We start from the raw sequence: 56,687 nt of genomic DNA, 5'->3' as shown, positions 1-56,687 counted from the left end.
CGCCGTCGATGGTGCGGATGACGTCGACCGCCCGACGCGTGTCGGGAGTGCTGGACTGCTCGAGAATGATCGCGCTGTCCTGCGCGCGGATGTCGGTCTGCTGCGGAGCGAGCCATTTCGCCCCGTGCCGGAACCCGAACACCACGGCCATCACGACGCCGACCACGAACATCCACGGCAGCAGAGCCGAGAAGCGGCGGCCGAACGGTGAACTGCGGTAGGAAGGCCGGTATGGATGGCTGGGGTCGAAGCGCGGCATCAGCGTACGCTATGGCTGAGTCGGCCGGGCTCGCAAGCGAACCTCAGAAATCCGAGGCGATGCCTTTGCGTTCCCAGTCGCCGTAGCGCGTGGGCTCGGGCCCTTTCGGTCCCTGCAATTCCTTCGGCGCCGCCTTCGCCTCGGCGGCCGCCGCCTGCCGGCGCGCCTCGGCCTCGGCCAGCGCGCGCTGGGCCGCCGGCGGCAGGGCTTTGCGATCGGAAGGCGGGTGATTCATCGTCGGGTTCCTAGCGCAGGATCGCGGCGCGCGCGACGTGCAATAACGCATTCCTGAAATGGTCGTGACGGACTGCAAACACCAGAGGTCCTTCTTACATTTGGCATATTCGCGTGCCAGAGGTGGATTTCTCAAGGCATGCGCCCCTTCCGGCGGAACTGCCGCTCGCTCAGAACCTTGCTTCCGCATGCCATCTCAACGTTTTGCCCCTCCGTCCGAAGTGCCCGGTCTCGCGGCACGCCGGATCGCCGCCGACATCGTCGACGGTGTGCTTCACAAGCGCCGCACGCTCGACGATCAGCTCGACGGCGCCGGCGCCCATCCCGGCCTCAAGACTCTCGCTGACCGCGACCGCGCGCTGATGCGCCGCCTGGTCGCAACGGTCCTGCGCCGGCTCGGCACGCTCGGGCATGTGCTGTCGCGTCTGCTCGACAAGGGGATTCCGTCCGATGCGCCGCGCGCGCAAAGCGCACTCCTGATCGGCGCCGCCCAGATCCTCTGGATGGACGTGCCCGATCACGCCGCCGTCGATCTTTCCGTTCGCCTGGTGCAGTCCGACCGGCGCGCCGCGCGCTATGCCGGTCTCGTCAACGCCGTGCTGCGCCGCTGCGCGCGCGAGGGCAAGGCGCTGGTGGATGAGGTCGCCACGCAATCGCTGGATCTGCCGCCCTGGCTGCTCGCGCGCTGGAGCGCGCATTACGGCGAGACGGTCGCAAGGGACATGGCGCTCGCGCTCGGTCACGAGCCCTCGCTCGATCTCACCGTGAAAGCCGATGCCGCGCAATGGGCGAGCCGCCTGCATGGCGAGGTGCTGCCGACCGGAACGGTGCGCACGCTGCTGCACGGTTCCGTGACCATGCTGCCCGGCTTCGCCGAAGGACAATGGTGGGTGCAGGACGCCGCGGCCGCGCTGCCGGCGCGGCTGTTCGGCGACATCAAGGGCAAGTCGATTGCCGATCTGTGCGCCGCGCCGGGCGGCAAGACCGCGCAGCTGGCAGAGGCCGGCGCGCATGTCACCGCGATCGACCGCTCACCGGCCCGCGTCGCACGCCTGCGCGAGAACCTCACGCGACTGTCGCTCCAGGCCGAGACCGTCGTCGCCGATGCCGTGGAATGGGCAGGGCCCGCCGAGGGCTTCGACGGCATCCTGATCGATGCACCGTGCACCTCGACCGGCACGATCCGCCGCCATCCCGACGTGGCATGGCTCCGGCAGGACTCCGACATCGCCGCCTTGACCACGCTGCAGCAGCGTCTGCTGCGGAAATCCGTCTCGCTGCTCAAGCCGGGCGGCACGCTGGTCTACTGCACCTGTTCGCTGGAACCCGAAGAGGGCGAGCAGGCGATCGCCGCGCTGCTGCAGGCCGAGCCCGGTCTGCGCCGCGCCCCGGTCGCGGCGTCCGAGGTCTCGGGGCTCGGCGAGATCATTACCGCCGACGGCGACCTTCGTACGTTGCCGAGCCATCTGCCGCATACCGACCCGAAGCTCGGCGGGCTCGACGGATTTTTTGCGGCCCGACTCGTTAAATCCTGATTTTGCACTGGATTTTGCTTCCCCAACGCTGATTCGCCCGCTTTCAAGGTGGTGTCAGGCGTCCGATTTTGGGATTAAAAGGATTCGTCAGAATCCTCTCCCCTTCAAGGCAAGGCGTGTCGGTCGCTCAACGCAGACGCATCTCGACGCTGGTCATGAACCGCTTCGCGCGGAACGTGCTCGCGCGCGCGAGCGGCGGTTCCGTCGCCTTGTCGCGCGTCTGGCCGGGGCGCGCCGACCGGCTGATCATCGCCCCGCATGATCTGCGCACGGCGGACGCGACCCGCGCCGCCGAGATCTACGCCGGCCGTTTCGTCTTCGCCGGGAAAATCGTCAATTGCCATGGCCGTTCGATCTTCGATCTCGAGCCGCCGTCGGAGGATTGGGAGGTCGCGCTTCTCGGCTTCGGCTGGTTGCGTCACCTGCGCGCGGCCGACACCGCGCTGACGCGCGCCAACGCGCGCGCGCTGGTCGAGGACTGGATCTCGAACCCGGCCAACAAGCGCCGTCCGATCGCGCGACGCGCCGACGTGCTCGCGCGGCGCGTGATCTCGCTGCTGTCACAGGCTCCGCTGGTTCTCAACGACACCGACAACAAGTTCTACCGGCGCTATCTGCGTGCGCTCGCGCGCGAGATCCGGTTTCTCCGTTACACCATGGTCGACATTCCGGACGGGGTGCCGAAACTGCAGGTGCTGATCGCACTGTGTTATTCGGCGCTCTGCCTCGCCAACCAGGCGCGCCACATCCGAAGCACCTCGAAGAGGCTCTCGGATGAATTGCAGCGGCAGATCCTGCCCGATGGCGGACACATCTCGCGCAATCCGGGCGCGCTGATCGAACTCCTGATCGACTTGCTGCCGCTGCGGCAGACCTTCGCCGCGCGCAACATCGCGCCGCCGCCGGCACTGCTCAACGCGATCGACCGCATGATGCCGATGCTTCGCTTCTTCCGGCATGGCGACGGCAATTTCGCGTTGTTCAACGGCATGAGCGCGACACCTTCGGACCTGCTTGCCACGCTGCTCGCCTATGACGACACCCACGGCGTGCCGATGGCGAACATGCCGCATACGGGCTTCCAGCGCCTCGACGCCGGCCAGACCGCGCTGATCATCGACACCGGGCCGCCTCCGCCGGCCGGCGTCAGCCATGACGCCCATGCCGGATGCCTGTCGTTCGAACTATCCTCGGGCATCAGCCGCATCGTCACCAATTGCGGCATGCCGACGACGGGCCGCGACAATTGGCGGCCGTTCGCGCGCGGCACCGCGGCGCATTCGACGCTGACCTATCACGAGACCTCGTCCTGCCAGTTCGTGGAGATGTCCGCGATGAAGCGGCTGCTGCACGGCGCGCCGATCACCAGCGGCCCGACGAACGTGGAGAGCTATCGCGAGGCTGTGCCGAACGGCATGGTGCTCACGGCATCGCATGACGGATACCTCGCCAGGTTCGGCGTGATCCACCACCGCGTGTTGATGCTTGCCGATGACGGCGGGCGCATCGACGGCGAGGACACGCTGTCGCCGCCGCAGGGTGGTCGCCTCAAGGGCGGCGATTCCGATTTCGCGTTGCGCTTTCACCTGCATCCGGCGGTGAAGGCGAGCCGGCTCTCGGACGCGCGCGGCGTCATGCTCGTCCTGCCGAACCGCGATGTCTGGACCTTCGAGGCGCTCGACGACAAGGTCGATCTCGAAGACAGCGTGTTCCTCGCCGGCAACGACGGACCGCGCCGCACCGCGCAGATCGTGATCCGGCAGGACGCGCGACAGGCGCCCTCGATCCGCTGGAGCTTCGTCCGGTCCACCGCCTCGCCCGCGGTCACCAATGCCCGCCGCAACGCCCGGCGCGAGCCGGAACTTCCGCTGTAGACGCACGCGCGACCCGGCCCATCTGGTCGTTGTGACGACCGCCGAAAGCTGCTAACGAACACCCGCTCGCGCAACTGGCGACCTTGGATGGAGCACCATCGGGAAGCGCGGGACGTGACTGCCGCGCGCCTGGGCATAGGTACTCCCTTCAACAGAGGATCTTGCTCATGACTGACCATCCCCGCCGCGTCACCCGCGCTCTGCTTTCCGTTTCCGACAAGTCCGGCCTGATCGAGTTCGCCAAGGCGCTTGCCGCCCATGGCGTCGAGCTGGTTTCGACCGGCGGCACCGCCAAGGCGATCGCCGCGGCCGGCCTCGCGGTGAAGGACGTCTCCGAGCTGACCGGCTTCCCCGAGATGATGGACGGCCGCGTCAAGACGCTGCATCCGAAGGTCCATGGCGGCCTGCTTGCGATCCGCGACAATGCGGAGCACGCGTCGGCGATGAAGGCGCACGGCATCGCGCCGATCGATCTTCTCGTCGTCAACCTCTATCCGTTCGAGGCGACCGTCGACAAAGGCGCCGGCTTCGAGGATTGCATCGAGAATATCGACATCGGCGGTCCCGCGATGATCCGCGCCGCCGCGAAGAACCACGACGATGTCGCGGTCGTGGTCGAGGCGCAGGACTATCAGGCCGTGCTCGACGAGCTCGCCGCCAACAATGGCGCGACCACGCTGAAGCTGCGCCGCCGGCTCGCCGCCAAGGCCTATGCGCGCACCGCCGCCTATGACGCCGCGATCTCGAACTGGTTCAACCGCCAGCTCGAGATCGACGCGCCGGACTTCCGCGCCTTCGGCGGCAGGCTGATCCAGTCGCTGCGCTACGGCGAGAACCCGCATCAGACCGCGGCGTTCTATGCGACGCCCGACAAGCGGCCCGGCGTCTCCACCGCGCGGCAGCTGCAAGGCAAGGAGCTCTCCTACAACAACATCAACGACACCGATGCCGCCTATGAATGCATCGGCGAGTTCGACGCAAAGCGCACCGCGGCCTGCGTCATCGTCAAGCACGCCAACCCCTGCGGCGTGGCCGAAGGCTCCGACCTCGTCAGCGCCTATCGCAAGGCGCTGGCTTGCGATTCCACTTCCGCTTTCGGCGGCATCATCGCGATGAACCGCGCGCTCGACGCCGACACCGCGCGCGAGATCACCAAGATCTTCACCGAGGTGATCATCGCGCCGGATGCGAGCGAGGAAGCGATCGCCATCATCGGCGCGCGCAAGAATCTGCGCCTGCTGCTGGCCGGCAGCCTGCCCGACCCGCGCGCGCCCGGCCTCACCGCGAAGACCGTTGCAGGTGGCCTGCTGGTGCAGAGCCGCGACAACGCCGTGGTCGACGACATGACGTTCAAGGTGGTCACCAAGCGTGCGCCGACCGATGCCGAGATGCGCGACCTGAAATTCGCGTTCCGCGTCGCCAAGCACGTCAAGTCCAACACCATCATCTATGCAAAGGATCTCGCTACCGTCGGCATCGGCGCCGGCCAGATGAGCCGGGTCGATTCGGCGCGGATCGCGGCCCGAAAGGCCCTGGACGCGGCGAGCGAATTGAAGCTCGCCGAGCCGCTGACCAAGGGCTCGGTCGTGGCATCGGATGCCTTCTTTCCGTTCGCCGACGGCATGCTTGCCTGCATCGAGGCCGGCGCCACCGCCGTGGTGCAGCCCGGCGGCTCCATGCGCGACGACGAGGTGATCAAGGCCGCCGACGAGCACGGCATCGCGATGGTGTTCACGGGAACGCGGCACTTCCGGCACTAGTCCGGTTGTCGTCCCGGCGAAAGCCGGGACGACGCTCGAGCTTAGTCTTCCCGCACCCGCATCAGCAGCCCCAGACCCACGACGAAGAACACGACAAGCACGGCCATGCCGGCCTTCTGGCTCGCGGTGACCGCCGTGATCATGCCGATCATGAGCGGGCCGATGAAGGACGTCACCTTTCCGGTGAGCGCGAACAACCCGAAATACTGCGCGATGCGATCCTTCGGCGCGAGGCGGATCAGCAGCGTGCGCGAGGCCGCCTGGAGCGGCCCCCCGGCAGCACCGATCAGACAGCCCAGCACCACATAGGCGCGCTCGGCGGCAGCGGCGAACAGCGCTCCGCCCGGTTCGGGCGGTGCGACCTTGATGAAGAAGATCGAATCCTTGTCGACCAGCAGGATCGCGGCCAGCGCGAGCAGCAGGACCAGCATGCTGCCGGCGATGACGCGCTTGGGCCCCAGGAAATCGTCGAGCTTGCCGCCGAACCAGGCGCCGAACGTGCCCGCGATCGCCAGGATGATGCCGAATGTGCCGATCTCGATCGTGTGCCACCCGAAGGTGCCGGCCGCATAGATGCCGCCGAACGCAAACAGCGACACCAGGCCGTCGGTGTAAATCATGTTGGCGAGCAGGAACGCGGCAAGCGATTTCCGCTTCGGCAGATCCCTGAACGATTGCCTGAGCTCGGACAGGCCCTCGCGCAGCGCCTCGCGCACCGGCCGCCGGGCCGGATAATCCGGCGTGAACAGGAACATCGGCATCACGAAGATGATGAACCACAACCCGGTCAGCGGCCCCGCCGCGCGGTCGCCCTGATGCGTTGCGGGATCGAGCCCGAACAGAGGCTTGAAGCCGAGCAGCGTGCGCCCGGTCTCGGGGTTGGCGGCGAGGAAGCCGAGCACGATGATCAGGCTGATGATGCCGCCGACATATCCCGTCGCCCAGCCGGTGCCGGAGAGCCGGCCGATGCGCTCAGGAGGCACCAGCGTCGGCATCATCGCATTGTTGAAGACGGTGGCGAACTCCGCGCCGACGCTGGCGAGCGCGACCGCGATGAGCAGCGGCGGAATGATCGCGTGATCGCCCGGCTTGCCGATCCACAACGTGCAGGACGCAAGCACCAGCAGCGCGCCGAACCCGGCGATCCAGGGCTTTCGCCGGCCGGCGGCATCCGCGATGGCGCCGAGCACCGGCGAGGCCAGCGCGATCGCCAGACCCGCGGCGGCCATTGCGAATCCCCACAGCGACTGTCCCGTGGCCGGATCCGGCGCAATGCTGGTGGCGAAATAAGGCGCGAACACGAAGGTCGTGATCAGCGTGAAGTAGGGCTGCGCGGCCCAATCGAAAAATATCCAGCTCACGACGGCGAGACGCGACGGATAAGTCCCTTGCGCACCGGCCACGCGCGCCTCGGAGGTGATCGTGGTCATCACGCGGTCCTCATCACGAACAGTTTTGCTTCTCTTAGCGCAAACCGTATAGCATTGCAGCGTTCGGTGTGGATTGGTCCGGCGGCACGGCGAAATTTTGATGACGGCATCATATTCGACACGGCGGGCTTTCCTTGCAACCATCGCTGCTCTGGCGATCGGTTTTGCACCCGTCGCGGGACAGGACGCACGTCGCGCCTACCTTCCACCCGCGCTCGACACCGTGCGCGCCGTCGCCGCCGAGCACGGCATGGTGGTCGCGCAGGAGAAGATCTCGGCGCAAGTCGGCGCGGACATATTGCGGCGCGGCGGCAATGCGATCGATGCCGCGGTCGCGACCGGCTTTGCGATGGCCGTGACCTATCCGCGCGCCGGCAATATCGGCGGCGGCGGATTCATGGTCGTCCATTCGGCCGATCGCAACGAGGACGTCGCGATCGACTATCGCGAGACCGCACCGGCGGCGGCCACGCCGCAGATCTTCCTCGGCGCCGACGGCAAGCCCGATGCGGCGAAATCGCGCGACTCCGCGCTCGGCGTCGGCGTGCCCGGCACGGTGGCGGGCCTCGCCCTCGCATTGGAGAAATACGGCTCGGGCAAATTCACGCTGGGAGAATTGCTCGCCCCTGCGATCGCACTCGCGCGTGACGGCTTCGTCGTCACCGACGACATCGCCGACACTTTGCCGACATGGCATCCGCGGCTCGCGCGCTGGCCCTCATCGGCCGGGATCTTCTCGCGGCCCGACGGCACGCCGCTCGGCGAGGGCGACAGGCTGGTGCAGAAGGATCTCGCCGAGACGCTGTCGGCAGTAGCGGCGCAGGGTCCTCGCGGCTTCTATGAGGGGAAGATCGCAGACAAGCTCGCCGGGGCGGTGTCCGCCGCCGGGGGCATCATGACGCCTGCCGATCTGCAGGCCTATCGGCCGGTGATCCGCGAGCCCGTGCGCGGCACCTACCGCGGCTACGACATCGTGTCGATGCCGCTGCCTTCGTCCGGTGGCGTGGTGCTGGTGGAGACCCTGAACATTCTCGAGGGCTTTCGGCTCGCCGATCTGAAGCAGGGGTCGCCGGCTTCGCTGCACCTGCTGATCGAAGCCATGAAGCGCGCCTATGCGGACCGCGCGCGCTATCTCGGCGATCCCGCTTTCGTCAAGGCTCCGATCGGGACCCTGATCGCAAAGGACTACGCAGCAAAGCTGCGTGCCGGGATATCCACCGATCGGGCCACACCGTCGCGCGATCTTGCGGCGATGGCGGTTTCGCCGCGGGAGGGCAGCAACACCACGCATTTCTCCGTCGTCGACGGCCGCGGCAATGCCGTCAGCAACACCTATACGCTCAACTTCAGCTATGGCGTCGGTCTCGTTGCCGAAGGCACCGGCGTGCTGCTCAACAACGAGCTCGACGATTTCACCGCCGCGCCCGGCGCATCCAATGCCTACGGCCTCGTCGGCTTCGAGCCCAATCTGCCCGGGCCCGGCAAGCGGCCGCTATCCTCGATGTCGCCCACGATCGTGCTGCGGGATGGCAAGCCGGTGCTGGTGACGGGTTCGCCCGGCGGCAGCCGCATCATCTCGACCGTGCTCCAGGTGATCGTCAACGTCATCGACTACAGGATGGACGTCGCCGCCGCCGTCGCCGCGCCGCGCCTGCATCATCAATGGCTCCCGGACGAGGTGCGCGTCGAGCGCGGCTTCCCCGACAGCGTCCTGTTCGAGCTGAAGGCGATGGACCACCTCATCGTCGAGCCGATGGGACAGACCTCCGCCAACTCGATTCTCGTGACGCCCAACGGGCCGCTCGGCGCCCCCGATCCGCGCACCCGCGGCGCCGAAGCCGCGGGACAATGAGCCGGCCTCGTGGTGCAGCGCGGTCTCGTCATCCTCCTGGATGACAGCGGCACCAAACCGCATCACTATGCCGGTGCCTACGTGTGCGCAAAGCACGGCGCCGACATGCAAACCGCCCGGGGACGACGCATATGAGCACGACCGGTTCATCGCAGCGCATCGAGCGCGCCGAGATCGAAGACACCAGCCTTCTCGCCTTCTATCGCGACATGACTCCGCCGGAACGTCGGACGTTCTGGGCGTGTGCCGCCGGCTGGGCGCTCGACGGCATGGACTTCATGATCTACCCGCTGGTGATCGGCACCATCATCGCGCTGTGGAAGGTCGATGCCGCCTCGGCCGGACTGGCCGGCACGGTGACGCTGCTCGCCTCCGCGATCGGCGGCTGGCTCGGTGGTTACTTGTCCGATCATATCGGCCGGGTCAGGACGCTTCAGATCACCATCATCTGGTTCTCGTTCTTCTCGCTGGTCTGCGCCGTCGTGCAGAACTTCGAACAGCTTCTGATCGCGCGCGCCGTGCTGGGCCTCGGCTTCGGCGGCGAATGGGCGGCCGGCGCCGTGCTGATGGGCGAGGCAATCCGGCCGCAATATCGCGGACGCGCGGTCGGCTCGGTGCAGTCGGGCTGGGCGGTCGGCTGGGGCATCGCGGTGCTGTCGCAGGCGATCCTGTTTTCGGCCTTGCCGGCGGAGACGGCATGGCGCTGGATGTTCGTGATCGGCGCGCTGCCGGCACTGCTGGTGTTCTACATCCGCCGCTCCGTCACGGAGCCCGAGATCGCGGCTGCGGCGCGCGCCAAACAGGCCGCGAGCGGCGATCGCCCCGCGCTCTGGGAAATCTTCTCGGGCCCGATCCTCAAGACCACGATCCTGGCGTCGCTCGCGGCGACGGGCTGTCAGGGCGGCTATTACGCCATCACGTTCTGGGTGCCGCAGTTCCTGACCAAGGAGCGGCACCTGTCGATCGTCGGCTCGACCGGATATCTGTCGACGCTGATCGTCGGCTCGTTCATCGGCTATCTCGTCGGAGCCTGGCTCGCGGACCGGATCGGGCGGCGCAATTTGTTCCTGATCTTCTCGATCGGCGCCATGGCAGTGGTGCTGCTCTACACTCAACTGCCGCTCACCAACGAGATCCTGTGGGTGCTCGGTTTCCCGCTCGGCTTCTTCGCGTCGGGCTATTTCTCCGGCATCGGCGCGTTCCTGACCGAGCTCTATCCGACGCGGCTGCGCGGCTCTGGGCAGGGCTTCTGCTACAATTTCGGCCGCGGCATCGGAGCGCTGTTTCCGTTTCTCGTCGGCGCGCTGTCGGCGACGACGACGCTCGCCAACGCCATCGCGATCTTCGCGGTCGTGGCCTACGCGGTGTTCTTCATCGCCGCGTTCGCGCTGCCGGAGACGCGCGGCCGCGTGCTGCACGCAGACCTGTGAGACAGGCCGTCATTGGGATTAGCCGTCATTCCGGGGCGATGCGACACATCGCACCGGAATGGCCGGCGCTGATTATCTTCCCACCTGGTACGGCCCGCCCTTCTCCAGCGCCCTGGCATAGGCAGGCCGCGCGTGGATGCGTTCCAGGAAAGCCATCGCCTTCGGGTGTCCCTGCTCGAGTCCGCCGCGCGCCTGGGCCGCTTCGAGCGGAAAGCTCATCTGGATGTCGGCGGCGGTGAACGCGCTGCCGGCAAACCATTCGCTCTTGCCGAGCTCGCCTTCCCAATAATCCATGTGCTGCTTGAGCTGCGGATTGACCAGTGCGGTGAGTGCCTGATTGGAAACCTTACGCACGATCGGGCGCAGCAGGGCCGGCGCGCGCTTCGGCATCAGCGTGAACAGCAGCTTCAGGAGCAGGGGCTGCATCGCGGAGCCCTCGGCATAGTGCAGCCAATAGGTGTAGCGCAGCCGCTCCGGTGTGTTCGGCGGCGGGATCAGCCGACCGTTGCCGTAAGTCGCAATGAGATACTCGATGATCGCGCCGGATTCGGCGATGGTGTTGCCGTTGTCGGTGATGACGGGCGACTTCCCGAGCGGATGGATGGCACGCAGTTCCTTCGGCGCGCGCATGTCGGGCTGACGCTGATAGCGCACGATCTCGTAGGGCACGCCCAGTTCCTCGAGCAGCCACAGCACCCGCTGCGAACGTGAATTGTTGAGGTGGTGAACGGTCAGCATCGCGAGGGTCCTCGGGGCTAGGCGTGGTCGATCGGCCGCGTAGGTGCCAGCCCGGGCACGCAATGTCGAGCTATCCAGGCGGATAATTTCACCCGGGTATATTGACGGAACTAATTTACCCGGATATTAAATGCGGCAACATCACCAATATGGCAATGATTCCAATGCAGAGGACTTTCACCGCGTTCCAGGGCCAGCGCCGTCTGGCGTCCGGGCCGGCCGGCGAGGTGGCGCTGGTCGTCAGGCGAATCGCGCCGCGACCGGATGAGCCCATCATCATCTTCGAGGACAGCACGGGCCGATCGATCGACTTCGATCTGCGCGGCGGCGATCGCGAGGTGCTGGCCCGGTTGGCGAAGCTTGTCCCGCCGCCGGTCGACGAGACCACGGCACCGACCGAGCCCCGCGGCCGCGGCCGCCCGAAGCTCGGCGTCGTCGCGCGCGAGGTGACGCTGCTGCCGCGGCACTGGGAGTGGCTCGGCGCCCAGCCCGGCGGCGCCTCGGTGGCGCTGCGAAAGCTGGTCGACGAGGCAAGGCGTGCCAGCGGCGACAAGGACCGCCAGCGGCAGGCGCGTGATGCGGCCTATCACTTCATGTCGGCCATGGCGGGCGACCTGCCGCAATTCGAGGAGGCCTCGCGCGCGTTGTTCGCGGATGACCGCCGGCGCTTCACCGGACTGATCGCCGACTGGCCGGCCGACATCCGCGACCACATCGTCAGGCTCGCCTACAGCGACCGCGCCTAGGCGCACCACACCCTCTCGACCCCATCGACGGCCAAGCCACGCATGAGCTGCGTGGCAACGGCTTCGCGCGCCCTGATGAAAGGTACATCAATGTCCGCCACCAAAACGCTTTGGCCAGCATTCCTCCGCTTCCTCGCGCCGCTGATGCTGAGCAACGCGCTGCAATCGCTGTTCGGGACCGTCAGCAACGTCTATCTCGGCCAGATGATCGGCGTCGACGCGCTCGCGGCGGTCTCGGCCTTCTTCCCCGTGATGTTCTTCCTGTTCGCCTTCGTCATGGGCCTGAGCACCGGCGCCACCGTGCTGATCGGACAGGCGTTCGGCGCGGGCGAGCACGGCAGGATCAAGACGATCGCAGGTACGACGCTCGCCGTGGGCCTGTTGCTGTCGATGTCCGTCGCGCTGATCGGCGGGCTGTTCAGTCGGCAATTGATGATGGCGCTCGCCACGCCTGCGGACATCCTCGACCAGGCCAGCGCCTATGCCCGCATCATGCTGCTCACGATGCCGCTCGGCTTCGTCTTCCTGCTGATGACGGCCATGATCCGCGGCGTCGGCGACACGCTCACGCCGCTGCTGGCGCTGGCCTTGTCGACCGCGATCGGCCTCGTGCTGACGCCGATCCTGATCCGCGGCGCGTTCGGCTTACCTGCGGCCGGCATCAGCAGTCCGGCATGGGCGGCTGCGATCTCCAACGCGCTGACGGTGATCGCGCTGGCGGCCTATCTGCTGCGCAGGAAGCACGCGCTGGCGCCGGACGACGCGCTGTTGCGTCGCTTGCGCCTCGACCGCGCCGTGCTCGGAAAGATCCTCGGCATCGGCTTGCCGAGCGCGATCGGCATGATGGCGATGGCGATCGCCGAACTCGTCCTGCTCGGCCTCGTCAACGGCTTCGGGTCCGATGCCACCGCGGCCTACGGCGCCGTCAATCAGGTGATGGGCTATACGCAGTTCACGGCGATGTCGATCTCGATCGCGGTCTCGATCCTCGGCGCACAAGCCGTCGGGGCCGGCGATCGGGCCCGGCTCGATCGCATCGTGCGCACCGGCCTCGCGTTCAACCTCGTCCTGACCGGCGGACTCGTCGCGCTGATCTATCTGATGCCGCGCGCCGTGCTCGGCATCTTCATCACCGACGGCACCGTGCTCGATCTCGCCCGGGAGCTGCTGCTCACGGCGTTGTGGAGCTCGGTGCCGTTCGGCATGGCGACGGTGTTTTCCGGCGCGATGCGCGCCGGCGGCGTCGCCCTGACGCCGATGCTGCTGTCGATCTTCGCCATCGTCGCGATCGAGTTGCCGTCCGCGGTGGTGCTAAGCCGCATCATCGGCATTCGGGGCGTGTGGGCCGCCTATCCGATCGTGTTCTGCGCCATGATGATCCTGCAGATGGCCTATTACCTGCTGGTGTGGCGCAAGCGTGCGATCCGGCGCCTGATCTGACGGGGCGATCAAGATATTATGACCGTCATTAAACGGTGGACCTGTGGCGCGCCCTGCGCCACAATGCGGAAAACCGACGCCAGGGAGAACGACCTTGACCCGCACCGCCCCGCAATTCCTGTTCGATTTCGGCAGCCCGAACGCCTATCTCAGCCATCTGGCGATTCCGGCGATCGAGCAGCGCATCGGCGTCAAGTTTGAATACGTGCCGATCCTGCTCGGTGGCATCTTCAAGTCGACCAACAACAAGTCGCCCGCCGAGACGCTCGCCGGCATCAAGAACAAGCGCGAATTCCAGGGGGTGGAGACCGAGCGCTTTCTCAAGCGCTTCAAGGTGCAGCCCTATGTCATGAACCCGTTCTTCCCCGTCAACACGCTGAACCTGATGCGCGCGGCGATCGCGGCGCAGGTCGAGGGCGTGTTCGAGCCATATGTCGAGGCGGCCTTCCATCACATGTGGCGCGAGCCGAAGAAGATGGACGATCCCGAAGTGGCGGCCAAGGCGCTCGCATCCTCGGGGCTCGATGCGCAGAAGCTGTTCGCTCGGGTGCAGGAGCCCGAGGTGAAGGGCAAGCTGATCAAGAACACCGAGGAAGCGGTGGCCCGCGGCGCGTTCGGCTCGCCGACCTTCTTCGTCGGCAAGGAGATGTTCTTCGGCAAGGAACAGTTGCGCGAAGTCGAGGAGATGGTGTCGGGGAATTGATTTTCGCCGCGCGACCAAACCGCGCCATCATCTCCGAGGTCGTGCTGGCGAAGGTCGTGAGCCATGACCGCGGGATGTCGTCGTTGCGGCGAGTGCGGGCCTTGGCCATTTCCAACAATGAGCCGTTGGGGTAATGGGACCTGGCTTTCGCCGGGACGACGTCCAGACAACAGCAACAACAAGGAAGATCCCATGCGTATCCTCGTGGTCGGCGCCGGCGCCATCGGCGGCTATTTCGGTGGCAGGCTGTTGCAGGCTGGCCGCGACGTCACCTTCCTGGTCCGGCCGCGGCGCTCAGCGGAGCTTGCCAGCGCCGGCCTCGTCATCAAGAGCCCGAACGGCGACGTGACGCTGAAGGATCCGCCGCGGGTCGAAGCCGACAAGCTCAAGGACAAGTTCGACGTCGTGCTGCTCAGCTGCAAGGCGTTCGACCTCGACGACGCCATCAAATCCTTTGCGGCGGCGGTCGGTCCGAACACGTCGATCATCCCGATGCTCAACGGCATGAAGCATCTCGACACGCTCGACGGCAAGTTCGGCAAGGAGCGCGTGCTCGGCGGACTCTGCGCCATCGCCGCGACACTGAACGAGCAGCGCGAAGTGGTGCAGCTCCAGCCGATGCAGTCTCTGAATTACGGCGAGCGCGACGGCAAGCTGTCCGATCGGGTCAAGGCGATCGACGAGGTCTTCAAGAGCGGCATCAACGGCGCCGCAGCCAGCCAGAACATCATGCAGGACATGTGGGAGAAGTGGGTGTTCCTCTCCTCGCTCGCGGCCTCGACCAGCCTGATGCGCACCTCCGTCGGCAACATCCTCGCGGTCCCCGGCGGCAAGGATTTCCTGCTCGGCATGCTGGACGAAACCAGCTCGATCGCCGCCGCCTCCGGCTACACGCCGGGCGGCCCGTTCTTCGAACGCGTTAAGGGCATGATCACCACCGAGGGCTCACCGATGACGGCCTCGATGTTCCGCGACATCAAGGCAGGCTTTCCGGTCGAGGCGGATCATGTGATCGGCGACCTCATCGCCCGCGGCGATGCCGCCAAGGTGCCGGTGCCGAAGCTGCGCATCGCTTATACGCACCTGAAGGCTTACGAGAAGCAGCGGGCGGGCTGACGCCGGTCGCTGGGCCCGGGGCGTGCGCCGACCGCCTGGGCCCATGCAAGACTCACGACGACGAGGGTGCTCATGGCGCGAACCGGCCGCCACGCGTCTTCGCCACACGTGATCCTTGGGGTGATGGGTCCCGGCCTGCGCCGGGACGACGGCGAGCGCAACGGCGCTACTTGAAATAGGCGAGATAGTGCGCGACGGCCGTGATCTCTTCGTCGCTCATGTGATAGGCGACGTCGGCCATCGCGGCGCCGCCACCGCCGACGCGCTGGCTGCTCTTGTAGTCGCGCAGCGCCTTGACCAGATATTCCTCGCGCTGACCGGCAAGCCGCGCGACGGCCTTGGTGCCGGCGAACGTGTCGGTATGGCATGAGGCGCAGCGGCGGCCGACGGCCACTTGCGAGCCCTTCTTCGACAGGTCCGGATCCTTGTCCTCTCCGGCCTGCGGCGGCGTCATGGCCGCGAAATAGGCGCCGAGGCTGCGGACATCCTCATTGGTGATATCTTCGGCGATCGGCTGCATCTGCTCGTTCTTGCGCGAGCCCGCGCGGAAGAACACCAGCTGCCATTGCAGGAATTGATCGGGCTGACCGGCCAGCGAGGGAATGTTCTCGGTCTGCGAGATGCCGTTCTCGCCGTGACAGCCGGAGCAGACGGCGGCCTTCTCCTGGACGGCCGCATTGTCGGCGGCGCCTGCGGAGAGGGTGCCGAACGCGACGAGTGCGGCTGTACTGAGTGCGTATGAAATGGATTGCCGGCGCATGTCGGGAATTCCGATCTATCGGACTCGTCACTCCGGGGACGCGCGAAGCACGCGCCCGCAATCCATAACCACCGGTCGGGGCCATGGGTTCCGGATCCGTGCTGACGCGCGAACCGGAACGACGCTGAAGTCGAAGGCGAAAGAGGCTGCGGCACCTTGCGGCCACCGCAGCCCCGTTCTGATGCCCGGCTACTTCTTGCTGTAGCTGATGCGGTAGATCGCGCCGGCCCAATCGTCGGCGACGAGGATCGATCCGTCCTTGGCGAGGATGATGTCGTCGGGACGGCCGAGATAGCCCTGGTCACCCTCGATCCAGCCGGAGGCGAACACTTCCTGCTTGGCGTTCTTGCCGTCGGGCCCGACGATCACGCGCACGATGCGGCCGCCCTGGTACTTGTGGCGATTCCACGAGCCGTGCTCGGCGATCAGGATGTTGTTCTTGTAGTCGGCGGGGAACTGGTCGCCGGTATAGAACTTCATGCCGAGCGGAGCGACATGCGCGCCGAGGTTCAGCACGGGCGGCGTGAACTCGGAGCACTTGTGGCCCATCGCGAACTTCGGATCGGGAAGATCGCCCTGGTGGCAGTAGGGATAGCCGAAATGCTCACCGATCTTGTTGATCATGTTCAGCTTGTCCGAGGGCAGGTCATCGCTGACCCAGTCGCGGGCATTCTCGGTGAACCAGTACTTGCCGGTGCGCGGATCGACGTCGCCACCGACCGAGTTGCGTACGCCGAGCGCGTAGATTTCGGCGTTGCCGGTCTTGGGATCGACGCGCCGGATCTGCGAGACGCTGGTCGGGGGAATGCCGACGTTGAAGGGCGGTCCGAACGGAATGTAGAACCAGCCTTCCTTGTCGGCCGCGATATACTTCCAGCCGTGCGCGGCATAGGACGGCATGTCGTCATAGACGACCTTGCCCTCGCCGGGATTGTCGAGCTTGTTTTCGATGTCGTCGTAGCGGATCAGCTTGTCGACCGCGATGACGTAGAGCGCACCGTCCTTGACGGCCAGACCCGTGGGCATGTTCAGCCCCTTGAGGATGGTCTTGACCTCTTTCTTCCCGTTGTTGTCCTTGATGGCATAGACGTTGCCGAGGCCGAACGAGCCGACGAACAGCGTGCCCTTGTCACCCCAGGCCATCTGCCGCGCCGCCAGCACGCCGGACGCGTAGACCTCGATCTTGAAGCCCGCCGGCAGCTTGATCTTCTTCATCATGGTCGCGAGTTCGGCATCCGATGCGCCCGTGGGCGGTCCGGAAGGCGGCGCCAGGCCCTTCTGCGCCTCGGTCTCGTCGCCGAGGAACCAGTCGTCAGGCGGATGGGTCCAGAACTCCTTGGTGCCGGACTCGTACTTCTTGAGCGCCCGGCCCTTGTCCTGCTGTTGCTGCGCATTCACAGCGCTGGTCCCCGAGAGAAGGGCAACCGCTGCGAGCGCCAGGACGGATTGAAAGACGGATCGATGGAATTTCATCGCGTCACTCCCCTAAGGCAGCCGTCAGGGCTGCACGTTATTGTTTTGGTTCGTCGAGAGGCGAAGTTTGGAGTCTGCCGAGAGGCGGACGGAAAAAGGTTATCACATCTGCGGGCGGTGAGAAGCGCATCGCGTACGCTGCGGTTGCACTCAATAAAAATTGAGACGGATTTTCTCTCGGCGCGTCGCGGGCGATAGCAACGCTCTCGCTGCGATGCGGAATCGAGATCACACGCGCCTCTTTTGCGAGCAGCGGGAAGGCGGCCAATGCGGAAACGGGAAAACAACCCCATGCACAGTAGAACGGCAGCGCATCGGAGATGCGCGGTGACGCCGGCCACGCATCTGAAACATCGTGCGAATTGACGAAAGCGGCGACTATCGGGCGACCGGGTACGGTCCGTCATCGAACGGCGTGTCGTGATAGCCCTTCGCTCCGACCTCGCGCGCCAGGGCGCTGCGGACATCGCGTCCCTCACGCAGGCTGGCCAGCACATGAGCGAAATCGAATTCCGGATGCCAACCGAGATCGCGCCGCGCCCGCGCGTTGACATAGACACGGTCGATCTCGGGGAACAGTCGCCAGCCGCGCGCCGCATAAAGCCGCGCGCAGTCCGGATAGAGCTCGCGCACGACACCGGCCGCGTCGCGGGCGAGCGCCGCAAGGTGTTGCTGCCCGAATGGACTGGTCGCCGAGACGATGTAACGGCCGAAGCCGATCTCCGGCGCGCGGGCCGTGGCGCGCAGATGGGCACTCACGGCGTCCGTTATATCCAGCCGTCTATAAAGCAGCTCGTTGGCCTGGGCGTTGTCCAGCGCGTAGGCCGACCGCATTGCGGGATCGTCGTCGTCCTCCGGAAAGAACCGCGAGGTCCGCAGCACCACGACCGGCAAGCCCCGCTCGCGAAAGAACAGCTCGCAGAGATTTTCCGCCATCATCTTGGTCGTGCCGTAGATGTTCTTCGGGACCGCCGGCAGGTCCTCGGTCACCCAAACCGCCGCCTGCCCCGCCTCGGGGCGGAGTCGCGAGCCGAACGCGCTGGTGGTGCTGGTGAAGACGAAGCTCTTCACATCGGCGGCAACCGCCGCCTCCAGCAGATTGAGCGTCCCGGTGACGTTGGTATCGACGAAAGCCTGCTTGCTGTGGGTCGCGACATGCGGCTTGTGCAGGGTCGCGGTGTGAATCACCGCGGTAACGCCGTCCATCTGCGACCGCACGAAGCCGGGATCGACAATCGAGCCGACGGCATCGGTGAAGGGCGAGGCCTTCAGGTCGATCCCGCGCGCCGATGACCCGCGCGCCCGAAAGGTCCGGAGAATCGCTTCGCCGAGATGGCCGGCGCTGCCGGTGACCAGAATTGTCATTTGGAACCCGATACAGCCGCCAGCGGCGTGGCGAACCACGCTTCCGTCCGGTCAGGCTGGATGCTCTGGGAAAAATTGGAGCGGGCGAAGGGGCTCGAACCCTCGACCCCGACCTTGGCAAGGTCGTGCTCTACCACTGAGCTACACCCGCATCCTGTGTCGGCCACGTGACGCGACCGGCAACGGCTGTCGTATGCCAAAAGCGGACGGCGAATGCAACAGCTACCGGCAGCATAGATTCGCATTCGGACACCCGATATGGGCCCGAACCGGAGTAAATCCGGTCGAAAAGGCCGGGGAACCACCGAATCAGCGCTTAAGGATTGAAATTCGGCCGTCTCGGCCCAAGTTAGGTGCCGGTAGAGCAGCACATCCTCGGGCGACGTGCTAAAGACCGGCCACTTCCAGACATCAGACGAGGGGATCCCGTGACGATCATTGACCAAGGTAACGGAGCGGCGGGCCCGGCTGCGGCCGATCTGATCAAGGACACGACCACCCAGACCTTCGTGAAGGACGTCATCGAGGAATCCAAGCGCCAGCCGGTCCTGATCGACTTCTGGGCGGAGTGGTGCGGCCCCTGCCGCCAGCTCACGCCGGTCCTGGAAAAGGTGGTCAAGGCCGCCAAGGGCAAGGTCAAGCTGGTCAAGATGAACATCGACCAGCATCCGGCGATCCCGGGCCAGATGGGCATCCAGTCGATCCCCGCCGTAATCGCCTTCGTCAACGGCCAGCCGGCCGACGGCTTCATGGGCGCGGTCCCCGAGAGCCAGGTGAATGCCTTCATCGAACGGCTGACCAAGGACGTCACCGCGCCGGGCGAGGTCAACATCGCCGAGATCCTGCAGGAAGCCGAGGCCGTGCTCGCCGAGGGCGACGCAGCCGCCGCGGCGCAGATCTATGCCGAGGTGCTCCAGCACGATTCGACCAACATCGCCGCGCTTGCCGGGCTCGCGAAGTGCTACGTCACCTCGGGCGCGATGGAGCAGGCCAAGCAGACGCTGGCGATGGTGCCGGAATCGAAGCGCAACGATGCCGCGGTGAAGGCGGTGCAGGCCGCGATCGATCTCGCCGAGCAGGCCGAATCGCTCGGCCCGGTCGCCGAACTCGAGCAGAAGGTCGCCGCGAACCCGCTCGATCACCAGGCCCGCTTCGACCTCGCGACCGCGCTCAACGCGCAGGGAAACCGCGCGGCCGCGACCGAACAATTGCTCGAGATCGTCAGGCGCGACCGTAAATGGAACGATGACGGCGCGCGCAAGCAGCTGGTGCAGTTCTTCGAGGCCTGGGGCGGAGCGGATGACGCCACCGTCGAGGGGCGCAAGCGCTTGTCGACGATCCTGTTTTCATAGGACGACCACTGACGCTTTTCCGGATCATGCTCTAGCGATCTCAGCGGAGACCGGACACAGATGCCGATCAACATCGAATATCGAGGGCCAGCCGATCTTCCGGAGATGATTCCGGTGTTTCCGCTGCCCGGCGCGCTGCTGCTGCCCCGCGGCCAGATGCCGCTCAACATCTTCGAGCCGCGCTATCTGGCGATGGTCGACGATGCCTTCCGCGACGGTCATCGCCTGATCGGCATGATCCAGCCCGACGCGGCGCATTCGCCGAAGAATACCGACAAGCCGGCGCTGTTCCGCGTCGGCTGCGTCGGCCGCATCACCCAGCTCGCCGAATCCGGCGACGGCCGCTACATCCTCGAGCTCACCGGGGTTGCCCGGTACAAAGTGGTCGAGGAGCTCGAGGTGCTGACGGCCTATCGGCAGTGCAAGGTGGACTTCTTCGCCTTCGCCGACGACTTCACCGCGCGCCTGGGCGAGGACGAGGTCAACCGCGAGGCCCTGCTGACCGCGCTCGCGGCCTTTCTGAAGGCCAACAATCTCAAAGTCGACTGGGAGGGTGTCGAGAGCGCTCCCAACGAGGCGCTCGTCAACGCGCTGGCGATGATGTCGCCTTACGGACCGGCCGAGAAGCAGGCGATGCTGGAAGCGCCGGACCTGAAGACCCGCGCCGAGATCCTGATCGCGGTGACCGAGATGGACCTCGCGAAGAAGCGCACCAGCGGCGACCCGCCGCTGCAATAAGAGACGCACGCTCCGTCACGCGCAGAACGCCGTCATACCCCGGCTTGTCCCGGGTATCCACGTCATCTGTGCCGCGAACCAGCCTGGATGGCCGGGTCAAGCCCGGCCATGACGACGAGAGGGACGACACGCATCTCTATGAGCGCCCCCGGATGCGCTTTCGTCCGGTGAACATCGCGCGGATCAGATTCTCGCGCTGGAGAATTGCCATCAGCACGACGCCCGCCACATGCAGCACGACCAGCACCATGACGGCGTCCGATGACCAACCGTGAGTGTCCTCGATCCACCAGATGCCGAAGAAGGTGACCGTCACCGACAGCGCGCCCGTGATCGCCGAGACGGCGAGCGCCAGCAGCAGCGCCACCAGCATCAAGGTGCCGGCGGGATTGAGCCCGATATAGCGCCCGGTGATGCCGCGGCGGAGATTCCAGAGATAGCTCGGCGCGGCACGAAGCCTGATGCCGAGCATGCGGAAGCGCGAATGGCGACTTCCCAGGACGCCCCAGAGAAGACGGAAGGCGAGAAGCGCGAGCACCGCATAGCCGGCAATGCGATGAAGCCCGTCATATACGCTGGGCGTGAACCAGGCGGTCAGGACACACGCGGCGAGAGCCCAGTGCCAGAGGCGCAGCGGGAGGTCCCAGACCTTCACCGTCCGCGCGGTTCGATCCGCGGGAGTCCCGCCGGACGCCCCGTGCGCCTCTGGCACCGCGTCTTCCATGACGCTCCGCTTACTTCGCGATGGTGTGCTTCAGGCTGAGATCTTCGGGGCTGTAGAACAGCTCGAACAGCTTGCCTTCCTTGACGCCGTACACCTCGTAGCACGAGCCCTCGATCTTCGAGCGCCGCACCTCGTAGCCGGCAGCCTTCGCCTTGGCCTCGGCTTCGGCGGCCGGCTTCCACGACGCCTTGTCGAGCTTGGTGCAATCCTTGAAACCGTCGGCCATGGCGACCGAGCCCGAGCCGATCCCGACCGTCAGTGCAATAGCAACAACACGAATGACCCTCACGAACATCTCCTCTCTTTCGTGCGCGCAACGCCTGTCGCGCAGCGCAATCCGAAGGAAGCAAAGGAAGTCGCCAAGTCAACTCGGCGCGCTGACGCGCGATCCCTTAGACAGATTCTAACGGGCGTCAAAAGATCAACACGGCCCGCATGCAGCGCGCATTTGCAGCGCCGATGCGGCCTTACGCCTCACGGGTTGATGCGCCGCGGCTAGTAGCCGGCGACGGCCATCGCCACGACGGCGCCGAGAGCGACCCAGCCGAAATGCCGGCCGCGCGTGGCCCAGGCATTGGCGAGCGCGGCGAAACCGAACACGCAAGCGAGCGTGACGACGATCCAGTGGCGCGCCGGCTCGGAGGCCATCCAGGGCGCCGCGATCAGCAGCACGCCGCCGCCGATCCAGGCCACCGTGGAGGCCTGCCATACCAGACGGATCAGCGTACGCAGCCGTTCCGGCTCGATACGCGCGCGGGCGAAGACCTTGGTCTCGCCGAGGATGCCGTGGATGAGGCTGACGACGATGGTGGCCACGCCGGCGGATTGGAGCAACAGGTCGCGCATCGCCACATCTCCCGCATCCATACAGTGATGTATGGTGAGATAGGCGCTGGCACGCAGCCTGTCAATACACTAGTGTATGGCGCGCATCAGGGAACCGGACATGACAGACCAGCTTTCCGCCGACGACTGGATCCGCGAGGGCCTCAAGGCCCTTGCCAAAAGCGGCTTCACCGCGCTCAAGGCCGATCCGCTCGCAAAGGCGATCGGCGTCTCGCGCGGCAGCTTCTATTGGCACTTCGCCGACCTCGGCGCGTTCCATGCCGCCGTGCTGAAGCGTTGGCGCGAGATCGCAGCCGAGCAGATCATCGCCGATCTCGAGGCGGGCCGCGACGAGCCGCTGAAAGCGCTGCTGCGCAGGTCGTTCGGCGCGCGGCTCGATCTCGAACGCGCGGTGCGCAACTGGGCGGCGTTCGATGCGGCCGCGCAGGCCGCCGTCCGCGCGATCGACCGCCGCAGGATCGATTACATCGAGACGCTGCTGCGGAAGCGCGGGCTCGCCCCGGCCGCGGCACAGGCGCGTGCGCAGATCCTCTACTGGACGTTTCTCGGCTTCGCCCTGTCGGGCGGACCGGTTCCCGCGGCGCGGCTCCAGCCCCTGCTCGACGAGATCCAGCGGATGGTATCCGCCTAGATCCTCGGTCTTGAGGCGTGTCTCGCCGGTATCGCGCGAAAACGCCTCGGCCGCGGCAATGGGCGGAGGCGATTTTCTGTGCTAGAGGCAGCCGATCGCCGGAGACCATGATGAACGCCCCCAACGAACGCGCCGAAAACAGCGTCGATCCCAAACTGCTGGAGATCCTGGTCTGCCCGCTGACCAAGGGTCCGCTGGAGTTCGATGCCGCGCGACAGGAGCTGATCTCGCGTTCCGCGAAGCTCGCCTATCCGATCCGCGACGGCATCCCGATCATGCTGCCGGAAGAGGCGCGCAAGATCGATTGATCATCCTCATGGTGAGGCGGCGCAATAGCACGCCTCCGGACGATGCACCGCATCGCCGGGCGAACCATGAAAGCCCGGCCCTCTCATCTCGGCCGAGATGCGCGCAAGCGCGCTCCTCAGGATGAGGAGCTGGAGCTGAACGGAGGGCGTGAAGCGCTTCGTCTAGCGGCCGTAACAACTCCGGCGCCGGGCCGCGCTTGTCCGGGACGACGGCGAACGGGAGAAACCTAGAGCGCCTCGCCCTTCAACAGCCGCGGCACCTCGCCGGTGAGGCCGGCGGCCTGGCGGATGAAGAGATTCTTCAGCGGCGGCGTGCGGTCGACGATGCCGAGGCCGATGTCGCGCACGGTGCGCAGCAGCGTCGACTGGTTGGAGAACAGGAAGTTCAGCGAGTTGGTCGCGACGCCCATCGCCATCGTGTCGAAACGGCGCCAGCGCTGGTAGCGCTCGAGCACATCGGCCTGGCCGAGATCCATGCCGAGCCGCGCGGCATCGACGACCACTTCGGCGAGCGCCGCGACATCCTTGAGCCCCATGTTGAGGCCCTGGCCGGCGATCGGATGGATGACGTGCGCGGAGTCCCCGACCAGCGCGAGCCGTTCGGCGATGAAGGAGCGCGCCACGAAATAGGACAGCGGAAACGCGCGCGGCTTGTCCAGTGCCTTCACCTCGCCGAGATGCAGGCCGAAGCGCTGCTCCAGCTCAGCGTGAAATTCCTCCGCGCTCAGCGCGACGATGCGCGCGGCTTCGGCGCGGCGCTCGGTCCAGACCAGCGACGAGCGTTGTCCCGCGAGCGGCAGGATCGCGAACGGACCGGCGGGCAGGAAATGCTCTTCGGCGCGCCCCTCGTGATCGCGCTCGTGACCGACGGTGACGACGATGCCGGATTGATCGTACTCCCAGCCATGGGTGGCGATGCCGGCGCGCTCGCGCAGCTTCGACCTCGCGCCGTCGGCAGCGACCAGCAGGCTGGCCGCGATCACGCTGCCGTCGCCGAGCGTGACGTCGATGCCGTCGGCGCGCGCGTCGTACGAAGTCACCGCGGTGGCGCGCAAATCGATGCCCTCGGCCTCGGCGCGCGCGACCAGGACGTCGATCAAACGACGGTTCTCGACCATATGCGCGAAGGGTTCGCCCGGCTCGACATCGCCGGCGAAGGTGAGGAACACCGGCCGCGTCGCGTCTTCGAGCTTGGAGTCGGTCACGACCATGTCGAGGATCGGCTGCGCGTCGCCCTTGACCTCGTCCCAGGTCCCGATCGCCTCGAACAGGCGGCGGCAGGCCGCCACGATCGCGGTCGCGCGCGGATCGCGGCTCGGCCGCGTGGCGAGCGCGGGATCGGCGACGATGACGGGAATTTCGGGGCCGAGCCCCTGACGCAATGCGAGCGCCAGCGCCAAGCCCGCGAACGCGCCGCCGCCAATGACAATGCTACCCTGTACCGACATACCCAGATTCCCGGTCAATTCTTGGTCTTGCTAGCAGACTTGAGGTGGGCGAAACAGTGCGGTGAAACAAGGGCGGAGCCACCCGACTGTGTCATTCCGGGGCGCGCCACGTTGAAAGCATCACGATGTCCAAGAGCCTGATCGACCTGATCGCGATCCTCGACCTCGAACAGCTCGAGGTGAACCTGTTCCGCGGCAACAGCCCGAAGACGAGCTGGCAGCGGGTGTTCGGCGGGCAGGTGATCGGGCAGGCCATGGTTGCGGCCTGCCGCACGGTCGAGGGCCGGCTGCCGCATTCGCTGCACTGCTATTTCATCCTGCCCGGCGATCCGCAGATCCCGATCATCTACCAGGTCGAACGCCTGCGCGACGGCAAGAGCTATTCGACCCGGCGCGTCACCGCGATCCAGCATGGCAATGCGATCTTCTCGATCATGGTGTCGTTCCATGCCGAGGAGGAGGGCGCGTTCGATCATCAGGAGAAGATGCCCGACGTGCCGCCGCCGGAGAAGCTCACGGCGGAGGAGGTGGCCAAGCAGCCGATGTTCCGCGAGATGCCGGATTTCATCCGCCGCTATTACGAATCCGACCGGCCGATCGAGTTGCGCCCGGTCGAGCTCGGCCGTTATTTCGGCCAGAAGATCGACGACGGCCGCATCCATGTCTGGATCAGGACCGCGGCGAAGCTGCCGGACGATCCGGCGTTGCACATGTGCGCGCTGGCCTATGCGTCGGATTTCTCGCTGCTCGACGCGGTGATGGCGCGCTATGGCCGCACGCTGTTCGACAAGCGCATGATGCCGGCGAGCCTCGACCACGCGATGTGGTTTCACCGCCCGTTCCGCGCCGACGAATGGCTGCTCTACGCCCAGGATTCACCGAGCGCACAAAGCGGCCGCGGGCTGACCCGCGGCCTGATCTTCAAGCCCGACGGTACGCTGGTCGCCTCCGTCGCACAGGAAGGCTCGGTGCGCGAACGCAGGAGCTGATCATTCAAGCGCGCGTTCATTGCGCTCGAGAGGCTTCGATCACGCCTGCATCGCGCCGCGCGGCTGGAGCGCGAACTGGGACACGTACCAGTTGCCGTACCAGCGCAGCATCCACGGAATCGGGATGATGAGGCTCGAGACGAGCGAGAACACCACCGTTCGCCACAGGATCTGCCAGCCGCTTGCGTTGAACACGATCTCGCGCCGCGTGCCGTCGATGTTGCGGCAGATCCATCGCATCCAGAACGACAGCACCCAGGCCCAGCCGATGATCGTGATGCTCGAGATCAGCAGCAGCAGATACCAGCCGACATAACCGATCGCGCTGCCCTGGAACGAGATCGGCAGCCGTTCACCGTTGGACGTGAGATTGGCCGCGATCCAGCGGATGACGATCCAGCCGAGGAAGGCATTGAGGATCGTGGCGAGGAGCGGCGCAGCCGACACGCCGATCAGACCGGCATAGGCGAGGAGCCCGTTGCCCATCAACGCCCACCACACGTCCATCGGCTGGCCCGCGAAGCCGAGGTTCGGACGGCTCGGCACCTGGATGTGCGACGTGATCCATTTGTAGAACCAGACGGTGACCCAGGGAGCGGGGATCACCAGGAACATGCCGATCACGAACACGATGCTGCGGCCGAGCAGACCGAACAGGCTGAAATCAGCCTTCAGCGATCCTCCGCCGCCGGCACCGGCATAACCGCCGCCACCCATCACCGGCGGTCCGCCCGCCGGGATCATCGGGGGTGCGGCACCGCCGCCGATCAGTCCGGGGATTTCGGCGGCCTTCTGCCAGCCCGCCATGCCCTCGGTCCAAACCAGCGTGTCGGGACGAACCACACCCTGGGCGACGAGGTCACGAAACTGTCCCTCCGGATAGGGCCCCTGCTGCTTGCCCTCGGATGCGTAGAACCAACTCGCCATGACGTGCACCCCCCAAAATACTTATGTACCGTTCAACAGGAGCAGGTTCACCGCATCCATGCCGAAAATGCATTGTGAAGGATGGACGGCTGCCCTGTACAGAGGCGGCCGCACGCGCGGCCACGCGCTTTTTCGCTTCAATCTGCAAGTTTTTTGTGCCATTTGCCCGGAAAGATGCCAGATTGACGCAGCGCCGGGGACATACGGCACCGCGCATCCCGGGGAACAGGCCTGACCATGAAACTCGTCGTCGCGATCATCAAACCCTTCAAGCTCGATGAGGTCCGCCAGGCCCTGACGTCGATCGGCGTCCACGGCATGACCGTGACCGAGGTGAAGGGCTATGGCCGCCAGAAGGGTCACACCGAGATCTATCGCGGCGCCGAATATGTCGTGAACTTCCTGCCGAAGCTGCGGATCGAGATCGCGGTCCCGTCCGACATCGCCGACAAGGCCGTCAGCGTCATCACCGCGACCGCGCGCACGGGCCAGATCGGCGACGGCAAGATCTTCGTGACGCCGATCGACCACGCGCTGCGCATCCGCACCGGTGAAACCGACAGCGACGCGCTCTGACACCGTCTTCTTCGATCGCACCGGGCAACGACGTCTCAGCGTGCGACGCAATTTCTTTGCTGGGGGATACGACATGGCGGGGTTCCTGCGTCGCGCAGCCTCTGTTGCTGCGCCGATCGGATTGGCGTTCATCCCGTCCGCACCGGCCCACGCCGCGGGTGCCGAGATCAGCACCGCCGATACCGCCTGGATGATCGTCGCCACGGCCCTCGTGCTGATGATGACGATCCCGGGGCTCGCGCTGTTCTATTCCGGCATGGTCCGCAAGAAGAACGTGCTTGCCACCATGGCGCAGAGTCTCGCCGCGGTGACGGTGATCTCGATTCTCTGGGTCGCGTTCGGCTACTCGCTCTGCTTCACCGGCGACGGTCCGTGGATCGGCACGCTCGACCGCTGGTTCCTCGTCGGCATGACCATGGACAGCGTGAACCCGGCCGCGAAGACGATCCCGGAATCGCTGTTCATGCTGTACCAGATGACCTTTGCCATCATCACGGTGGCGCTGGTCGCGGGCTCCGTCGCCGACCGGATGCGGTTCTCCGCCTATCTCGTGTTCTCGATCGGCTGGTTCGTCTTCGTCTACATTCCGCTGGCGCATTGGGTGTGGGGCGGCGGCTTTCTCGCCAGCATGGGCGTGATGGATTTCGCGGGCGGCCTCGTCGTGCATCTGTCGGCCGGCACCGGCGGCCTCGTCGCGGCGAAGGTGATGGGACGCCGTCACGGCTACGGCACCGAAAACCTCTCGCCGTTCGACCTCTCGCTCGCGGTGATGGGCACGGGCCTGCTGTGGGTCGGCTGGTTCGGTTTCAACGGTGGTTCGGCGCTGGCCGCCAATTCACGCGCGGTGATGGCGATCATCGCGACCCATCTCGCAGCCTGCTCCGGCGCGGTGACCTGGGGCGCGATCGAATGGTCGACGCGGCGCAAGCCTTCGGTGCTCGGCATGATCTCCGGCGCGGTGGCCGGGCTCGGCACCATCACGCCGGCCTCCGGCTTCGTCGCACCGTGGCACGGCATCGTCATCGGCGTGATCGCCGGGCTGATCTGCTACTGGGCCTGCACCTGGCTCAAGCACCGCTTCAACTACGACGATTCGCTCGATGTGTTCGGCGTCCACGGCATCGGCGGGCTGACCGGCACCCTGCTGGCCGGCGTGTTCGCGACCAGCGCGATCGGCGGCACCGCCGGTCTGCTCGAGGGCCATCCGCAGCAATTGCTGATCCAGCTCTACGGGGTCGTCGTCACCTTCGTCTGGTCCGCGGGGGTCAGCTTCGTGCTGCTCAAGCTGGTTGCGCTGTTCGTGCCGCTGCGCGTGTCCCGTGAGCAGGAGCTGGAAGGCCTCGACATCACCCAGCACGGCGAAGCCCTGCAATAAGCGCCTGCCTTACTTAATTACCGCCCCGTTGCCCGACGCATGGGCAACATTGTGTCGGCAGCCTGTCGTGCTCTTATTTTGAGCAGGTATGACCGCGTTTTGAGCGCGGCGTAATAGCGCACTGCAGCGCGACACTCGCAAAACGCGAAAAGCGCCGCTTTCATAATCCGTTACGCATCGCGCCCGATCTGGCACGGCATTTGATTCTAGGGGTCCCGGCTGTGCCCGCGTTGAAACTTCTCCTCGTGGCGAACCAGTCGAGAAACGCCCGGCCATTGTCCGGACCGGGCCCAAGCGGGGATAGGACCCATGAAAATTGTTATGGCGATTATCAAGCCATTCAAGCTGGAAGAAGTCCGTGACGCCCTGACCGCCATTGGCGTTCACGGTCTCACGGTGACGGAAGTCAAGGGATATGGCCGCCAGAAAGGCCATACGGAAATCTATCGCGGCGCTGAATACGCCGTGAGTTTCCTGCCCAAGATCAAGATCGAGGTCGCTGTCGCCTCCGACCAGGTCGACAAGACCATCGATGCCATCACGTCCGCCGCGAAAACCGGACAGATCGGCGACGGCAAGATCTTCGTCATCAACCTCGACCACGCGGTTCGCATCCGCACCGGCGAGGCCGATGCAGCGGCCCTTTGATTTCGCGCTCAAACTTTACCAATCAGGAGTGAATAAGATGACGTTTAAGCGTCCCTATGGCGCGGGATTGGCGGCTCTTGCAGTCGGCATGTTCGCCGCGACCGCGGCCTACGCCGAGCCAACGATCAACAAGGGCGACAATGCCTGGATGATGACGTCGACGGTGCTCGTGCTGTTGATGACCATCCCGGGCCTGGCCCTGTTCTATGGCGGCCTCGTGCGCTCCAAGAACATGCTGTCGGTGCTGATGCAGGTGTTCTACACCGTCTGCGTCGTCACCGTGATCTACGCCGTCTACGGCTACAGCCTTGCCTTCACCGGCGGTTCCGACTTCATCGGCGGCTTCTCCAAGGCCTTCATGATGGGCGTCACGACCGACTCGAAGGCTGCGACCTTCAGCGTCGACGCCAACATCTCGGAGCTCATCTACATGTGCTTCCAGATGACCTTCGCGGCGATCACGCCGGCCCTCATCGTCGGCGCCTTCGCCGAGCGCATGAAGTTCTCGGCCATCGCGCTGTTCATCCCGCTCTGGGTCACGCTGATCTACTTCCCGATCGCGCACATGGTCTGGTACTGGCCCGGCCCGGACGCGATCCAGGACGCTGCCAAGGCGCTGGCTGCCGCGGGTGACGCGGCCGCGAAGACCGCGGCGCAGGCCAAGCTCGACGAGATCAACGCCGACGCAGGCTGGATCTTCAAGAAGGGCGCGATCGACTTCGCGGGCGGCACCGTGGTGCACATCAACGCCGGCATCGCAGGTCTCGTCGGCGCGCTCCTGATCGGCAAGCGCACCGGCTACGGCAAGGAGCTGATGGCTCCGCACTCGCTGCTCTGGGTCGGCTGGTTCGGCTTCAACGCCGGCTCCAACCTCGAAGCCAATGGCGGCGCAGCCCTCGCCATGACCAACTCCTTCGTCGCCACCGCAGCCGCCGCGCTGTCGTGGATGTTCGCGGAGTGGATCGTGAAGGGTCACCCGTCCGTGCTCGGCGTCATCTCCGGCGCCGTCGCGGGTCTCGTCGCGGTGACGCCCGCTGCCGGCTTCTCCGGCATCATGGGTGCGATCGTCCTCGGCCTCATTGTCGGCGTGGTCTGCCTGTTCTTCTGCACCGTCGTGAAGAACGCGCTCGGCTACGATGACAGCCTCGACGTGTTCGGCGTCCACTGCGTTGGCGGCATCGTCGGCGCTCTCGGCACCGGCATCCTGGTCAACCCCGCCCTCGGCGGCGCCGGCATCGTCGACTACACCGCGATCCCGCCGAAGGTCGCCGACTACGACTTCGCCGCGCAGATGGTGTCCCAGATCTGGGGCGTCTGCACGACGCTGGTGTGGTCGGGCATCGGCTCGGCGATCCTCTACAAGGTCGTCGATGTGATCGTTGGCCTCCGCGCCAATGTCGAGAGCGAGCGTGAAGGCCTCGACATCACCGAGCACACCGAGCGCGCCTACAACATGTAACGTTCCTCCCGGGGGCGCGATCTCCTCGGGGATCGCGCCCAGAACTACGGTTCGGGCACATACCCGGCAATGCCCCGACCGTTGAGGGGCTCCAGCGCAAGTTGGAGCCCCTTTCTTTTGTCTTTTTGCGGAATTCTTTTCGGCCGCCTCCCAAAGAAAAGGATTGCCATTCCACGCGGCCGGCGCAGAAATATCGACCTCAACGAAAACAATTCGGGAGGTCGTCATGCGTTTGGAAGGCGGATGCTATTGCGGCGAAGTGCGTTACGTGGCCGAAGGCGATCCGATGATGCAGGCGCAGTGTCACTGCCGCGAGTGCCAGTACATCTCGGGCGGCGCGCCGAATACCTTCATCGCGATGCCGCTGGCCGGCTTCACCTACATCACCGGGCAACCCAAGCAGTTCACGCGCAAGGACAGCGAACGCGCGGTCACGCGCGAGTTCTGCGCCGAGTGCGGCACGCATCTGGTGACCAAGGTTCCGGGCCTTCCCGCAGCGGTCGTGAAGGTCGGGACGCTGGACGAGCCGGCGCAGTTCCACCCGCAGATGGCGATCTTCACCTGCGACAAGCAGGAATTCCATCCGATCCCGGCAGGCATGCCGACCTTCGAGAGGATGCCGGGACATTAGGACGTCTTACGGACCCCTGATCCGGCGGTGGATGAGCCATGCTCACCCACCGCCGGCCGCGCGGTCACGGCTGCGACGACACGAGATATTCCGGCGGGCGCAGGCCGGCGCACGGCCGAACAGGATGCCGCTTGAAATGCGAGGCCGGGAACCCGGAAACTCGCCGGAACTCCGCGCATTTGCCTGCAATCCCGGCGGATTATTCGAGTCTGGACGGACGCGCCCGCCGATGGTTAATCGCGTCTTAACCTCGCCCTATCTATGGTGAACTGAACCGCCTTCCCGCCGGCGCCCGCGCGACCGGCCGTTCCGAGAGTACTGGCGCCCAGAATGGTCATGACCGCTTCAACCCGTGCGCCGCAGGCCAGTGGAAGCTCCAACAACGAACGCTCGCCCTTCGTCCGCCTGAACGAGCTGTTGGCGCCGCATCAACCTGGCAAGCCGTTGATTTCGCTGGCTGTCGGCGAGCCGCAGCATCCGGTGCCCGATTTCGTCGGCCCGGTGCTGGCCAAGCACATCGCCGATTTCGGCCGCTACCCGATGAACCAGGGCACCGAGCCGTTCCGCCAGGCTGCGAGCGCTTGGCTGTCGTCGCGCTTCAAGCTGCCGCGACCGCTCGACCCCAAGAGCGAGGTTCTCGTCCTCAATGGCAGCCGCGAGGGGCTGTTCCTCGCCGCCATCGCGGCAGCGCGTTATGTCGGGCCCAAGCCCGGCAAGCCCGCGATCCTGATGCCGAACCCGTTCTATCCGGTCTATGGCGCCGGCGCGGGGGCCGCGGCCTGCGAGCAGATCTATCTGCCGACCACGGTGGAGAACGGCTTCCTGCCCGATCTCGACGCCATCGACGAGGTGACGCTGGCGCGCACCGTGGCGTTCTATCTGGCCTCGCCGGCGAATCCGCAGGGCTCGGTCGCCTCGCGCGATTATTTCATTCGCCTGAAGCGCCTCGCCGATCGCTACAATTTCATGATCCTCAGCGACGAGTGCTATTCGGAGATCTACACCCGCGAGGCACCCGGCAGCGCGCTCGAATGCGCCGGCCCCGACTACACCCGCGTGGCTGCGTTCCAGTCGCTGTCGAAACGCTCCAACCTGCCGGGCATGCGCGTCGGCTTCGCTGCCGGCGACAAGAAGTTCATCGGCATGTTCCTCGAGCTGCGCAACATCGCAGCGCCGCAGGTGCCGGTGCCGCTCCAGCATGTCGCGATCGTTGCCTATGGCGACGAAGCGCATGTCGAGGAAAACCGCAGGCTCTACCGGATCAAGTTCGATCTCGCCGACCAGATCATCGGCAATCGCTATGGCTATCGCCGGCCCGACGCCGGCTTCTGCGTCTGGCTCAACACGTCCGGGATCGGTGACGACGTCTCCGTGACCCTCAAGCTCTTCAAGGAAGCCGGCGTACGCGTGGTGCCCGGCAGCTATCTGGCGCGGCTGCAGCCCGACGGCTTCAATCCCGGCGCAGGCTACATCCGCCTGGCGCTGGTGCAGGACGGTGAGACCACGGCTGCGGCGTTGCACCGGCTGGTCGAGACTCTGGGTTAGGCGAGGCCCATGAGCATGTCGGCAATCGAACGTGTCATTCCACTGGTCGGCCATCTGCCGCCATCGATCCGCGAGGCGCTGACCCGGCGCGTGCGCGAACTCACGGGCCTCGGACTGATCGCGCTGTCGGGCGTCGCAGCCGCCGCGCTGATGACCTGGTCGGTGCAGGATCCCAGCCTCAGCCACGCGACCTCGCGGCCGATCCGCAACATCCTCGGTTATGCCGGCGCGATCGGCGCCGACCTCGCGATGCAGATCCTCGGGCTCGGCGCGATCATGCTGATCCTGACCGTCGCGGTCTGGGGCTGGCGCATGCTGACCCACCGGCCGTTCGACCGCGAGGCGTTGCGGCTCGGCGCCTGGATCCTCTGCACGGTGATCGCAGCGGGATTTGCAAGCTGCTGGCCGCATGGCGGCGCGTGGCCGCTCCCGACCGGCCTCGGCGGCGTGGTCGGCGACGCGCTGGTGCGCGCGCCCGCGGTGATTTTCGGCCCCCCCGGCGCGATCTATCGCATTGCGCTCGGCATGATCCTGTTCGCGGCGTTGGCCACGACCTTCCTGATGGCCTGCGGCCTCGGCGCACGCGAGCGTGACGACGACGAGCTCGGACCGATCGAGGATGAGGACAAGCCGCTCGATGAGGACGAGGAGAGCGATCGCGGTTCGGTGTCGCTGGGCTGGCTGTTCCATGCGCTGATGAGCACGAAGGCGCGTCTGGCCTGGCTGCTCGGTGCCGCCTACCGCTCGCTGGTGTCCAGCGGTCCGAAGACCAAGGCGGCGGCATTCAGCCGCCAGGAGCCGAATATCGGCGGCGGACGCGCCGCACCGCCGATCTCGCCGCAGTCCGAAGACGAAGACTACGAGGACGAGCCCGAAGACGCGGAAGAGGAGGAGGAAGAGGAAGAAGAGGAGGAGGCGCCCGCGGCACGCGCGCCGCGCAAGAAGGCTGCGCCGAAGGCGGCTTCCAAGAAATCCTCCGACAAGTTCGACCTTCCCTCGGTCTCCATGCTCGCCGCTCCGAAGGCCGGCGATCGCCAGCCGCTCAGCAAGGCCGAGCTGGAAACCAATTCGCGTTCGCTCGAAGGCGTGCTGCAGGATTTCGGCGTGCGCGGCGAGATCGTGAAAGCCAATCCGGGTCCCGTCGTCACGCTGTACGAACTGGAGCCGGCGCCCGGCATCAAGTCCTCGCGCGTCATCGGGCTTGCCGACGACATCGCCCGTTCGATGAGCGCGCTGTCCGCGCGCGTCGCCGTCGTGCCCGGCCGCAACGCGATCGGCATCGAATTGCCGAACGCACATCGCGAGAAGGTCTACCTGCGCGAATTGCTGGTGGCGAAGGAAGCGACCGACACGGTTGCGAAGCTGCCGCTCTGCCTCGGCAAGACCATTGGCGGCGACCCCGTCATCATCGATCTCGCCCGCACCCCGCACATGCTGATCGCCGGTACCACCGGCTCGGGCAAGTCGGTCGCGATCAACACCATGATCCTCAGCCTGGTTTACCGGCTGCGTCCCGACCAGTGCCGGCTGATCATGGTCGATCCGAAGATGCTCGAACTGTCCGTCTATGACGGCATTCCCCATCTGCTCACGCCCGTCGTGACCGATCCGAAGAAGGCGGTCGTCGCGCTGAAATGGGCCGTGCGCGAGATGGAAGAGCGCTACAAGAACATGGCCAAGCTCGGTGTGCGCAACATCGACGGCTACAACACCCGCCTGCTCGAATTGAAGGCGAAGGGCGAAGAGCCGACGCGCACGGTGCATACCGGCTTCGACAAGGAGACCGGCAAGGCAATCTACGAGGAAGAGAAGCTCTCGCTCGATCCGCTGCCCTACATCGTCATCATCGTCGACGAAATGGCGGACCTGATGATGGTCGCCGGCAAGGACATCGAAGGCGCCGTGCAGCGTCTGGCGCAGATGGCGCGCGCCGCGGGCCTCCACGTGATCCTCGCCACGCAGCGCCCGTCGGTCGACGTCATCACCGGCACCATCAAGGCGAACTTCCCGACCCGCATCGCCTTCCAGGTCACCTCGAAGATCGACAGCCGCACCATCCTCGGCGAGATGGGAGCCGAACAGCTCCTCGGCCAGGGCGACATGCTCTACATGGCGGGCGGCGGCCGCATCAGCCGCGTGCACGGTCCCTTCGCTTCGGACGAGGAAGTCGAGAAGGTGGTGCGTCACCTGAAGACGCAGGGCCAGCCGGAATATCTCGAAGCGGTCACGGCCGAAGAGCCCGCGGAAGACGAGGATGGCGCGGTGTTCGACGCCACCGGCATGGGCGCGGACGGCGGCGGCGACCTGTTCTCGCAGGCCGTCGCCATCGTCAAGCGCGACCGCAAGGCCTCCACCAGCTACATCCAGCGCCGCCTGCAAATCGGCTATAACCGCGCCGCATCGCTGATGGAGCGCATGGAACTGGAAGGCATTGTCGGACCCGCCAATCACGCCGGCAAGCGCGAGATTCTGGTCGAGGAAGAAGACAGTCATATGTGAGGCGAGCCGCCTCGGAACATCATTTCACGCAAAATCGATCTCTGCTTTTGCCCGAAATCACGCTAAAAAGGCGCCCAGCCACACAGGACGACGCGTTGATCAGACATCCGGACATTCGATTCGCAGCCTCCATCGCTGCGCGCAGCGCGCGCGTTGCCGGCGTGCTTCTCGTCACCGCCGCGATGGTGACCGCGAGCTCCCTCGCGCAGAACGTGCCTGTTCCGAAGCCCGCGCCGAAAGGCCGTGAGGGTGGAGCGCCGGGCGGCGGGCCCACGATCACGGGCGCGACCCAGACGCCGCCGAACCCGTTCATTCCGGACCCGCGCCGCAACGTGCCGAGCAGCATCTTCCAGACCTTCGATGCGAACCAGAAGGCGCAGGCGGCCAAGGTCAGTGCCTATCTCTCGTCGTTGCAGACGCTGGTCGGAAACTTCGTCCAGGTCGGGCCCGACGGCAGCAAGACGCAGGGCGATTTCTACATTCAGAAGCCGGGCAAGGTGCGGTTCGAATACGATCCGCCGAGCCCGATCGATATCGTCGCCGACGGATCCTCGCTGGTCGTGCGCGACCGCAAGCTCGCGACGCAGGACGTCTACCCGCTGTCGCAGACGCCGCTGCGTTTCCTGCTGTCGGATCGTATCGACCTGATGAAGGACACCAACGTCGTCAACGTCAGCGCCGATGATGTCTTCGTCAGCGTCACGATCGAAGAGAAGCAGGCGCTGGTCGGCACCAGCCGGCTGCTGCTGATGTTCGGTGCCAAGGACGGCCAGCTCAAGCAATGGACCGTCACCGACCCGCAGGGCTACGACACGACCGTCGCGGTCTACAATCTCGACGCCGGCAAGAAGCTCGATCCCAGCATGTTCAAGATCGACTTCACCAATTACGGCCCATCGCCGGGTTGAGCTTCGGCGTCCCGGACGCGCGGCGATGCGGCGCAGAGCCGAGACTCTCGGTGCAGCCCTGTATCAACGACGTGCCGCGTTACGCCCCCAGGCAAGAGAGATTGTCGTGGATGGCCGGAGCAGCCGAACGGCGCGCAGGTGCTGGTCCCACGCCGATCCATGCTAAGATGCAATTCTCATGCGTCTCTCCCTGACAACCTGGAACATCAATTCGGTGCGGCTGCGCATCGAGCTCGTCGCGAAATTCCTCAAGAGCGCGCGGCCGGACGTGCTGTGCCTGCAGGAAACCAAGTGCATCGACGACGCCTTCCCGCTGAAGCGATTCAAGCGGCTCGGCTATGAGCACGTCGCGCTGAACGGGCAGAAGGGCTATCACGGCGTCGCCATCGTCTCGAAGATTCCGTTCGACACCAAGGACATCCGCACCTTCTGCGACAAGGTGGATTCCCGGCACATCTCGGTGTCGTTCGGCGAAAAGGCCAATATCGCCAAGCCGCTGGTGCTGCACAATTTCTACGTTCCCGCCGGCGGCGACATTCCGGATCCGGCGCTGAACGAGAAATTCGACCACAAGCTCCGTTTCCTCGACGAGATGAAGGCCTGCGAGCCGCTGCATCCGCGCGGCGAGGATCGGCACATCCTGGTCGGCGATCTCAATGTCGCCCCGCACGAGAACGACGTGTGGTCGCACAAGCAGCTTCTGAAAGTGGTCTCGCACACGCCGATCGAGACCGAGAAACTCAAGGCGGCGCTCGGCGCCGGCGAATGGGTCGACGTCGCCCGCGAGCGCATCCCGATGTCGGAGAAGGTCTATACGTGGTGGAGCTACCGGTCCGCCGACTGGACCGTCGGCGATCGGGGCCGCAGGCTCGACCACATCTGGGTATCGCGCGCGCTGAAGGACGCGGTCACCGATTTCAGGATCCTGCGTGACGCACGGAGCTGGGAACGGCCCTCGGACCACGTGCCGGTGACGGTGACGCTGGAGGTGTAGGGGCTGGCGTCGCGCCTGACGCCCTCATCCTGAGGAGCGCGCTCGCGCGCGTCTCGACGGATGGCCGCGGGCGATACCCAGGCCTTCATGGTTCGAGACGGCGCTAACGCGCGTTCTCACCAATCGTTCACGAGGTCAGCTTCGCGCCCGCCATCAGGATATCACTCGCGATCTGGCTGGAGCGCACGGCGAATTCGTCGCGGAGGCGGAGGGCGGCGGCGGGGTCGCTTTCGAGCACGCGCTGGAACAGGCTGCGTGCGACGCGGATGACGGAGGAGTGCTCCAGCGCAATCGCGCCCGACGGCCGCTTCATCGGCACCACCAGCGCGAGCTCGCCGATCAACGCGCCGGGACCTGCGATCATCTCGGCACCGGCGCCGTCGTCGACCCGAAAGGCACCGCGCTGAACCACGAAGCCGGCATCGGCGTCGTCGCCGAGATTGAACAGGACATCGCCACGAACGAAATCACGCTGCTCGGAGCCGATCGCCAACATGCGCAACGAGGCATCTCCCAACAGGCGCAGTGTCGGGACACGCTCGAGAAGCGCTACGTCGTCGTCGATTGACATTCCGGTCCGAGGTTCGAGGAAGGCGCGAATTTACGACGAATCGCGCGCTTCCGGAACGTATCACGGCACCAGCTTGTAGCCACCGGCTTCCGTCACCAGGATTTCCGGGTTGGCCGCGTCCTTCTCGATCTTCTGGCGCAGACGGTAAATGTGGGTTTCCAGCGTGTGGGTGGTGACACCGGAATTGTAGCCCCAGACCTCCTGGAGCAGGGTCTCGCGCGACACCGGCATCTGGCCGGCGCGATAGAGGAAGCGCAGGATCGCGGTCTCTTTCTCGGTCAGCCGCACCTTGCGCGCATTGGCCGCGGTCAGCATCTTCGAACCGGGACGGAAGCTGTAGGGCCCGACCGAGAACACCGCGTCCTCGCTGGCTTCGTGCTGGCGGAGCTGGGCGCGGATGCGGGCCAGCAACACGGCGAAACGGAAGGGCTTGGCGACATAGTCGTTGGCGCCGGATTCCAGGCCCAGAATGGTATCGGAGTCGGTGTCGTGCCCGGTCAGCATGATGATCGGGGCCTTGAAGCCACCCTTGCGCAGGGAGCGGACCACTTCGCGGCCATCGGTGTCGGGCAATCCGACGTCCATCAGGACGAGATCAGGGGAGTTGGCCTTTGCTGCGCTTGCGCCCTTGGCACCGGTATCGACCGCGGAAGCCTCAAACTCCTCGTGCAGCGATAATTGCTCCACCAACGTGTCACGCAGATCGGTATCGTCATCCACGATCAGGATCTTGCGGGCATTGGCCATAGGTGATCATCCTTTTGGGGTCGACTCGGCGCGCATGCAAACTGCGCCCAGCCGCGATGGGAAGTTAAAGGTCGCCGTTATTATTGTTGTTCGTGTTGAAGTAGTGGGCTGTTACCGATTCACAAGCCAGAACTACTCTAACCCAGAATGCCAAGGCATTTTGATGAATGTCCTGTAATGAACCCGACATCCCGTCTTTACATGAAAAATAGCGCGTTTTCAGCGAGTTACGCCAAGAAGAGGCGCGCCGGGCCGGTTTCGGTCGTTCGTGTGAGGCCGGCCACGGGTAATCCGCGACGGGGCTGGCTCACAGCCGGACATCTGCTGATCCCCGTGGCGCTGGGGCGGGGCGGTATCCTCGCCAACAAGCGCGAGGGCGACGGCGGCACCCCCCGGGGCAGCTTCCGGCCGCGGCAATTATGGTGGCGGGCCGACCGGCACAGCCGGCCGCGAACGTTCCTCCCGGCCCGGCCCATCGCCGACGACGATGCCTGGTGCGAGGCCCCCGGGGATCGCCATTACAACCGGCACATCCGGCTTGGACGGGAGCAGGGGGGCGACCGCCTCAAGCGCACCGACCAGCTCTACGATTTCATCGTCGAGATCGACCACAACACCAGGCCGCGCATCGCCGGCCGCGGCAGCGCGGTCTTCCTGCACCTGGCGCGCGACAATTTCGGCCCGACCGCCGGCTGTGTCTCGATGACCGGATCTGCGATGCTGCAATTGCTGCGGCGACTGGGGCCGCGAACACGGCTCATCATCGGGTGAGGGACCATGCTCGACAAGGATCAGATCGCAACCGCCTCGGACGTCCTCGTCAGACATTGGCGCGACGGCACCAAGCTTGAAGCGCTGGAGCAGCGCCTGCGACCGCAAAGCCGCGCCGAGGGCTACGCGGTGCAGGCCGCGCTGGAAACGCGACCGGCCGCAAAGCTGTTCGGCTGGAAGATCGCGGCGACCAGCGAGGCCGGCCAGAAGCACATCAATGTCGCCGGTCCCATGGCCGGACGCATCCTGGGCGAGACCGTCATCGCCGACGGCGGCACCGCCTCGATGAAGGGCAACGAGATGCGCGTCGGCGAGCCTGAATTCGCCTTCCGCATGGAACGCGACCTCGTGCCGCGCGACGCGCCGTTCAGCGTCGAGCAGGTGCTCGCCGCCGTGGACACATTGCATCCGGCCATCGAGATTCCCGATTCGCGCTTTGCCGATTTCGCCGGTGCCGGCGAGGCGCAACTCATCGCCGACAATGCCTGCGCGCATCTGTTCGTGCTGGGCGCGCCCGCCACTGCCGACTGGCGCGCGATGGATCTGGTCGAGGAGCGTCCGCAGATCGCGTTGCGCGGCCAGCACTATGTCGGCCACGGCAAGAACGTTCTCGGCGATCCTCGCGCGGCGCTGACCTGGCTTGCGAACGAACTGCGCGCGCTCGGCATCACATTGAGAGCAGGAGAGGTGGTGACGACCGGGACCTGCCATCCGCCACTGCCGATACAGGCAGGCGATCATTTCGCCGCGGATTTCGGCGTGCTGGGAAAGGTGTCGGTGACGTTCGCCTAGGCGCTGCCGTCGTCGCCGTCATGGCGAACGAAGCCAGGCAATCCAGGCTGTCGCCACCGAGGGATTCTGGATCGCTTCGCGGAGCCTGTCATCGGGCCGCGCCACGCGCGAACCCGCTGGCTCGCGATGACGAAATCGAGTGCCTCGTGAAGCAGGAACTTCGTCCGATGGACTCGGGCCGACGGCAGTCAGCGATGCCCGAAGATCGCACTTCCCACGCGGACATGAGTGGCGCCGAGCATGATGGCGTTGGCGAAATCGGCGCTCATGCCCATCGACAGGTTCTTCAGTCCGTTGCGCGCCGCGATCTTGGCGGTCAGCGCGAAATGCGCTGACGGTGGCTCGTCGACCGGCGGAATGCACATCAGTCCCGAGATCGTCAGGCCATAACTGTCGCGGCAGCTTGCGATGAAGGCATCGGCTTCGGCGGGCGCGATGCCGGCCTTCTGCGGCTCCTCGCCGGTGTTGATCTGGACGAACAGTTGCGGGTGCCTGTTCTGGGATTCGATCTCCTTGGCTAACGCCTGGCAAATGCTCGGGCGGTCGACCGAATGGATGGCATCGAACAGCGCGACCGCTTCCTTGGCCTTGTTGGATTGCAGCGGCCCGATCAGATGCAGCGCGATATCCGGCTGAGCGGCCGTCAACTCGGGCCATTTGCCCTTGGCTTCCTGCACGCGATTCTCGCCGAACACGCGCTGACCGGCGGCGATCACCGGCAAAATCGCATCCGCCGCGAACGTCTTGGACACCGCGATGAGCGTCACCGAGCTTCGCTCGCGCCGTGCGTCCTTGCAGGCCCGCGCGATCTCCGCTTCGACGGCGGCGAGCGCATTTGGTGAATGATCGGTTAGCGGTGTCGGGCTGGATTCGGTCATGACGTCAACTGGCTGTGATCGCAACGAAGGTAGTTCCAATTTTACCGAGTTCAAGAAAGGGTTTTTGAAGCCTTCGCTTTACCTTGCCGCGCGGGGTGGGTAGCGAAGATGTCAAACGTCAGTCTCAACCGCAAACGAGCGAAACTCAAGCAGGTTCTCGGAATCCGGGCACGGCTTGCGTTGCTCGCGGTGATTCTGGTGACGCCCCTGATGCTCGAGCGCATCCGTTCGCTCGAGGAGACGCGCTCGCGGCAGATCGCGCAGGCCGTGACCGAATTCACGACCATCGCGAGGCACAGCGCCGATGCGCAGCGCGAGGTGATCTCCTCGGTCGAGACCATCCTGAAATCGGAGGCGTTCATCCGCGCCTCCGCCGGCGGCATCAGCAAGAGCTGCGACGTATTGCGCGCCAGCCTGCCGTCGAATCTTCCCTGGATCCGCACGCTGCTGATCGCCGGCCAGGACGGCCGCATCCAGTGCGCCACCAACAACATGTATGTCGGCCTCGATCTCAGTGACCGGCCCTATTTCCAGCAGGCGCAGGAGACCGGGCGCTTCGTGCTGAGCGACTTCATCCTGTCGCGGCCGGTGCTGGCACCGACCGTCATGGCGGTCTATCCGGTGTCCGCCTTCAGCGGCGTCACGGATGCCGTCGTGCTGGCGACCGTCAACCTCGACTGGATGTCGAAGGTGATGAGCAATCTCGGCGGCCGCGCCGGCATCACCGCCGTGCTGGTCGACAGCGCCGGCACCGTGCTGGCCGCGCCGGCCGACCACAACAGCGCGGTCGGGCGCCCGCTCGACAACATGCCCTTGATGTCGGCGATCGCCGACAAGGCGCTGCGCTCGGACCAGGACGAAGGCTCGCTGTCGTTCCTCGCCGCGGACGGCTCACGCCGCGCGGTCAGCTATATCCGCATCGCCGGCACTAAGGCCCGCCTGATCGCCAGCATCGACGAGGACAAGGTGTCCGCGGCGGTCAGCCGCGACATCCGCACCGCCTATCTGCAGCTCGCTTTCGTCGTGGTGTTCGTCCTGCTCGGCGCCCTGATCGCCGCAGAGAAACTGGTGATCAAGCCGATCGAGATGCTCGCGGACATGGCCAAGCGCCTCGGCGAGGGCGATCTGTCGGCGCGCGCCGCGCGCAACCGGCTGCCGTCGGAATTCGTGCCGCTGGCCCGCGCCTTCAACGCGATGGCGGCACAATTGAGCCAGCGCGAACGCGAGCTGATCGCGAGCAACGACCGGCTGACCGTGATGGCATCGATCGACATGCTGTCCGGGCTCGCCAACCGCCGCGGCTTCCAGAGCCGGCTCGATTTCGAATGGATGCGCGCGCAGCAATATGGCAGCGATCTCGCGCTGCTGATGATCGACGTCGACCATTTCAAGCTGTTCAACGACACCTACGGCCACCTCGAAGGCGATTCCTGCCTGACCAGGCTCGGCGAGACGCTGTCGGGTATCGCCGCCGACACGATGGGCTTTGCGGCGCGCTATGGCGGGGAGGAATTCTGCCTGCTGCTGCCGAACACCGGCGTGGTGCGCGCGGTCGAGATCGGCGAGCAGGTGCGCGCGGCGGTGCTGCGGCTCTGCCTGCCTCACATCACCTCCAACCACATGATCGTCACCGTTTCGATCGGCGTCGCCGCCACGAAGCCCAACGAGACCCTGCGTCCGGGTGATCTGATCGAAGCCGCCGACGCCGCGCTCTACGCGGCCAAGCACCGCGGCCGCAACAATGTCGTCGAGCACGGCATCCTGGTCATCGATAACGGCGCGGCCGAGATCGCGATGGCGGGCTGATTCCCGGGTCGGGCCGAAACGGCCCCCGCGAGTCACGCCGATGCGGCGCGGTCGAGTTCGTCTTCCGTGACCACGCGATTGCGCCCGTGACCCTTGGCCAGGTAGAGCGCACGATCGCATCGCTCGATCAGGTCGCTGATCGCTTCACCGGACCGGTACTGGGCCACGCCGATCGAGACCGTGATGTTGGGCAGGACCTCGCCGGTCGAGCGACGCGTGATGCGGCATTCGGCGATCGCGCGCCTGATGCGCTCGGCGATGCCGACGCCAGCGGCAAGACCGGCATCCGGCAGCACGGCCATCAATTCCTCGCCACCGTAGCGCGCCGGAAGATCCTGGTCGCGAACCTTTTCCCGCAGCACCTTGGCCACGAGACGCAGCACCTGGTCGCCGACGCCGTGGCCGAAATTGTCGTTGAAGCTCTTGAAGTGGTCGATATCGAGCATCATCACGCTGAGCGGCGCACCGGCCTTGGCTTGGGCCTTGCGCAGGAATTCGTCGAGCGCATGCCGGTTGGCGAGGCCAGTCAACGTGTCGGTCCGGGCGCGCTCTTCGGATTTGGAGAGTGAATCGCGAATCACGTCGAGCTCGCGGGTCTTTTCCGCAAAGCCGGCCTCGAGCAGCGTCGCCCGGTTCGCGGCGCGTGCCAGCTCGTTCATGAGCTGCACGACCAGCGCCTTCGGATCGACGCCGGCGCGGCCCTGGTCGGCGACCTCGCTGATCACCCGCATCTGGGAATGATTGTCGGCGATCGCTGTCGACAGGAACTCCTTTGCCGTCCCCATCAACGCATGCAGGCGCCCGGATGTCGCGGAGACGACGGTGCCGGCGTCCGGTTCGACATAGGTCTCGAACAGGTGCTGATTGGTCCGGGCGTCGAAGGGACGGTTGTGGTCGATCAAGAGGTCGATGGCATTGCGCAGGTCGTCATGGCTGCCCGCGAAATAATGGAACCAGACGGCGAAATTGCTGGGCGTCGGCGGAATCCGCTGCTCGGCCATGCTCCGCACCGCCCGTCCGGCGATGGACGCGGCATAGTCGTAATCGGGATCGTCGAAGCCTGAATCCATCGCCCGGCGGGTGCTCTCGGCGGGCAACCTCGCACCGACCCCTTAACCCGATCCCAACAGGGTCTCCGTACTATTGCGGAGCAGCATTGCGGGGTGCCACAGTCCGCGGCAACCCATTGACCCCCTGAGGACTTCTATGGCCTAGTCCGCCGTCTTCAGACGGCCGAGCTCACGAAAACCCAAGATTCCATGACCTCCGAACGCTACAACGCCCGCGACGCCGAACCGCGCTGGCAAGCCACCTGGGACGAACAGGCGATCTTCGTCTCGAAGAACGACGATTCTCGGCCGAAATACTACGTCCTCGAGATGTTCCCCTATCCGTCCGGGCGCATCCATATCGGCCATGTCCGCAATTACACGCTCGGCGACGTGCTGGCCCGCTTCATGCGCGCCAAGGGCTTTAACGTGCTGCATCCGATGGGCTGGGACGCCTTCGGCCTGCCGGCCGAGAACGCCGCCATCGAGCGCAAGGTCGCCCCCAAGGCCTGGACCTACGACAACATCGCCGCGATGAAGAAGCAGCTCCGCTCGATCGGGCTGTCGCTGGACTGGAGCCGGGAGATCGCCACCTGCGATCCCTCCTACTACAAGCACCAGCAGAAGATGTTTCTGGACTTCCTGCGCGAGGGCCTCGCCGAGCGCGAGAAGCGCAAGGTGAACTGGGACCCCGTCGACATGACCGTGCTCGCCAACGAGCAGGTGATCGACGGCAAGGGCTGGCGGTCCGGCGCTGTGGTCGAACAGCGCGAGATGAACCAGTGGGTCTTCAAGATCACGAAGTACTCGCAGGAGCTGCTCTCCGCGCTCGACGGGCTGGATCGCTGGCCCGACAAGGTGCGGCTGATGCAGCGGAACTGGATCGGCCGGTCCGAGGGCCTGCTGATCCGCTTCGCGCTGGATGTGGCGACCACGCCGGCCGGCGAGAGCGAGCTGAAGATCTTCACCACGCGCCCCGACACGCTGTTCGGCGCCAAGTTCATGGCGATCTCGGCCGATCATCCGCTGGCGCAGGCCGCCGCCGCCAAGAATCCGAAGCTCGCCGAGTTCATCAGCGAGATCAAGAAAATCGGCACGGCGCAGGAGGTCATCGACACCGCGGAGAAGCAGGGTTTCGACACCGGCATCCGCGCAGTTCATCCGTTCGACCCGACCTGGAAGCTGCCGGTCTACGTCGCCAACTTCGTGCTGATGGAATACGGCACCGGCGCGATCTTCGGCTGTCCCGCGCACGATCAGCGCGACCTCGATTTCGTCAACAAGTACAACCTCGGCAACACGCCCGTGGTGTGCCCCGAGGGCCAGGATCCCAATACGTTCGTGATCACCGACACCGCCTATGATGGTGACGGCCGCATGATCAATTCCCGCTTCCTCGACGGCCTGAGCATCGATCAGGCCAAGGAAGAGGTGGCCAAGCGTCTCGAAAGCGAGCTGCGCGGCAATGCGCCGGTCGGCGAGCGTCAGGTGAATTTCCGCCTGCGCGACTGGGGCATCTCGCGCCAGCGCTATTGGGGCTGCCCGATCCCCGTCATCCATTGCCCGACATGCGATGTGGTGCCGGTGCCGGATGCCGACCTTCCGGTCAAGCTGCCGGACGACGCAACCTTCGACAAGCCGGGCAACGCGCTCGACCATCACCCGACCTGGAAGCACGTCACCTGCCCGAAATGCGGTGGCAAGGCCCAGCGCGAGACCGACACGATGGACACGTTCGTGGACTCGTCGTGGTACTTCGCGCGCTTCACCGATCCCTGGAACGAGAACGCGCCGACGACACCCGCGGTCGCCAACCGGATGCTGCCGGTCGACCAGTATATCGGCGGCGTCGAGCATGCGATCCTGCATCTGCTCTACAGCCGCTTCTTCACCCGCGCGATGAAGGCGACCGGACACGTCGCGCTGGACGAGCCGTTCGCAGGCATGTTCACGCAGGGCATGGTGGTGCACGAGACCTACCAGAAGGCCGACGGCACCTATGTGCAGCCGGTCGAGGTGAAGGTCGAGGGCACCGGCAATGACCGCCGCGCGACGCTGATCACGACCGGCGAAGACATCCAGATCGGCGCGATCGAGAAGATGTCGAAGTCGAAGAAGAACACGGTCGACCCCGACGACATCATCGCGACCTACGGCGCCGACGTCGCACGCTGGTTCATGCTGTCGGACTCCCCGCCCGACCGCGACGTGATCTGGAGCGACGAGCGCGTCCAGGGCGCCTCGCGCTTCGTGCAGCGGCTGTGGCGGCTAGTAAACGACGCCGCGGAACTCGGCAAAGGCGCGCCGGCCAGCCGGCCGGCCTCGTTCGGCCCCGACGCGACCGCCCTGCGCAAGGCCGCTCACGGCGCGTTGGACAAGGTCACCACCGGGATCGAGCGGCTGCACTTCAACGTCTGCCTCGCCCATATCCGCGAATTCGCCAACACGTTCTCGGATGTGCTGCAGCGCGCCGATCAGCCGGCCGCGGGCGTGGCGCCGGATTTGGGCTGGGCGATCCGGGAAGCCAGCCAGATCCTGGTCCAGCTGTTCTCCCCGATGATGCCGCACCTGGCCGAGGAGTGCTGGCAGGTCCTGTTCAAGAGCGGCCTGGGCCCGGACGGGCTGGTTTCGGAGGCCAATTGGCCCCAAATCGAACGCGATTTGCTGGTTGAAGACAGCGTGACCCTCGTGGTCCAGGTCAACGGCAAGAAGCGGGGTGAGGTCACGGTTGCAACAGCGGCCCAGAATCCGGAAATCGAGGCTGCCGTTTTGGCCCTTGATGCGGTAACACTGGCCCTGGACGGCAAGCCCGTCCGCAAGGTGATCATCGTCCCCAAGAGGATCGTGAATGTTGTCGGCTAGGATCCGCATCGCAGCCCGCTTGCTGGCGGTCGCCGCCCTGGCGGCGCTGACGGCCGGCTGCTTCCAGCCGATGTATGCCGAGCATACCGACGGCACCCCCGGCCTGCGCGAAAAGCTGATGGGGGTCGATCTGCCCCCGGTCAACAAGCCGAACGCCTCCCGCGAGGCCCGGGTCGGCGTCGAAGTGCGCAACGCCCTCGCCTTCAAGCTCTACGGCACTGCCACCGGCATGCCGCCGACCCACCGCCTCGAGATCCGCTTCACGACCAGCAAGTCGTCGCTGATCGTCGATCCCAATACCGGTCTGCCGAACAGCGAAAATTACGGGATCGACGCCCAGTACAATCTGATCGAGATCGTGACCAACAAGTCGGTGATGACCGGCACGACCTTCTCGCGCGTGTCCTATGACATGCCCGGCTCCTATCAGCGCTTCTCCCGCAACCGCGCGGTCCGCGACGCGGAGGATCGTGCCGCCAACGAGATCGCCGAGAACATCACGACCCGGCTCGCCTCGTTCTTCACGGCGGGCAGCTGAACCCGTCGTTCCGGGACGCCTTGGGCAAGCCCGGAATCTCGATCGACAACTTCCGGATTGCCGGGCCCGCGCCTCGCGCGCCCCGAATGACAATTGGGCCCGATGGTCGCGCTGCGCGGAAAAGAGATCGACGCCTTTCTGGCCCGCCCCGATGCCGGCCGTCCGATCATCCTGCTTTACGGTCCCGACGCCGGCCTCGTGCGCGAGCGCGCCGATGCACTGATCGCGTCCGCCGTCGATGATCCCAACGACCCCTTTTCGCTTGTGAAGCTCGACGGCGACGAGCTCGCCGCAGAACCGTCGCGCCTGGTCGACGAAGCCATGACGGTCCCGCTGTTCGGCGGTCGCCGCGCCATCCGCGTCCGCGCCGGCTCGCGCAGCTTCGCCGCCGGCGTCGACACGCTGGCCGACATGTCGGTGAGGGATTGCCGCATCGTGATCGAGGCCGGCGAACTGCGTCCGGAGTCACCACTGCGCAAGGCGTGCGAACGGGCCAAGACGGCAGTGGCGATCGGCTGCTATCCCGACACCGAACGCGACCTCGCCAGGCTGATGGAGGAGGAGCTCCGCATCGCCAACCTGCGCATCGCCCAGGATGCCCGCGCCGCGCTGATGTCGTTCCTCGGCGGCGACCGCCAGGCCTCGCGCAACGAACTGCGCAAGCTCACGCTCTACGCTCACGGCAAGGGCGAGATCACGCTGGACGACGTGATGGCCGTCGTCGCCGACGCATCCGAGCTGAAGCTCGACCCGATCGTCGACGGCGCCTTCGCCGGACGGCCGGACATCGTCGAGACCGAGTTCGCAAAAGCGATGATCGCCGGCACCTATCCCGGCGTGATCATCTCCGCGGCACAGCGCCAGGCCGCGTGGCTGCACAAATCGGCACTCGCGATCGCCGACGGCACACCGGCATCCGCCGTGCTCGACGGCGGATTTCCACGGCTGCACTTTTCGCGAAAGCCCGCGGTTGAAACCGCGCTGCGCAATTTCAGCGTGGCGCGCCTCGCCGCCATCATCGAGCAGCTTGCAACCGCGGCGCTCGACACCCGCAAGCAATCCGCACTCGCCGCCGCGATCGCCCAGCGCACCCTGATGGCGATCGCCGCGAACGCGAAGCGGCGAGGCTGAGCCCGGCTCGATCGACACTCGTCATTGCGAACGCAGCACTCTCCGCACGTCATTGCGGGCGTAGCTCTTTCCACACTGTCATTGCGAGGAGCGCAAGCGACGAAGCAATCCAGAGTCCCTCTGCGGAACGACTCTGGATTGCTTCGCTACGCTCGCAATGACGGTGTGGAAACAGGCGCGCGCGGAATACTCGGTGTCATTCCGGTCCACGCTTAGCGCAGACCGATTGGCTGGCATGACGGAGCAAAGGCGCCGCCCCTCATCCTGAGGTGCGCGGAACGCGCGTCTCGGAGAATGAAGGCCCGGCCAGAGGCCCTCGCCCTTCGAGACGCCGCTTCGCGGTTCCTCAGGGTGAGGGCGAGAGTTTTTGATTGCCGTGAGCGCGGCAACGACGACGACGACGACTAGAGCGTCCCCTTCGCGAGCCGCTTCATCACCTCGTCGAGCTGATCGAGGTTGCGGTAGTTGATCTGCACGGAGCCGCCGGGGTCGCGATGGCTGACGGTGACCTTGAGACCCAGCGCGTCGCTGACGCGCTTCTCGAGATCGATCGTGTCAGGATCCTTCTCCTTGCCGCCGGCGCGCGCCTTTTGCGGCTTGCGCTCCGGCACGCCTTCCTCATGCGCGAGCGCCTCGGCCTGGCGCACATTGAGGCCTTCCTCGACGATGCGCTTGGCGGCGGCGAGCGGATCGGGCACGCCGATCAGCGCACGGGCATGACCGGCGGTCAGCTCGCCCGACGCGATGAAGGCCTGCACCTCGGCCGGCAGCTTCGTCAGCCGCATCATGTTGGCGACGTGACTGCGGCTCTTGCCGACGACCTTGGCGATGTCGTCCTGGCTGCGTTTGAACTCGTTGGCGAGCGCGTGATAGCCCAGCGCTTCTTCCATCGGGTTGAGGTCCTCGCGCTGCACGTTTTCGACGATCGCGAATTCCAGCGCATCGCTGTCGCTGATGTCGACCGGCACGATCGGCACTTCGTGCAGGCCGGCGATCTGTGAGGCGCGCCACCGCCGCTCGCCGGCGATGATCTCGAAGCGATCCTGCGTGCCCTTCACCGGGCGCACCACGATCGGCTGGATCACACCGTGCTGCTTGATGGACTCGGACAGCTCCTTGAGCTCCGTTTCCGAAAAGGTGCGGCGCGGATTGCGAGGATTGGCCTTGATGAATTCGATCGGCACCTTGCGCTGCGCGCGCGGCCGATCGACGTGCTGTGCCTCGCCGCCGACGTCACCGATCAGGCTCGCAAGCCCCCGGCCCAGTCGCGAACGCGCTTCGTCGGCCATTGCCAGCTCCCTTGGATTCAACTCGAACGCTCCTGTTACTTGGTCTTCGTCATTCCGGGCCGCGCGAAGCGCGAATCCGGAATCGCTGTCATGGTATCGTTGGTCTCATCTCGGGATTCCGGATCGACTCGCATGCCGCGACTTGTCCGGAATGACCTCGCCTCAATTCAATGCGTGACGCGCAGCTCGCGTTCGCGCTGGATCACTTCGGTCGCGAGCCGCAAGTAAGCTTCGCTGCCGACGCATTTGAGATCATAGACCAGCACCGGCTTGCCGTAGGACGGCGCCTCGGAAATGCGCACGTTGCGCGGGATCATGGTCTTGTAGACCTTCTCGCCCATGAACTGCCGCACGTCGGCGACGACCTGGTTCGAGAGGTTGTTGCGCGAGTCGAACATCGTCAGCACGATGCCGTGGATCGACAGATTGGGATTGAGAGTCGAACGCACCTGCTCCACCGTCTGCAGCAATTGCGACAGACCTTCGAGCGCGAAGAACTCGCATTGCAGCGGCACCAGGATCGCGTCGGACGCGGCCATCGCGTTCACCGTGAGCAGGTTCAGCGACGGCGGGCAGTCGATCAGAACATAGGTGTAGTCGGCATCCGGCGAGACGTTGTTGTTGAGCGCGCCGATCGCATCGCGCAGCTTGAATGCACGGCCCGGCGTGGTGCCGAGCTCGAGCTCGAGGCCGGAGAGATCCATGGTCGAGGGCGCGATGTGCAGCCGGGGCACCGCGGTCGAGACCACCGCCTCGCGCAGATTCGCTTCGCCGACGAGCACGTCGTAGGTCGAGCAGGAGCGGCTGCGGCGATCGATGCCGAGACCGGTCGAGGCGTTGCCCTGCGGGTCGAGGTCGACGATCAGGACGCGCTCGCCGATCGCAGCGAGCGCGGTGCCGAGATTGATCGCTGTGGTTGTCTTTCCCACGCCGCCCTTCTGATTCGCCAGCGCCAGGATGCGCGGGTGGCCGTGCGGCACCTCGGCGGTCTGTTCTTGCTGCGGTTCGTCAATCACGGTCATCGAAATTCCCCACTCAACCCCTGAACGCGTCAGCCGCGCCGTTCGATGGTAGCCAGCTCCACGATCCAGCCGTCACCGGTGCGGCTTCGATGGAGTTGAGGCTGAATATTCCAATATTTAGCGGCCTCGGTCAATTCGGCCTCTACATCTTGACCCTTCGGAAATAACGCTTTTGCGCCGTTGCGCACCAGCGGCTCCGCAAAGCCGATGAGTTGATGTAGCGGAGCGAGCGCCCGCGCGGTGACGCAATCAACCGGGCCGGTGATTCTATCCACATTATCCCCGATCTCAGCGAGATGTACGACTCCCGGAGATGTGGTGACGCGAATCGCTTCGCGCAGGAACGCAGCCTTCTTGGCGATTCGTTCGACGAGATGGACACGGGCGCCCGGCGCTCCGGCCATGGCGCAGGCCAGGACGACGCCTGGAAAACCGCCGCCACTGCCAAGATCAGCCCAGCGCCTGGCCGATGGCGCGAGGTCTATGAGCTGAAGCGAATCGGCGATGTGCCGGGTCCAGAGATGCGGCAGGGTCGAGGGTGCGACCAGATTGGTCTTGGCCTGCCATTCGCGCAGCAGCGCGATGTAGCGATCAAGCCGCGCCTCCGTTTCATGTGAAACGGGAGCGAGCTTCAACGCTGCGATCTTGTCGGCCGCGATGATGGAATCGAGTGACTTGTCGGCCGCCCCGGCCTTGTCGATCGCCCGGCCGGCCGGTGCCGGGTCAGCGCGACGCGGCGTCCCCTCGCCCGGCCCGGTCCGCCGTGATCCCAATCTGCCGCCATCCGGCCCGCGCTGTTTCACGTGAAACGCCTATGCGATCGCTTTTGAGGTCTTCCGAGACTCGCGCCGGAGATAGGCCGCGAGGATGCCGAGTGCGGCCGGCGTCATCCCATCGATCCGGCCGGCCTGGCCGACCGTGAATGGCCGTGCCTTCTCCAGCTTCGCCCGCACCTCGTTGGAGAGACCCGGGACCAGCTTGTAGTCGACCTCCGACAGCACCATCCCCTCGTCCCGCCTGAAGGCTTCGACATCGGCGCTCTGGCGCTCCAGATAGACGTCGTACTTGGCGTCGATCTCGAGATGGGTGGCGATGACGGGGTCGACGGTGGACAGCTCCGGCCAGATCGTGCGGACCTGGCTCCAGCCGATGTCCGGATAGGCCATCAGCTCGAAGGCGGACCGGCGCTGGCCATCCCGGTTCAGGGATAGGCCGTGCTTGATCGCCTCATTGGGGGTGATGCTCAGCGACTTCGACAGCGTCCGGGCCGCGTTCAGCGCGTCCATCTTGCTGCGATGGTGCCGGGTCCGGGCACCTCCGACGCATCCGAGGGCGATACCCTTCTCCGTCAGGCGCTGGTCGGCGTTGTCCGCACGCAGCGTCAGCCGATACTCGGCCCGGGAGGTGAACATCCGATAGGGTTCGCTGATCCCGCGGGTGACAAGATCGTCGATCATCACGCCGAGGTAGCCATCGGCCCGGTCGAACACCGTCAGGGCCGCACCACTGGCCGACAGCGCCGCATTCAGACCCGCGACGATGCCCTGCCCGGCCGCTTCCTCGTATCCGGTGGTGCCATTGATCTGGCCGGCCAGGAACAGGCCACGCAAACGCTTGGTCTGAAGGGTCGGATCGAGCTCGCGGGGGTCGATATGGTCGTATTCGATGGCGTAGCCCGGACGAACCATCTTCACCCGTTCCAGGCCTGGGATGGTCGTGAGGATCGCGAGCTGGACCTCCTCCGGCAGCGAAGTCGAGATGCCGTTGGGATAGACGGTCGTATCGTCCAGCCCTTCCGGCTCCAGGAAGACCTGGTGGCCGTCGCGGTCGCCAAACCGGACGATCTTGTCCTCGATCGAGGGGCAATAGCGCGGTCCGGAGCTCTTGATCTGGCCGGAGTACATGGGGGAGCGATGGACGTTGGCCCGGATCACCTCATGGGTCGCGGGCGTCGTCCGGGTGATCCCGCACTGGATCTGCAGCGTGGTGATCCGGTCCGTCATCACGGAAAACGGCTCCGGCGGTTCGTCACCGGGCTGCATTTCGACTGCGGACCAGTCGATCGTGGTGCCATCGAGCCGCGGAGGCGTCCCGGTCTTGAGCCGCCCAAGCGTGAAGCCGGCGCGCTCAAAGGAGCTCGAAAGACCCATCGCCGGAGCCTCGCCGACACGGCCGGCGGGCCAGTTCTTCTCACCGAGGTGGATCAGACCACGCAGGAAGGTGCCAGTGGTGACGACAATGGCGCCTGCCCCGAAGATCCGGCCGTCGGCCAAGCGAAGACCTGTCATCCGGCCATCGGCCACGATCAGTTCATCGGCCTCACCTTCGATCACGGAGAGACGCTCGGTCTCCGAGATCGCAGCCTGCATCGCGGCGGCGTAGAGCTTGCGGTCGGCCTGGGCGCGAGGACCACGGACAGCGGGACCCTTGCGGCGATTGAGGACACGAAACTGGATGCCGCCGGCATCGCCGACACGGCCCATCAGACCGTCGAGCGCATCGACTTCGCGGACCAGATGACCCTTGCCGAGACCACCGATGGCGGGATTGCAGGACATCGCACCGACGGTCGAGAACCGGTGCGTGACCAGAGCCGTCGCCGCACCCATCCGGGCCGACGCAGCCGCGGCCTCACAGCCGGCATGACCGCCGCCAATGACGATGACGTCGAAACGCTCTCGCTCTGATCGCATGCGCGGACTTCTAGCTCAGCGGCGGGAAAGCCGGAAGTGGAAACTGGCTGACGCGCCTGTTTCACGTGAAACAGACGAGGTCCTGAGGCCGGAAAGCATTTCGCGAAAACAACCCCATGCACAGTAGAGCGGGTGTTGGGATGGTTGGTGTTTCACGTGAAACAAGGACGCCTTGGAAAGGCAGGAGCTGCAGAGCTGGAACGGGCTTCTCGCAGGCAACGCTTCCTGACGTGATCCGGCAAACCTACATGAGTGGTCCTGCGCAGCACATCAAAGCCCGACCCGTCCAAGACAGCTGGATTGCTTCGTCGCAAGTGCTCATCGTAATGACGGCGGTAGTGTGAGCCCCGCCCGTACTCCTGCAGCAGAAGGTTTTTAAGCTTTGACGCGACGACCAAAAAGTGGGGCTCGTGCGTGCTGTTTCACGTGAAACAGCTGGATAAGCGCGTCCACCACCGGGGAACACGCACCGTCATACCCTGGGCCGTTACTGAACTGCAGAAGACTATCGCGAAGACGGGTCTCGTTGTTGTGAGCAAAGAGAAGCAATCAGGAACTCTGTCGGAACGAGCGGCCTGGATTGTTTCGTCGCAAGGGCTATTCGCCATGACGAGGGGTGTGGTGCCTGCGCTGGGCACACCGCAGCATAACCTCCATGAACCGAAACCAGCGAAACCGTCATTGCGAGCGCCGGAACAAGGCCCCTCCTGAGGTCGCCTCGGGCAGGTAGAGCGTTACTGCCGCCGGGTCACCGGAACCTTGTTTCACGTGAAACAGACGGGAACCGCCGGCGCGTGTTCCACATGAAACAGCAAGAAGTGGAACAAGCGCTAGTTCTAGGATGAAGAACTAGCGCTACTTTCCAATGCAGAATTTCTGGAAGATGGCCCCGAGGACGTCCTCGACGTCGACCCGACCGAGCAGCCGGCCCAAGGCGTAAGCGGCGGCACGGAGTTCCTCGGCGGCGAGCTCCTCGCCGTCTTCTACAAGCTCCAGACTCCGGCGCAAGCTCTCTGACGCCTGCCACAACAGATCGCGCTGTCGGGCCCGAGTCACCAACGCCCCCTCGCTGGTTCCGAAAAACTCGGACGCGAATCCGACGAGCGCATCGACCAGGTCCGGCAGGCCATCGCCGCGCTGCGCCGAGATCGCGAAATGTCTGCTGGCTCCGAAATCGACGGTCGCGACTTCTGCCGCGAGGTCGATCTTGTTGCGGATCATCCAGACCGGCGCCGTCCCCGACGGGCGCTGGTCGACCTCGGCCTTCGGGTCCGTCAGCCACAGCACGAGATCGGCATCCGCGGCGCGTGCCCTGGCCCGGCGCACGCCCTCCTGCTCCACGGGATCCTCGGTCTCACGGATGCCTGCGGTGTCGATCACCGTGACCGGATATCCGTCGAGATCGAGCTGCACCTCGATCACGTCGCGCGTCGTGCCGGCATGCGGCGAGACGATCGCAACGTCGCGTCGCGCGAGCTGATTGATCAGCGTCGACTTGCCGACATTCGGCTCGCCCGCGATCGCGACCACCAGACCGTCGCGCAGGCGTTCTGCTTGTCCCTGTGCCGCAAGGACTTTTGCGATTTCGCCGTTGAGCTCTGCGATCGCCTTGACTGCCGGCGCCATCAGTTCGGCCGGCACATCGCCTTCGTCCGAGAAATCGATCCCGGCCTCGATCAGCGCCGACGCCTCGATGATTCGCTCTCGCCAATCGCGTGCGCTGTTGCCGAGCAGACCCTGCAATTGACGCAGCGCCTGACGCCGCTGCCGATCCGTGTCGGCGTGGATCAGGTCGTCCAGTCCTTCGGCTTCGGTGAGATCGAGCTTGCCGTTCTCGAAGGCGCGCTGTGTGAACTCGCCCGGCTCGGCCGCCCGCGTATTCGGAATATCGGAAATTGCGGCAATCAGCGCCGCCAGCACCGCGCGTCCGCCATGAACGTGAAATTCGGCGACGTCCTCGCCGGTCGCGCTGCCCGGGCCGGGAAACCACAGCACCACCGCATCGTCGATCGGCTGGCGACCGGCATCCCGCAACAATCGCCGGCTCGCCTGGCGCGGCGCCGGCAGCCTGCCCGCGAGCGTCGTCAGCACCACGCCGGCTCGCGCGCCCGAAACGCGTACCACGGCGATCGCGCTCGGCGCCCGGCCGGACGACAGCGCAAAGATGGTTTGGTCTCGCGGATGCATGGCCTATTTGTCCGGCTCGGACCGAAAACGCAAACGTCTCGTGCCGGGCGACACAGCCCGTTTTGCTGCGATATATGCGCAGCAAATCTCACTTATTGCATCGCACCAATAAGACACCCCGGCTTCCTGCGAGCCTGTCCCAGGCCACCTGCCCAACTGAAGCCGATTGAAGAAAATAATATAATTAAATCAGTTCATTAAATCATACCTCGGCCAAAGCGATTTCTCCGTTTGCTGCGGATTTTGCTGCAACAAAGCGCGCAAAAGAAAAGGGCGCCAAAGGCGCCCTTTCCAATACTCGCTGCGACAGCAGGCTTACGTGTTCATCGAATCGAAGAACTCGGAATTGCTCTTGGTCGAGCGCAGCTTGTCGAGCAGGAAGTCGATCGCGTCCATCGTGCCCATCGGATTGAGGATGCGGCGGAGCACGTACATCTTCTTGAGCACCTGCGGATCGGTGATGAGCTCTTCCTTGCGGGTGCCGGAGCGAGAAATGTCGATCGCCGGGAAGGTGCGCTTGTCCGAGACCTTGCGGTCCAGGATGAGTTCCGAGTTACCGGTGCCCTTGAATTCTTCGAAAATGACTTCGTCCATGCGGCTGCCGGTATCGACCAGCGCGGTCGCGATGATGGTCAACGAGCCGCCCTCCTCGATGTTGCGAGCGGCACCGAAGAAGCGCTTCGGACGCTGCAACGCGTTGGCGTCGACACCGCCGGTCAGCACCTTGCCGGATGACGGCACCACGGTGTTGTAGGCACGGCCGAGGCGGGTGATCGAATCGAGCAGGATGACGACGTCGCGGCCATGCTCGACCAGACGCTTGGCTTTCTCGATCACCATCTCGGCGACCTGGACGTGACGCACGGCGGGTTCGTCGAAGGTCGACGACACGACCTCACCCTTCACCGACCGCTGCATGTCCGTGACTTCTTCCGGGCGTTCGTCGATCAGCAGGACGATCAGATAGCACTCGGGATGATTGTGCGTGATCGAGTGCGCGATGTTCTGCATCAGCACGGTTTTACCGGTGCGCGGCGG

The 56,687-nt window shown here is 65.4% G+C and carries 51 protein-coding genes, 1 tRNA gene and 1 riboswitch (1 of these 53 running past the window's edge); of the genes, 29 read left to right on the top strand and 23 right to left on the bottom strand.

Features of this window, described 5'->3' with window-relative positions:
• Both QM712_RS25930 and QM712_RS25925 read right to left on the bottom strand, forming a co-directional pair.
• Window positions 1-259: the 5' portion of a thermonuclease family protein gene (locus QM712_RS25930; protein WP_415025991.1), read on the bottom strand. It extends 332 nt beyond the left edge of the window; only the first 259 of its 591 coding nucleotides appear in the window; the start codon lies at window positions 257-259; its stop codon lies off the left edge, out of view.
• Window positions 260-302: 43 nt separating this feature from the next.
• Window positions 303-494 carry a DUF1674 domain-containing protein gene (locus QM712_RS25925; RefSeq protein ID WP_415025990.1) on the bottom strand — a complete coding sequence of 64 codons (192 nt, stop codon included), beginning with the start codon at window positions 492-494 and terminating at the stop codon, window positions 303-305.
• Window positions 495-681: 187 nt separating this feature from the next.
• Between QM712_RS25925 and QM712_RS25920 the strand changes: the two genes are divergently transcribed.
• The 3 genes from QM712_RS25920 (at window position 682) to purH (ending at window position 5,662) form a co-directional block, all read left to right on the top strand.
• The gene (locus QM712_RS25920; protein WP_415025989.1) at window positions 682-2,028 is read left to right on the top strand and encodes an RsmB/NOP family class I SAM-dependent RNA methyltransferase; all 1,347 of its coding nucleotides are present in this window, start codon (window positions 682-684) and stop codon (window positions 2,026-2,028) included.
• A gap of 155 nt (window positions 2,029-2,183) precedes the next feature.
• Entirely contained in the window at window positions 2,184-3,902 is a 1,719-nt protein-coding gene (locus tag QM712_RS25915; RefSeq protein ID WP_415025996.1) for a heparinase II/III family protein, read from the top strand.
• A gap of 60 nt (window positions 3,903-3,962) precedes the next feature.
• Window positions 3,963-4,044: riboswitch (ZMP/ZTP riboswitch) on the top strand.
• Window positions 4,045-4,069: 25 nt separating this feature from the next.
• A complete protein-coding gene (purH, locus tag QM712_RS25910) occupies window positions 4,070-5,662 on the top strand; it encodes a bifunctional phosphoribosylaminoimidazolecarboxamide formyltransferase/IMP cyclohydrolase (protein ID WP_415025988.1) in 1,593 nt (530 codons plus the stop codon).
• 41 nt (window positions 5,663-5,703) lie between these two features.
• Here the strand turns inward: purH and QM712_RS25905 are convergent, their stop codons facing one another.
• Window positions 5,704-7,092, bottom strand: a complete 1,389-nt coding sequence (locus tag QM712_RS25905; RefSeq protein ID WP_415025987.1) for an MFS transporter — start codon at window positions 7,090-7,092, stop codon at window positions 5,704-5,706.
• A 100-nt stretch (window positions 7,093-7,192) separates the two neighbouring features.
• On the opposite strand from QM712_RS25905, the gene ggt reads away from it, so the two are divergent.
• Both ggt and QM712_RS25895 read left to right on the top strand, forming a co-directional pair.
• Entirely contained in the window at window positions 7,193-8,944 is a 1,752-nt protein-coding gene (gene ggt / locus QM712_RS25900) for a gamma-glutamyltransferase (protein WP_415025986.1), read from the top strand.
• 131 nt (window positions 8,945-9,075) lie between these two features.
• On the top strand, window positions 9,076-10,374 hold the full coding sequence (locus QM712_RS25895; RefSeq protein ID WP_415025985.1) for an MFS transporter: 1,299 nt from the start codon (window positions 9,076-9,078) through the stop codon (window positions 10,372-10,374).
• A 72-nt stretch (window positions 10,375-10,446) separates the two neighbouring features.
• Here the strand turns inward: QM712_RS25895 and QM712_RS25890 are convergent, their stop codons facing one another.
• Entirely contained in the window at window positions 10,447-11,112 is a 666-nt protein-coding gene (locus QM712_RS25890) for a glutathione S-transferase family protein (RefSeq protein WP_415025984.1), read from the bottom strand.
• A gap of 149 nt (window positions 11,113-11,261) precedes the next feature.
• Between QM712_RS25890 and QM712_RS25885 the strand changes: the two genes are divergently transcribed.
• From QM712_RS25885 to panE, 4 genes are all read left to right on the top strand, one after another.
• Window positions 11,262-11,858 (top strand): DUF2239 family protein, encoded by a 597-nt coding sequence (locus QM712_RS25885; RefSeq protein WP_415025983.1) that lies wholly within the window; start codon window positions 11,262-11,264, stop codon window positions 11,856-11,858.
• 90 nt (window positions 11,859-11,948) lie between these two features.
• Entirely contained in the window at window positions 11,949-13,298 is a 1,350-nt protein-coding gene (locus QM712_RS25880) for an MATE family efflux transporter (RefSeq protein ID WP_415025982.1), read from the top strand.
• Between the two features lie 94 nt (window positions 13,299-13,392).
• Window positions 13,393-14,001, top strand: coding sequence for a 2-hydroxychromene-2-carboxylate isomerase (locus QM712_RS25875; protein ID WP_415025981.1), 609 nt, complete (start codon window positions 13,393-13,395; stop codon window positions 13,999-14,001).
• A 192-nt stretch (window positions 14,002-14,193) separates the two neighbouring features.
• Entirely contained in the window at window positions 14,194-15,117 is a 924-nt protein-coding gene (panE, locus tag QM712_RS25870; RefSeq protein WP_415025980.1) for a 2-dehydropantoate 2-reductase, read from the top strand.
• Between the two features lie 166 nt (window positions 15,118-15,283).
• Here the strand turns inward: panE and QM712_RS25865 are convergent, their stop codons facing one another.
• The 4 genes from QM712_RS25865 to QM712_RS25850 form a co-directional block, all read right to left on the bottom strand.
• A complete protein-coding gene (locus QM712_RS25865) occupies window positions 15,284-15,877 on the bottom strand; it encodes a c-type cytochrome (protein WP_415025979.1) in 594 nt (197 codons plus the stop codon).
• A 189-nt stretch (window positions 15,878-16,066) separates the two neighbouring features.
• Window positions 16,067-17,350 (bottom strand): PQQ-dependent sugar dehydrogenase, encoded by a 1,284-nt coding sequence (locus QM712_RS25860; RefSeq protein ID WP_415025978.1) that lies wholly within the window; start codon window positions 17,348-17,350, stop codon window positions 16,067-16,069.
• A 378-nt stretch (window positions 17,351-17,728) separates the two neighbouring features.
• Entirely contained in the window at window positions 17,729-18,715 is a 987-nt protein-coding gene (locus QM712_RS25855) for an NAD-dependent epimerase/dehydratase family protein (protein WP_415025977.1), read from the bottom strand.
• Between the two features lie 76 nt (window positions 18,716-18,791).
• Window positions 18,792-18,866: transfer RNA gene (locus QM712_RS25850), tRNA-Gly, on the bottom strand.
• Window positions 18,867-19,143: 277 nt separating this feature from the next.
• Between QM712_RS25850 and trxA the strand changes: the two genes are divergently transcribed.
• Together trxA and QM712_RS25840 are read left to right on the top strand one after the other, a co-directional pair.
• Window positions 19,144-20,067 (top strand): thioredoxin, encoded by a 924-nt coding sequence (trxA, locus tag QM712_RS25845; RefSeq protein WP_415025976.1) that lies wholly within the window; start codon window positions 19,144-19,146, stop codon window positions 20,065-20,067.
• 60 nt (window positions 20,068-20,127) lie between these two features.
• Window positions 20,128-20,805 (top strand): LON peptidase substrate-binding domain-containing protein, encoded by a 678-nt coding sequence (locus tag QM712_RS25840; RefSeq protein ID WP_415025975.1) that lies wholly within the window; start codon window positions 20,128-20,130, stop codon window positions 20,803-20,805.
• A 136-nt stretch (window positions 20,806-20,941) separates the two neighbouring features.
• Here the strand turns inward: QM712_RS25840 and QM712_RS25835 are convergent, their stop codons facing one another.
• The 3 genes from QM712_RS25835 to QM712_RS25825 form a co-directional block, all read right to left on the bottom strand.
• Window positions 20,942-21,529: a cytochrome b/b6 domain-containing protein gene (locus tag QM712_RS25835; RefSeq protein ID WP_415025974.1), complete on the bottom strand. Its 588-nt coding sequence runs from the start codon at window positions 21,527-21,529 to the stop codon at window positions 20,942-20,944.
• A 10-nt stretch (window positions 21,530-21,539) separates the two neighbouring features.
• Window positions 21,540-21,818 (bottom strand): PepSY domain-containing protein, encoded by a 279-nt coding sequence (locus tag QM712_RS25830; RefSeq protein ID WP_415025973.1) that lies wholly within the window; start codon window positions 21,816-21,818, stop codon window positions 21,540-21,542.
• 206 nt (window positions 21,819-22,024) lie between these two features.
• Window positions 22,025-22,375, bottom strand: a complete 351-nt coding sequence (locus QM712_RS25825; protein WP_415025972.1) for a hypothetical protein — start codon at window positions 22,373-22,375, stop codon at window positions 22,025-22,027.
• A 100-nt stretch (window positions 22,376-22,475) separates the two neighbouring features.
• Here QM712_RS25825 and QM712_RS25820 point away from each other — a divergent pair, with 100 nt between their 5' ends.
• Window positions 22,476-23,006 carry a TetR/AcrR family transcriptional regulator gene (locus tag QM712_RS25820; protein WP_415025971.1) on the top strand — a complete coding sequence of 177 codons (531 nt, stop codon included), beginning with the start codon at window positions 22,476-22,478 and terminating at the stop codon, window positions 23,004-23,006.
• Between the two features lie 110 nt (window positions 23,007-23,116).
• A complete protein-coding gene (locus QM712_RS25815; protein WP_415025970.1) occupies window positions 23,117-23,314 on the top strand; it encodes a Trm112 family protein in 198 nt (65 codons plus the stop codon).
• A 227-nt stretch (window positions 23,315-23,541) separates the two neighbouring features.
• Here the strand turns inward: QM712_RS25815 and QM712_RS25810 are convergent, their stop codons facing one another.
• A complete protein-coding gene (locus QM712_RS25810) occupies window positions 23,542-24,762 on the bottom strand; it encodes a ubiquinone biosynthesis hydroxylase (RefSeq protein ID WP_415025969.1) in 1,221 nt (406 codons plus the stop codon).
• A gap of 125 nt (window positions 24,763-24,887) precedes the next feature.
• On the opposite strand from QM712_RS25810, the gene tesB reads away from it, so the two are divergent.
• Window positions 24,888-25,751 carry an acyl-CoA thioesterase II gene (gene tesB, locus QM712_RS25805; RefSeq protein WP_415025968.1) on the top strand — a complete coding sequence of 288 codons (864 nt, stop codon included), beginning with the start codon at window positions 24,888-24,890 and terminating at the stop codon, window positions 25,749-25,751.
• 39 nt (window positions 25,752-25,790) lie between these two features.
• Here tesB and QM712_RS25800 read toward each other — a convergent pair whose 3' ends face one another.
• Entirely contained in the window at window positions 25,791-26,678 is an 888-nt protein-coding gene (locus QM712_RS25800) for a DUF4339 domain-containing protein (RefSeq protein ID WP_415025967.1), read from the bottom strand.
• Window positions 26,679-26,915: 237 nt separating this feature from the next.
• Here QM712_RS25800 and QM712_RS25795 point away from each other — a divergent pair, with 237 nt between their 5' ends.
• The 9 genes from QM712_RS25795 (at window position 26,916) to xth (ending at window position 37,313) form a co-directional block, all read left to right on the top strand.
• Window positions 26,916-27,254, top strand: coding sequence for a P-II family nitrogen regulator (locus QM712_RS25795; RefSeq protein WP_415025966.1), 339 nt, complete (start codon window positions 26,916-26,918; stop codon window positions 27,252-27,254).
• A gap of 73 nt (window positions 27,255-27,327) precedes the next feature.
• Window positions 27,328-28,629, top strand: coding sequence for an ammonium transporter (locus tag QM712_RS25790; protein WP_415025965.1), 1,302 nt, complete (start codon window positions 27,328-27,330; stop codon window positions 28,627-28,629).
• A gap of 309 nt (window positions 28,630-28,938) precedes the next feature.
• The gene (locus QM712_RS25785; RefSeq protein WP_008142813.1) at window positions 28,939-29,277 is read left to right on the top strand and encodes a P-II family nitrogen regulator; all 339 of its coding nucleotides are present in this window, start codon (window positions 28,939-28,941) and stop codon (window positions 29,275-29,277) included.
• A 37-nt stretch (window positions 29,278-29,314) separates the two neighbouring features.
• Complete coding sequence (locus QM712_RS25780) at window positions 29,315-30,736, top strand: ammonium transporter (RefSeq protein ID WP_415025964.1); 1,422 nt, start codon at window positions 29,315-29,317, stop codon at window positions 30,734-30,736.
• Between the two features lie 226 nt (window positions 30,737-30,962).
• Window positions 30,963-31,367, top strand: coding sequence for a GFA family protein (locus QM712_RS25775; RefSeq protein ID WP_415025963.1), 405 nt, complete (start codon window positions 30,963-30,965; stop codon window positions 31,365-31,367).
• A gap of 330 nt (window positions 31,368-31,697) precedes the next feature.
• Window positions 31,698-32,912, top strand: coding sequence for an aminotransferase class I/II-fold pyridoxal phosphate-dependent enzyme (locus QM712_RS25770; protein WP_415025962.1), 1,215 nt, complete (start codon window positions 31,698-31,700; stop codon window positions 32,910-32,912).
• A 9-nt stretch (window positions 32,913-32,921) separates the two neighbouring features.
• Entirely contained in the window at window positions 32,922-35,411 is a 2,490-nt protein-coding gene (locus QM712_RS25765; protein WP_415025961.1) for a DNA translocase FtsK, read from the top strand.
• A 182-nt stretch (window positions 35,412-35,593) separates the two neighbouring features.
• Window positions 35,594-36,319 (top strand): outer membrane lipoprotein carrier protein LolA, encoded by a 726-nt coding sequence (locus QM712_RS25760; protein ID WP_415025995.1) that lies wholly within the window; start codon window positions 35,594-35,596, stop codon window positions 36,317-36,319.
• Between the two features lie 178 nt (window positions 36,320-36,497).
• Entirely contained in the window at window positions 36,498-37,313 is an 816-nt protein-coding gene (gene xth / locus QM712_RS25755) for an exodeoxyribonuclease III (protein WP_415025960.1), read from the top strand.
• 127 nt (window positions 37,314-37,440) lie between these two features.
• Here xth and QM712_RS25750 read toward each other — a convergent pair whose 3' ends face one another.
• Together QM712_RS25750 and QM712_RS25745 are read right to left on the bottom strand one after the other, a co-directional pair.
• On the bottom strand, window positions 37,441-37,884 hold the full coding sequence (locus QM712_RS25750) for a cyclic nucleotide-binding domain-containing protein (RefSeq protein ID WP_415025959.1): 444 nt from the start codon (window positions 37,882-37,884) through the stop codon (window positions 37,441-37,443).
• A gap of 60 nt (window positions 37,885-37,944) precedes the next feature.
• Window positions 37,945-38,631: a response regulator transcription factor gene (locus QM712_RS25745; RefSeq protein WP_008142830.1), complete on the bottom strand. Its 687-nt coding sequence runs from the start codon at window positions 38,629-38,631 to the stop codon at window positions 37,945-37,947.
• 201 nt (window positions 38,632-38,832) lie between these two features.
• Between QM712_RS25745 and QM712_RS25740 the strand changes: the two genes are divergently transcribed.
• Complete coding sequence (locus tag QM712_RS25740) at window positions 38,833-39,402, top strand: L,D-transpeptidase family protein (protein WP_415025994.1); 570 nt, start codon at window positions 38,833-38,835, stop codon at window positions 39,400-39,402.
• 6 nt (window positions 39,403-39,408) lie between these two features.
• Window positions 39,409-40,194 carry a 2-keto-4-pentenoate hydratase gene (locus QM712_RS25735; protein ID WP_415025958.1) on the top strand — a complete coding sequence of 262 codons (786 nt, stop codon included), beginning with the start codon at window positions 39,409-39,411 and terminating at the stop codon, window positions 40,192-40,194.
• Between the two features lie 188 nt (window positions 40,195-40,382).
• On the opposite strand, the gene QM712_RS25730 is transcribed toward QM712_RS25735, so the two are convergent.
• Window positions 40,383-41,072, bottom strand: coding sequence for a YggS family pyridoxal phosphate-dependent enzyme (locus tag QM712_RS25730; RefSeq protein WP_415025957.1), 690 nt, complete (start codon window positions 41,070-41,072; stop codon window positions 40,383-40,385).
• A 108-nt stretch (window positions 41,073-41,180) separates the two neighbouring features.
• Here QM712_RS25730 and QM712_RS25725 point away from each other — a divergent pair, with 108 nt between their 5' ends.
• Window positions 41,181-42,878 (top strand): diguanylate cyclase domain-containing protein, encoded by a 1,698-nt coding sequence (locus tag QM712_RS25725; protein ID WP_415025956.1) that lies wholly within the window; start codon window positions 41,181-41,183, stop codon window positions 42,876-42,878.
• Between the two features lie 32 nt (window positions 42,879-42,910).
• Here the strand turns inward: QM712_RS25725 and QM712_RS25720 are convergent, their stop codons facing one another.
• A complete protein-coding gene (locus QM712_RS25720) occupies window positions 42,911-43,948 on the bottom strand; it encodes a GGDEF domain-containing protein (protein WP_415025955.1) in 1,038 nt (345 codons plus the stop codon).
• A gap of 189 nt (window positions 43,949-44,137) precedes the next feature.
• On the opposite strand from QM712_RS25720, the gene leuS reads away from it, so the two are divergent.
• From leuS to holA, 3 genes are all read left to right on the top strand, one after another.
• A complete protein-coding gene (leuS, locus tag QM712_RS25715) occupies window positions 44,138-46,789 on the top strand; it encodes a leucine--tRNA ligase (protein ID WP_415025954.1) in 2,652 nt (883 codons plus the stop codon).
• A complete protein-coding gene (lptE, locus tag QM712_RS25710; RefSeq protein ID WP_415025953.1) occupies window positions 46,776-47,327 on the top strand; it encodes an LPS assembly lipoprotein LptE in 552 nt (183 codons plus the stop codon). The genes leuS and lptE overlap by 14 nt, the downstream gene beginning before the upstream one ends.
• Before the next feature lie 102 nt (window positions 47,328-47,429).
• A complete protein-coding gene (gene holA, locus QM712_RS25705) occupies window positions 47,430-48,458 on the top strand; it encodes a DNA polymerase III subunit delta (RefSeq protein ID WP_415025952.1) in 1,029 nt (342 codons plus the stop codon).
• A 404-nt stretch (window positions 48,459-48,862) separates the two neighbouring features.
• Here the strand turns inward: holA and QM712_RS25700 are convergent, their stop codons facing one another.
• The 6 genes from QM712_RS25700 to rho all read right to left on the bottom strand — a co-directional run.
• Complete coding sequence (locus tag QM712_RS25700; protein WP_415025951.1) at window positions 48,863-49,747, bottom strand: ParB/RepB/Spo0J family partition protein; 885 nt, start codon at window positions 49,745-49,747, stop codon at window positions 48,863-48,865.
• 167 nt (window positions 49,748-49,914) lie between these two features.
• Entirely contained in the window at window positions 49,915-50,769 is an 855-nt protein-coding gene (locus tag QM712_RS25695; RefSeq protein ID WP_415025950.1) for a ParA family protein, read from the bottom strand.
• Between the two features lie 29 nt (window positions 50,770-50,798).
• Window positions 50,799-51,431, bottom strand: coding sequence for a 16S rRNA (guanine(527)-N(7))-methyltransferase RsmG (gene rsmG, locus QM712_RS25690; protein WP_415025993.1), 633 nt, complete (start codon window positions 51,429-51,431; stop codon window positions 50,799-50,801).
• 150 nt (window positions 51,432-51,581) lie between these two features.
• A complete protein-coding gene (gene mnmG / locus QM712_RS25685) occupies window positions 51,582-53,462 on the bottom strand; it encodes a tRNA uridine-5-carboxymethylaminomethyl(34) synthesis enzyme MnmG (protein WP_415025949.1) in 1,881 nt (626 codons plus the stop codon).
• Between the two features lie 855 nt (window positions 53,463-54,317).
• Window positions 54,318-55,649: a tRNA uridine-5-carboxymethylaminomethyl(34) synthesis GTPase MnmE gene (mnmE, locus tag QM712_RS25680; RefSeq protein ID WP_415025948.1), complete on the bottom strand. Its 1,332-nt coding sequence runs from the start codon at window positions 55,647-55,649 to the stop codon at window positions 54,318-54,320.
• 315 nt (window positions 55,650-55,964) lie between these two features.
• On the bottom strand, window positions 55,965-56,687 hold a 723-nt coding region (rho, locus tag QM712_RS25675; protein ID WP_415025947.1), incomplete at its 5' end, for a transcription termination factor Rho.

The organism is Bradyrhizobium sp. (assembly GCF_047605465.1).
Taxonomy (GTDB): Bacteria; Pseudomonadota; Alphaproteobacteria; order Rhizobiales; family Xanthobacteraceae; genus Bradyrhizobium.
Note: the sequence above shows the minus strand (reverse complement) of the source record. Positions and strands in the feature narration are given on the sequence as shown.

Excerpts from the sequence above, each read along its gene's own strand:
- QM712_RS25815 (WP_415025970.1), top strand. The coding sequence starts at position 23,117 with ATGAACGCCCCCAACGAACGCGCCGAAAACAGCGTCGATCCCAAACTG.
- QM712_RS25810 (WP_415025969.1), bottom strand. The coding sequence starts at position 24,762 with ATGTCGGTACAGGGTAGCATTGTCATTGGCGGCGGCGCGTTCGCGGGC.
- QM712_RS25780 (WP_415025964.1), top strand. The coding sequence starts at position 29,315 with ATGACGTTTAAGCGTCCCTATGGCGCGGGATTGGCGGCTCTTGCAGTC.
- QM712_RS25915 (WP_415025996.1), top strand. The coding sequence starts at position 2,184 with ATGAACCGCTTCGCGCGGAACGTGCTCGCGCGCGCGAGCGGCGGTTCC.
- QM712_RS25820 (WP_415025971.1), top strand. The coding sequence starts at position 22,476 with ATGACAGACCAGCTTTCCGCCGACGACTGGATCCGCGAGGGCCTCAAG.
- QM712_RS25770 (WP_415025962.1), top strand. The coding sequence starts at position 31,698 with ATGGTCATGACCGCTTCAACCCGTGCGCCGCAGGCCAGTGGAAGCTCC.
- QM712_RS25740 (WP_415025994.1), top strand. The coding sequence starts at position 38,833 with ATGAAAAATAGCGCGTTTTCAGCGAGTTACGCCAAGAAGAGGCGCGCC.
- holA (WP_415025952.1), top strand. The coding sequence starts at position 47,430 with ATGGTCGCGCTGCGCGGAAAAGAGATCGACGCCTTTCTGGCCCGCCCC.
- QM712_RS25865 (WP_415025979.1), bottom strand. The coding sequence starts at position 15,877 with ATGCGCCGGCAATCCATTTCATACGCACTCAGTACAGCCGCACTCGTC.
- panE (WP_415025980.1), top strand. The coding sequence starts at position 14,194 with ATGCGTATCCTCGTGGTCGGCGCCGGCGCCATCGGCGGCTATTTCGGT.
- purH (WP_415025988.1), top strand. The coding sequence starts at position 4,070 with ATGACTGACCATCCCCGCCGCGTCACCCGCGCTCTGCTTTCCGTTTCC.
- QM712_RS25725 (WP_415025956.1), top strand. The coding sequence starts at position 41,181 with ATGTCAAACGTCAGTCTCAACCGCAAACGAGCGAAACTCAAGCAGGTT.
- QM712_RS25885 (WP_415025983.1), top strand. The coding sequence starts at position 11,262 with ATGGCAATGATTCCAATGCAGAGGACTTTCACCGCGTTCCAGGGCCAG.
- QM712_RS25785 (WP_008142813.1), top strand. The coding sequence starts at position 28,939 with ATGAAAATTGTTATGGCGATTATCAAGCCATTCAAGCTGGAAGAAGTC.
- xth (WP_415025960.1), top strand. The coding sequence starts at position 36,498 with ATGCGTCTCTCCCTGACAACCTGGAACATCAATTCGGTGCGGCTGCGC.
- QM712_RS25895 (WP_415025985.1), top strand. The coding sequence starts at position 9,076 with ATGAGCACGACCGGTTCATCGCAGCGCATCGAGCGCGCCGAGATCGAA.
- QM712_RS25905 (WP_415025987.1), bottom strand. The coding sequence starts at position 7,092 with ATGACCACGATCACCTCCGAGGCGCGCGTGGCCGGTGCGCAAGGGACT.
- QM712_RS25750 (WP_415025959.1), bottom strand. The coding sequence starts at position 37,884 with ATGTCAATCGACGACGACGTAGCGCTTCTCGAGCGTGTCCCGACACTG.
- ggt (WP_415025986.1), top strand. The coding sequence starts at position 7,193 with ATGACGGCATCATATTCGACACGGCGGGCTTTCCTTGCAACCATCGCT.
- QM712_RS25795 (WP_415025966.1), top strand. The coding sequence starts at position 26,916 with ATGAAACTCGTCGTCGCGATCATCAAACCCTTCAAGCTCGATGAGGTC.
- QM712_RS25890 (WP_415025984.1), bottom strand. The coding sequence starts at position 11,112 with ATGCTGACCGTTCACCACCTCAACAATTCACGTTCGCAGCGGGTGCTG.
- leuS (WP_415025954.1), top strand. The coding sequence starts at position 44,138 with ATGACCTCCGAACGCTACAACGCCCGCGACGCCGAACCGCGCTGGCAA.
- QM712_RS25920 (WP_415025989.1), top strand. The coding sequence starts at position 682 with ATGCCATCTCAACGTTTTGCCCCTCCGTCCGAAGTGCCCGGTCTCGCG.
- mnmG (WP_415025949.1), bottom strand. The coding sequence starts at position 53,462 with ATGCGATCAGAGCGAGAGCGTTTCGACGTCATCGTCATTGGCGGCGGT.
- mnmE (WP_415025948.1), bottom strand. The coding sequence starts at position 55,649 with ATGCATCCGCGAGACCAAACCATCTTTGCGCTGTCGTCCGGCCGGGCG.
- QM712_RS25925 (WP_415025990.1), bottom strand. The coding sequence starts at position 494 with ATGAATCACCCGCCTTCCGATCGCAAAGCCCTGCCGCCGGCGGCCCAG.
- QM712_RS25695 (WP_415025950.1), bottom strand. The coding sequence starts at position 50,769 with ATGACCGTGATTGACGAACCGCAGCAAGAACAGACCGCCGAGGTGCCG.
- QM712_RS25735 (WP_415025958.1), top strand. The coding sequence starts at position 39,409 with ATGCTCGACAAGGATCAGATCGCAACCGCCTCGGACGTCCTCGTCAGA.
- QM712_RS25860 (WP_415025978.1), bottom strand. The coding sequence starts at position 17,350 with ATGAAATTCCATCGATCCGTCTTTCAATCCGTCCTGGCGCTCGCAGCG.
- tesB (WP_415025968.1), top strand. The coding sequence starts at position 24,888 with ATGTCCAAGAGCCTGATCGACCTGATCGCGATCCTCGACCTCGAACAG.
- QM712_RS25730 (WP_415025957.1), bottom strand. The coding sequence starts at position 41,072 with ATGACCGAATCCAGCCCGACACCGCTAACCGATCATTCACCAAATGCG.
- lptE (WP_415025953.1), top strand. The coding sequence starts at position 46,776 with ATGTTGTCGGCTAGGATCCGCATCGCAGCCCGCTTGCTGGCGGTCGCC.
- QM712_RS25790 (WP_415025965.1), top strand. The coding sequence starts at position 27,328 with ATGGCGGGGTTCCTGCGTCGCGCAGCCTCTGTTGCTGCGCCGATCGGA.
- QM712_RS25700 (WP_415025951.1), bottom strand. The coding sequence starts at position 49,747 with ATGGCCGACGAAGCGCGTTCGCGACTGGGCCGGGGGCTTGCGAGCCTG.
- QM712_RS25835 (WP_415025974.1), bottom strand. The coding sequence starts at position 21,529 with ATGGAAGACGCGGTGCCAGAGGCGCACGGGGCGTCCGGCGGGACTCCC.
- QM712_RS25855 (WP_415025977.1), bottom strand. The coding sequence starts at position 18,715 with ATGACAATTCTGGTCACCGGCAGCGCCGGCCATCTCGGCGAAGCGATT.
- QM712_RS25720 (WP_415025955.1), bottom strand. The coding sequence starts at position 43,948 with ATGGATTCAGGCTTCGACGATCCCGATTACGACTATGCCGCGTCCATC.
- QM712_RS25760 (WP_415025995.1), top strand. The coding sequence starts at position 35,594 with ATGGTGACCGCGAGCTCCCTCGCGCAGAACGTGCCTGTTCCGAAGCCC.
- QM712_RS25765 (WP_415025961.1), top strand. The coding sequence starts at position 32,922 with ATGAGCATGTCGGCAATCGAACGTGTCATTCCACTGGTCGGCCATCTG.
- QM712_RS25775 (WP_415025963.1), top strand. The coding sequence starts at position 30,963 with ATGCGTTTGGAAGGCGGATGCTATTGCGGCGAAGTGCGTTACGTGGCC.
- QM712_RS25745 (WP_008142830.1), bottom strand. The coding sequence starts at position 38,631 with ATGGCCAATGCCCGCAAGATCCTGATCGTGGATGACGATACCGATCTG.
- QM712_RS25840 (WP_415025975.1), top strand. The coding sequence starts at position 20,128 with ATGCCGATCAACATCGAATATCGAGGGCCAGCCGATCTTCCGGAGATG.
- QM712_RS25880 (WP_415025982.1), top strand. The coding sequence starts at position 11,949 with ATGTCCGCCACCAAAACGCTTTGGCCAGCATTCCTCCGCTTCCTCGCG.
- QM712_RS25825 (WP_415025972.1), bottom strand. The coding sequence starts at position 22,375 with ATGCGCGACCTGTTGCTCCAATCCGCCGGCGTGGCCACCATCGTCGTC.
- QM712_RS25800 (WP_415025967.1), bottom strand. The coding sequence starts at position 26,678 with ATGGCGAGTTGGTTCTACGCATCCGAGGGCAAGCAGCAGGGGCCCTAT.